The 57,010-nt window shown below is 66.7% G+C and carries 46 protein-coding genes, 1 tRNA gene and 1 other RNA gene (1 of these 48 cut by a window edge); 29 read left to right on the top strand and 19 right to left on the bottom strand.

All coding sequences use genetic code 11. The annotated features are described in order from the left end of the window. From KVT32_RS12695 to KVT32_RS12685, 3 genes are all read left to right on the top strand, one after another. On the top strand, positions 1-663 hold the 3' portion of the coding sequence (locus tag KVT32_RS12695; protein ID WP_217618309.1) for a FecR domain-containing protein. The gene continues 300 nt to the left of window position 1, outside the view; the window shows 663 of its 963 coding nt (coding positions 301-963); its start codon lies off the left edge, out of view; its stop codon occupies positions 661-663. A gap of 96 nt (positions 664-759) precedes the next feature. Then, positions 760-3,168 carry a TonB-dependent siderophore receptor gene (locus KVT32_RS12690; protein ID WP_217618308.1) on the top strand — a complete coding sequence of 803 codons (2,409 nt, stop codon included), beginning with the start codon at positions 760-762 and terminating at the stop codon, positions 3,166-3,168. Positions 3,169-3,367: 199 nt separating this feature from the next. Further along, positions 3,368-4,927: an acetolactate synthase large subunit gene (locus KVT32_RS12685; protein WP_217618307.1), complete on the top strand. Its 1,560-nt coding sequence runs from the start codon at positions 3,368-3,370 to the stop codon at positions 4,925-4,927. 44 nt (positions 4,928-4,971) lie between these two features. Here KVT32_RS12685 and KVT32_RS12680 read toward each other — a convergent pair whose 3' ends face one another. The 8 genes from KVT32_RS12680 to KVT32_RS12645 all read right to left on the bottom strand — a co-directional run bounded on the left by KVT32_RS12680 (position 4,972) and on the right by KVT32_RS12645 (position 12,600). Next, positions 4,972-5,682, bottom strand: a complete 711-nt coding sequence (locus tag KVT32_RS12680) for an ABC transporter ATP-binding protein (protein WP_152385311.1) — start codon at positions 5,680-5,682, stop codon at positions 4,972-4,974. Further along, a complete protein-coding gene (locus tag KVT32_RS12675; protein WP_152385310.1) occupies positions 5,682-6,443 on the bottom strand; it encodes an ABC transporter ATP-binding protein in 762 nt (253 codons plus the stop codon). Before KVT32_RS12675 ends, KVT32_RS12680 begins: the two co-directional genes overlap by 1 nt. Continuing rightward, the gene (locus KVT32_RS12670; RefSeq protein WP_152385309.1) at positions 6,436-7,506 is read right to left on the bottom strand and encodes a branched-chain amino acid ABC transporter permease; all 1,071 of its coding nucleotides are present in this window, start codon (positions 7,504-7,506) and stop codon (positions 6,436-6,438) included. The genes KVT32_RS12675 and KVT32_RS12670 overlap by 8 nt, the downstream gene beginning before the upstream one ends. A gap of 28 nt (positions 7,507-7,534) precedes the next feature. Beyond that, positions 7,535-8,416 (bottom strand): branched-chain amino acid ABC transporter permease, encoded by an 882-nt coding sequence (locus KVT32_RS12665; RefSeq protein ID WP_217618306.1) that lies wholly within the window; start codon positions 8,414-8,416, stop codon positions 7,535-7,537. A 31-nt stretch (positions 8,417-8,447) separates the two neighbouring features. Next, positions 8,448-9,608: an ABC transporter substrate-binding protein gene (locus KVT32_RS12660; RefSeq protein WP_152385307.1), complete on the bottom strand. Its 1,161-nt coding sequence runs from the start codon at positions 9,606-9,608 to the stop codon at positions 8,448-8,450. A gap of 55 nt (positions 9,609-9,663) precedes the next feature. Continuing rightward, positions 9,664-10,488: an alpha/beta fold hydrolase gene (locus KVT32_RS12655; RefSeq protein WP_152385306.1), complete on the bottom strand. Its 825-nt coding sequence runs from the start codon at positions 10,486-10,488 to the stop codon at positions 9,664-9,666. Further along, positions 10,485-12,044 (bottom strand): benzoate-CoA ligase family protein, encoded by a 1,560-nt coding sequence (locus tag KVT32_RS12650; protein ID WP_217618305.1) that lies wholly within the window; start codon positions 12,042-12,044, stop codon positions 10,485-10,487. The genes KVT32_RS12655 and KVT32_RS12650 overlap by 4 nt, the downstream gene beginning before the upstream one ends. 82 nt (positions 12,045-12,126) lie before the next feature. Then, positions 12,127-12,600, bottom strand: coding sequence for a DUF4863 family protein (locus KVT32_RS12645; RefSeq protein ID WP_056326752.1), 474 nt, complete (start codon positions 12,598-12,600; stop codon positions 12,127-12,129). A gap of 176 nt (positions 12,601-12,776) precedes the next feature. Between KVT32_RS12645 and KVT32_RS12640 the strand changes: the two genes are divergently transcribed. The 5 genes from KVT32_RS12640 to KVT32_RS12620 all read left to right on the top strand — a co-directional run bounded on the left by KVT32_RS12640 (position 12,777) and on the right by KVT32_RS12620 (position 18,842). Continuing rightward, positions 12,777-13,685, top strand: coding sequence for a helix-turn-helix transcriptional regulator (locus tag KVT32_RS12640; RefSeq protein WP_217618304.1), 909 nt, complete (start codon positions 12,777-12,779; stop codon positions 13,683-13,685). 199 nt (positions 13,686-13,884) lie between these two features. Next, positions 13,885-15,555 (top strand): 2,3-epoxybenzoyl-CoA dihydrolase, encoded by a 1,671-nt coding sequence (boxC, locus tag KVT32_RS12635; RefSeq protein ID WP_217618303.1) that lies wholly within the window; start codon positions 13,885-13,887, stop codon positions 15,553-15,555. A gap of 46 nt (positions 15,556-15,601) precedes the next feature. Then, positions 15,602-17,029 (top strand): benzoyl-CoA 2,3-epoxidase subunit BoxB, encoded by a 1,428-nt coding sequence (boxB, locus tag KVT32_RS12630; protein ID WP_056326758.1) that lies wholly within the window; start codon positions 15,602-15,604, stop codon positions 17,027-17,029. Between the two features lie 41 nt (positions 17,030-17,070). Further along, complete coding sequence (boxA, locus tag KVT32_RS12625) at positions 17,071-18,327, top strand: benzoyl-CoA 2,3-epoxidase subunit BoxA (protein WP_217618302.1); 1,257 nt, start codon at positions 17,071-17,073, stop codon at positions 18,325-18,327. 71 nt (positions 18,328-18,398) lie between these two features. Then, entirely contained in the window at positions 18,399-18,842 is a 444-nt protein-coding gene (locus KVT32_RS12620) for a MaoC family dehydratase (protein WP_056326762.1), read from the top strand. Between the two features lie 9 nt (positions 18,843-18,851). Here the strand turns inward: KVT32_RS12620 and KVT32_RS12615 are convergent, their stop codons facing one another. The 3 genes from KVT32_RS12615 to KVT32_RS12605 form a co-directional block, all read right to left on the bottom strand. Beyond that, on the bottom strand, positions 18,852-19,838 hold the full coding sequence (locus KVT32_RS12615; protein ID WP_217618301.1) for a TRAP transporter substrate-binding protein: 987 nt from the start codon (positions 19,836-19,838) through the stop codon (positions 18,852-18,854). Positions 19,839-20,094: 256 nt separating this feature from the next. Then, on the bottom strand, positions 20,095-21,288 hold the full coding sequence (locus KVT32_RS12610) for an acyl-CoA dehydrogenase (RefSeq protein ID WP_056326766.1): 1,194 nt from the start codon (positions 21,286-21,288) through the stop codon (positions 20,095-20,097). Positions 21,289-21,419: 131 nt separating this feature from the next. Continuing rightward, a complete protein-coding gene (locus KVT32_RS12605; RefSeq protein WP_217618300.1) occupies positions 21,420-23,102 on the bottom strand; it encodes a thiamine pyrophosphate-binding protein in 1,683 nt (560 codons plus the stop codon). Positions 23,103-23,270: 168 nt separating this feature from the next. Between KVT32_RS12605 and KVT32_RS12600 the strand changes: the two genes are divergently transcribed. The 4 genes from KVT32_RS12600 to KVT32_RS12585 all read left to right on the top strand — a co-directional run bounded on the left by KVT32_RS12600 (position 23,271) and on the right by KVT32_RS12585 (position 26,419). Beyond that, positions 23,271-24,197, top strand: a complete 927-nt coding sequence (locus KVT32_RS12600; protein ID WP_152385301.1) for a LysR substrate-binding domain-containing protein — start codon at positions 23,271-23,273, stop codon at positions 24,195-24,197. A gap of 9 nt (positions 24,198-24,206) precedes the next feature. Further along, entirely contained in the window at positions 24,207-25,190 is a 984-nt protein-coding gene (gene xerD / locus KVT32_RS12595) for a site-specific tyrosine recombinase XerD (RefSeq protein WP_056326771.1), read from the top strand. Between the two features lie 36 nt (positions 25,191-25,226). Further along, positions 25,227-25,715 carry a Cys-tRNA(Pro) deacylase gene (ybaK, locus tag KVT32_RS12590; protein ID WP_056326773.1) on the top strand — a complete coding sequence of 163 codons (489 nt, stop codon included), beginning with the start codon at positions 25,227-25,229 and terminating at the stop codon, positions 25,713-25,715. Positions 25,716-25,840: 125 nt separating this feature from the next. After that, complete coding sequence (locus KVT32_RS12585) at positions 25,841-26,419, top strand: DJ-1/PfpI family protein (RefSeq protein ID WP_056326776.1); 579 nt, start codon at positions 25,841-25,843, stop codon at positions 26,417-26,419. A gap of 98 nt (positions 26,420-26,517) precedes the next feature. Here KVT32_RS12585 and adhP read toward each other — a convergent pair whose 3' ends face one another. After that, positions 26,518-27,543, bottom strand: coding sequence for an alcohol dehydrogenase AdhP (adhP, locus tag KVT32_RS12580; protein WP_063953185.1), 1,026 nt, complete (start codon positions 27,541-27,543; stop codon positions 26,518-26,520). Positions 27,544-27,740: 197 nt separating this feature from the next. Here adhP and KVT32_RS12575 point away from each other — a divergent pair, with 197 nt between their 5' ends. After that, a complete protein-coding gene (locus tag KVT32_RS12575; RefSeq protein ID WP_128827346.1) occupies positions 27,741-28,127 on the top strand; it encodes a ribbon-helix-helix domain-containing protein in 387 nt (128 codons plus the stop codon). A gap of 78 nt (positions 28,128-28,205) precedes the next feature. Here KVT32_RS12575 and pbpG read toward each other — a convergent pair whose 3' ends face one another. Beyond that, on the bottom strand, positions 28,206-29,399 hold the full coding sequence (gene pbpG / locus KVT32_RS12570; protein WP_226846670.1) for a D-alanyl-D-alanine endopeptidase: 1,194 nt from the start codon (positions 29,397-29,399) through the stop codon (positions 28,206-28,208). A gap of 308 nt (positions 29,400-29,707) precedes the next feature. Then, positions 29,708-29,782 (bottom strand) — tRNA-Arg (locus KVT32_RS12565). Positions 29,783-30,131: 349 nt separating this feature from the next. Here KVT32_RS12565 and KVT32_RS12560 point away from each other — a divergent pair. From KVT32_RS12560 to KVT32_RS12505, 12 genes are all read left to right on the top strand, one after another. Continuing rightward, the gene (locus tag KVT32_RS12560; protein ID WP_056326784.1) at positions 30,132-31,337 is read left to right on the top strand and encodes an MFS transporter; all 1,206 of its coding nucleotides are present in this window, start codon (positions 30,132-30,134) and stop codon (positions 31,335-31,337) included. A 23-nt stretch (positions 31,338-31,360) separates the two neighbouring features. After that, positions 31,361-31,519, top strand: coding sequence for a hypothetical protein (locus KVT32_RS12555; RefSeq protein WP_175155085.1), 159 nt, complete (start codon positions 31,361-31,363; stop codon positions 31,517-31,519). Between the two features lie 129 nt (positions 31,520-31,648). After that, a complete protein-coding gene (locus KVT32_RS12550; RefSeq protein WP_217618299.1) occupies positions 31,649-34,312 on the top strand; it encodes a PD-(D/E)XK nuclease family protein in 2,664 nt (887 codons plus the stop codon). Between the two features lie 2 nt (positions 34,313-34,314). After that, on the top strand, positions 34,315-37,770 hold the full coding sequence (locus KVT32_RS12545) for an exodeoxyribonuclease V subunit beta (protein ID WP_217618298.1): 3,456 nt from the start codon (positions 34,315-34,317) through the stop codon (positions 37,768-37,770). Positions 37,771-38,152: 382 nt separating this feature from the next. Next, an RNA gene (gene ffs, locus KVT32_RS12540) (signal recognition particle sRNA small type) lies at positions 38,153-38,250 on the top strand. 151 nt (positions 38,251-38,401) lie between these two features. Further along, positions 38,402-40,924 (top strand): DNA polymerase III subunit gamma/tau, encoded by a 2,523-nt coding sequence (dnaX, locus tag KVT32_RS12535; protein ID WP_152385296.1) that lies wholly within the window; start codon positions 38,402-38,404, stop codon positions 40,922-40,924. A gap of 42 nt (positions 40,925-40,966) precedes the next feature. Continuing rightward, complete coding sequence (locus tag KVT32_RS12530; RefSeq protein WP_056326789.1) at positions 40,967-41,293, top strand: YbaB/EbfC family nucleoid-associated protein; 327 nt, start codon at positions 40,967-40,969, stop codon at positions 41,291-41,293. A gap of 21 nt (positions 41,294-41,314) precedes the next feature. Next, complete coding sequence (gene recR / locus KVT32_RS12525) at positions 41,315-41,923, top strand: recombination mediator RecR (protein WP_056326792.1); 609 nt, start codon at positions 41,315-41,317, stop codon at positions 41,921-41,923. Between the two features lie 67 nt (positions 41,924-41,990). Then, a complete protein-coding gene (locus KVT32_RS12520) occupies positions 41,991-43,265 on the top strand; it encodes a CaiB/BaiF CoA-transferase family protein (protein ID WP_152385295.1) in 1,275 nt (424 codons plus the stop codon). Then, on the top strand, positions 43,262-44,302 hold the full coding sequence (locus KVT32_RS12515) for an ABC transporter substrate-binding protein (protein ID WP_056326796.1): 1,041 nt from the start codon (positions 43,262-43,264) through the stop codon (positions 44,300-44,302). Before KVT32_RS12520 ends, KVT32_RS12515 begins: the two co-directional genes overlap by 4 nt. Next, positions 44,295-45,104 carry an ABC transporter ATP-binding protein gene (locus KVT32_RS12510; protein ID WP_217618297.1) on the top strand — a complete coding sequence of 270 codons (810 nt, stop codon included), beginning with the start codon at positions 44,295-44,297 and terminating at the stop codon, positions 45,102-45,104. Before KVT32_RS12515 ends, KVT32_RS12510 begins: the two co-directional genes overlap by 8 nt. 3 nt (positions 45,105-45,107) lie before the next feature. Further along, a complete protein-coding gene (locus KVT32_RS12505; protein ID WP_056326801.1) occupies positions 45,108-45,902 on the top strand; it encodes an ABC transporter permease in 795 nt (264 codons plus the stop codon). 25 nt (positions 45,903-45,927) lie between these two features. Here KVT32_RS12505 and KVT32_RS12500 read toward each other — a convergent pair whose 3' ends face one another. The 4 genes from KVT32_RS12500 to KVT32_RS12485 are packed head-to-tail and all read right to left on the bottom strand — an operon-like array spanning position 45,928 to position 49,768. Further along, the gene (locus tag KVT32_RS12500) at positions 45,928-46,503 is read right to left on the bottom strand and encodes a biliverdin-producing heme oxygenase (RefSeq protein WP_056326802.1); all 576 of its coding nucleotides are present in this window, start codon (positions 46,501-46,503) and stop codon (positions 45,928-45,930) included. A gap of 50 nt (positions 46,504-46,553) precedes the next feature. After that, complete coding sequence (locus KVT32_RS12495; protein ID WP_056326804.1) at positions 46,554-47,186, bottom strand: hypothetical protein; 633 nt, start codon at positions 47,184-47,186, stop codon at positions 46,554-46,556. Between the two features lie 10 nt (positions 47,187-47,196). Then, complete coding sequence (locus tag KVT32_RS12490) at positions 47,197-47,553, bottom strand: response regulator (RefSeq protein ID WP_227741394.1); 357 nt, start codon at positions 47,551-47,553, stop codon at positions 47,197-47,199. Positions 47,554-47,578: 25 nt separating this feature from the next. Further along, complete coding sequence (locus KVT32_RS12485) at positions 47,579-49,768, bottom strand: ATP-binding protein (protein WP_217618296.1); 2,190 nt, start codon at positions 49,766-49,768, stop codon at positions 47,579-47,581. Positions 49,769-49,865: 97 nt separating this feature from the next. On the opposite strand from KVT32_RS12485, the gene KVT32_RS12480 reads away from it, so the two are divergent. Continuing rightward, positions 49,866-50,393: a carboxymuconolactone decarboxylase family protein gene (locus KVT32_RS12480; protein WP_152385290.1), complete on the top strand. Its 528-nt coding sequence runs from the start codon at positions 49,866-49,868 to the stop codon at positions 50,391-50,393. 39 nt (positions 50,394-50,432) lie between these two features. Here the strand turns inward: KVT32_RS12480 and tal are convergent, their stop codons facing one another. Further along, on the bottom strand, positions 50,433-51,386 hold the full coding sequence (gene tal, locus KVT32_RS12475) for a transaldolase (protein ID WP_142053866.1): 954 nt from the start codon (positions 51,384-51,386) through the stop codon (positions 50,433-50,435). Between the two features lie 234 nt (positions 51,387-51,620). Here tal and carA point away from each other — a divergent pair, with 234 nt between their 5' ends. The 3 genes from carA (at position 51,621) to KVT32_RS12460 (ending at position 56,863) form a co-directional block, all read left to right on the top strand. Further along, on the top strand, positions 51,621-52,775 hold the full coding sequence (gene carA / locus KVT32_RS12470; protein WP_062841732.1) for a glutamine-hydrolyzing carbamoyl-phosphate synthase small subunit: 1,155 nt from the start codon (positions 51,621-51,623) through the stop codon (positions 52,773-52,775). A gap of 10 nt (positions 52,776-52,785) precedes the next feature. After that, the gene (gene carB, locus KVT32_RS12465) at positions 52,786-56,025 is read left to right on the top strand and encodes a carbamoyl-phosphate synthase large subunit (RefSeq protein ID WP_056326817.1); all 3,240 of its coding nucleotides are present in this window, start codon (positions 52,786-52,788) and stop codon (positions 56,023-56,025) included. A gap of 73 nt (positions 56,026-56,098) precedes the next feature. Then, positions 56,099-56,863 carry an SDR family oxidoreductase gene (locus KVT32_RS12460; RefSeq protein ID WP_217618295.1) on the top strand — a complete coding sequence of 255 codons (765 nt, stop codon included), beginning with the start codon at positions 56,099-56,101 and terminating at the stop codon, positions 56,861-56,863. Positions 56,864-57,010 lie beyond the last annotated feature (147 nt).

The raw sequence follows: 57,010 nt of genomic DNA, 5'->3' as shown, positions 1-57,010 counted from the left end.
TGGGTGGCCAATCGCATCACGCCGCTGGGCAATCTTACGGCCGATCTCGGCACGGCCACGGGCGAACGTCGGACCTACACGCTGCCGGACGGCAGCCTGCTGACCCTGGACGCGCGCAGCCGCGTGGATCTGGATTTCACGGCGGACGCGCGCAACGTGCGGTTGCTGGAAGGGGCGTTGGTGGTGCAGCCGCGCACCGGTCTTTCCGCGATGTTTGCGGTGCATACGGCGCACGGGCAGGTCCGCAGCGCGGGCGCGGGCTGCATGGTGCGGCTGGAAGAGGAAGCCAGCCTGGCCGTGGCGTTGCAGAGCAGCGTCGAAGTCCTTCCGCGCGATGCGTCCCCGCTGATGCTGGCGATGGGGCAGGGCGCGCGTTTTGGCGCCGCCTGGGCGGAACGCCCGCAAGCGATGGAAGACGCCGCGTCGTGGCGCGAGGGATGGCTGAAGGTGCGCGACCAGCCGCTCGGCGAGATTGCCGCGGCGCTGGCCAGCTACCGCACAGGCGTGCTGCGCGTCAGCCCGCAGGCCGCCCGCCTGGCGGTGTCCGGTCTCTATCCGCTGGACGACACCGACCGCGCGCTGAGCGCGCTGGAACACACGCTGCCGATCACGGTCAGCCGCTATACGCGCTGGCTCACTTTGATCGACGTCCGGCCGGCCTGACCCGTTTCTTTCACTTTTTTCGCACGAGCACTGTCACTTTTCCGATCTCGCGGCACATACCCACATATCACTGTGCGCAACGTATCGGAGACCCTCATGCGCGTTTTGCCTGTTCCCCGCGTCCTTAGCCTTGCCGTGGTCCTGGCGGCATCCAGCCTGGGCCAGCCGGCCCACGCCCAGCCCCGGGCGCCCATCGCATTCGACCTGCCCGCCGGCAGCCTGGACGCCACGCTGACCGAGATTGCGCGGCTGACCCGGACCGTGGTGTCCTACGACCCGCACCTCGTGCGCGGCCTGAATGCCCCGGCCGTGCAGGGCGTCTACACGATGGATGCGGCGCTGCGTGTGGCACTGGCCGGCAGCGGCCTGGAATCCGCGCGCGCGGCAGATGGCACGCTGACCTTGCGGCGCGCGCCGGCTGCACAGACCACGACCCTCGCGCCGGTCACTGTATCCGGCATGCTGCCGCCGGTGGACACCAGCGGCACGTACGTGGTGCAGGTCACCAACAGCGCCACGCGCCTGAACCTGTCGCCGCGCGAAACGCCGCAATCCGTGACAGTGGTGACGCGCCAGCGCATGGACGACCAGTCCATGCAGAATCTGGACGACGTGCTGCAGGCGACCACCGGCATTTCAGTGGTGCAGAACGGCTCGGAGCGTTCGGTGTATCAGGCGCGCGGCCAGCTCATCGACAACCTGCAGATCGACGGCGTGCCGGCCAACATCAGCAACGCGTACTCGTTCGACGCCATCAACAAGCCCACCACCGAGATCTATGACCGCGTGGAAGTCGTGCGCGGCGCCACGGGCTTGCTGGAGGGCGCAGGCAATCCGGCGGCCGCCATCAACCTGGTGCGCAAGCGGCCCGGCTACGAGACCACAGGCGTCATGACGCTGTCGGCGGGGTCGTGGGACGACTACCGCACGATGCTGGACGTGTCCTCGCCCTTGAATGAGGCCAAGACGCTGCGCGGCCGCGCCGTGATGGCCTACACCAACGCGGGCGACTTCCAGCAACGGGCGGGCAAGGAAAACTCGCTCTTCTACGGCATCCTGGAGGCCGACATCACGCCCGCCACCACGGTGACGGCCGGCCTGACGTACCAGAAGGACCGCAACCAGGGTTATGACTGGTCCGGATTGCCGACGCGGGCTGACGGCTCGTTCTACCCGATGTCGCGCAAGACCGCCCTGGTCGGCGACTGGAATTACCTGAACAAGCGCAACACCAACCTGTTCGCCGACATCAAGCACGAATTCGGCAATGGCTGGAAACTGACCGTGGCCGGGAACTGGCTGTCCGCCAAGTCGGACTTCCTGGGCAACTACACACAACGCACGACGGGCGACACCTTCACGCTGAACCCGCGCCTGTTCCAGTACGACGACACGCAATGGGGCGTGGACGCCTACGCGTCCGGCCCGTTCCAGCTGCTGGGCCGCCAGCATGAGCTGGTGGTGGGCGCCACCACCCGCCAGGACGACTTCGACTATCACGGCGGGCGCGACGCCAGCTATCGCTACCTCGTCGACATGAACGACCTGGGAGCCTTCAATCCGCCCGCGCCGACCGGGCTGGACGCGCACATGTGGCAGTACAACATCACGCAGAAGCAACAAGGCATCTACACCGCCGGCCGCTTCAGCCTGACCGACAGCACGACCTTCATCCTGGGCGCGCGCATGAGCTGGTTCGAATTCGACCGCTTTGCGCAGACCACCGTGCGCACCGAAAGCCGCTATGAGCAGCGCGGCAAGGTCACGCCGTATGCGGGCGTGGTGCAGGACCTGAACGAAAACCTGTCGGCCTACGCCAGCTATACCGAAATCTTCAAGCCGCAGGAAAACATCGGCGTCGACGGCGGCGTGCTGCCGCCGATGACGGGGCAGAACTACGAGATCGGCCTGAAGGGCGAGTTCATGGACCGCCGGGTGAACGCCGCGTTGGCGCTGTTCCAGACGGACCAGAAGGGCCGGGCCGACCTGATCGACGACAGCGACCTGTGCCCGCCAGGCATCTTTTCCTGCTACCGCCCCGCCGAGAAGGTGCGCAACCGCGGGGTGGACTTCGAGATCAATGGCGCGATCACGCCGGCCTGGAACGTCAGCCTGGGCTATACCTACACGCAGTCGAAGTACGCGCAGGGACCGCAGTCGGGCCAGACGTTCGCCAGCACCTACCCGCGCCATCTGCTGAAGGTGTCCACCGACTACCGTCTGCCCGACCAATGGAACAAGCTGCGCGTGGGCGGCTCGGTCTACGCGCAAAGCGGCATCTTCAACGCCAGCGGTCCGGATGAGGACGAATACCGAATCTCGCAGGGCGCGTACACGCTGGTCGGCCTGCATGCGGTCTACGACGTCAACAAGAACCTGGCGGTGCAGTTCAACGTGGACAACCTCTTTGACCGGAATTATTACCAGTCCGTGGGCAACACCAACTACTGGAATTACTTCGGTCAGCCGCGCACCTTCCGCCTCGCGCTGCGCGCCACGTTCTGACGGCGCCCGAACCCGGCGCGGCCGTCCGCTCCCCGGACGCCGCCCTGGTCTGTTCCGCCAAACGGAACCCCGTCCGGAATGGTTCCATGCGCCCGATCGTAAATGGCTCTATCGCGAATCCGCCAGGCTCCCTATGATGTCCGTTGCGCGGGTGGCCATGCCACCCGCACTGCCATTGATAACTACCAGGGAAACAACGATGAACGGCGCCGACAGCCTCTGCGACACCTTGCTTGCCAATGATGTGGACGTTTGCTTTGCAAATCCGGGCACATCCGAGATGCACTTTGTGGCGGCCCTGGATCGCAAGCCCAAGATGCGCTGCGTGCTGGGCCTGTTCGAAGGCGTGGTGACCGGCGCCGCCGACGGCTACGCCCGCATGGCCGACAAGCCGGCGGCGACGTTGCTGCATCTGGGCCCGGGCCTGGGCAATGGCCTTGCCAACCTGCACAACGCCAAGCGCGCGCGCACACCCATGGTCAACATCGTGGGCGACCACGCCACGTATCACGTCCAGTACGACGCGCCGCTGACCAGCGACGTGGAGGGCGTGGCCCGGCCGATGTCGCACTGGGTCAAGCGCACCATGACGGCCTCGGCCCTGTCCGCGGATGCCGCCGAGGCCGTCGCCGTGGCGCGCCGCGCGCCGGGCAACATCGCCACCCTGATCCTGCCGGCCGACACGGCCTGGACCGAACTGCCCGATAACGCGCCCGCGCCCATCGTGGCCAAGGACGACGCGCTGGCGCAGACCACCGCCGATGCCGTGCGCGCCGCCGCGGCGGCCATCCGCTCGGGCGAAGTCACCGTGCTGATGCTGGGCGGCGCCGCGTTGCGCGAGCGCGCATTGAACGCGGCGGGGCGCATTGCACGCGCGACCGGCGTGCGTCTGGTATCGGAGACGTCGAACCGCCGCATCGAGCGCGGCGGCTCGCGCACCCCGGTGGACCGTCTGCCGTATCCGATCGATCTGGCCGTCGCCAAGCTCAAGGACGTCAAGCACCTGGTGCTGGCGGGCGCCAAGTCGCCGGTCGGCTTCTTTGCCTATCCCGGCAAGCCCAGCCTGCTGGCGCCGCAGGACAGCAACCAGGTGGTGCTGGCCACGGCCGACCAGGACCTGCCGCACGCGCTGGAGTGGCTGGCCGACGAACTGGGCATCGCCGCCGATGCGCCGCGTTTGACGGCGCCCGCCGCCAGTTATGAAGTGCCCGCGTCCGGCAAGCTGACCGGCGCCGCCGTCAACATCCTGGTCGCGCATCATCTGCCCGAGCAGGCCATCGTCTGCGACGAGTCCATCACGCAAGGCCGCGAGTTTCCGCTGTACAGCGTCAGCAGCGCGCCGCACGACTGGCTGATGCTGACGGGCGGCGCGATCGGCATCGGCCTGCCGCTGGCGACGGGCGCGGCAGTGGCGAGCCCCGACCGCAAGGTGGTGACCTTGCAGGCGGACGGCAGCGGCATGTACACGCTGCAAGCCTTGTGGACGCAGGCGCGCGAAAATCTGGATTGCCTCACCATCATCCTGGCCAACCGTTCGTACGCCACGCTGCATGGCGAGATGAAGAACGTGGGCGTGCAGGAACCCGGCCGCAATGCGCGCCGCATGCTGGACCTGCAGGACCCGCATCTTGAATGGACCCATCTGGCCCGCGGCATGGGCGTGGAAGCGGTCAGCGTGGATACGGTTGAAGGCTTCGCGCGCGCGCTGGCCGAGGGCCTGAAGCGGCGCGGTCCTTTCCTGATCGAAGCCGTGATCTGACGGTTGCCCCGGCGGCGCGGGCGTTCTCCCCACGCGCCGCGCCGCTACACCCCCAGATAGCGCGTCAACTGCTCGGGCTGCCGGGCCAGCGACGCGCTGTCGCCATCCTGCACGATCAATCCCTTTTCCATCACCAGGCACCGGTCGGTGTGTTCCAGCACCGCGCGGTAGTTGCGGTCCACGATCAGCGTGGACATGCCGGTGGCGCGGATCTCGCGGATGATGCGCCAGATCTCCGCCACGATCAGCGGCGCCAGGCCCTCGGTGGCTTCGTCCAGAATCAGGAGGTCGGGGTTGGTCATCAGCGCGCGGCCGATGGCCAGCATCTGCTGTTCGCCGCCCGACAACTGCTGGCCGCCGTGGGCGAGGCGTTCGCGCAGCCGGGGAAACGTGTCCAGCACACGCGCATAGGTCCAGTCCTGGCCCGCGCGCTTGCCCGGGCGCGCCGCCACCTGCAGGTTCTCGCGCACGTTCAGGTTGGGAAAGATGCCGCGGCCCTCGGGCACATAGGCCACCCCCATCCGCGCGATCGCATAGGGCTGCGCGTGGGTACAGTCGCTGCCGCGCACGCGCACGTTGCCTTGGGCGCTTTTCACGTGGCCCATCAGGCTGCGGATGAGCGTGGTTTTGCCCATGCCATTGCGGCCCACCAGTCCCACGGATTCGCCCGGCGCGATGTGCATGTCCACGCCCCGCAGCACATGGCTGGCGCCGTAGTACACGTGCAGGCCGTCTGCTTCGATCAGGGCGTGCATCAATGTGCTCCTTGTCCGTCTTCGCCCAGGTAGGCGGTGCGCACCTCCGGATTGGCGCGAATCTGCGCGGGGGCGCCGCTGGCGATGGCGCTGCCGTTGACCATGACGGTGATGGTTTCGGCGATGCGGAACACGGCGTCCATGTCGTGCTCGACCAGCAGGATGGCGTGGCCGGCCTTCAGTGTCTGCAGCAGAGCCAGGATGCGGTCGGTTTCCTCCGGGCCCATGCCCGCCAGCGGTTCGTCCAGCAGCAGCACCTGCGGCTCGCCCGCCAGGCACATGGCGATCTCAAGTTGGCGCTTGCGGCCGTGCGGCAGCAGGCCGGCCGGTTGCCGCGCGTCGCCGGTCAGGCCCGTGCGGTGCAGCGCCGCGCCCGCCAATTCGGCGCTGCGCCGGCAGCTGGCGGCATCGCGCCACCAGTGCCAGAAGCGCTGCCGGCTGGCCTGCGCGGCCAGCCGGCAGTTTTCAAACACACTCAGTTCAGGAAAGATCGTGGATCGCTGGTAGCTGCGGCCCAGCCCTGCGCGCGCCCGTTCGGGCTGAGGCCAGGCGGTGATGTCGCGGCTGCCCAGCGTGACCTGGCCGCTGCTGGCCGCCAGTTCACCCGACAGGATGTTGATGAGCGTGGACTTGCCCGCGCCGTTGGTGCCGATCACGGCATGCACCTGGCCGCGCAGCAGATCGAGCGACACGCCGTTGACCGCGGTAAGACCGCCGAAGCGGCGCGTGACCGCGGCGGCCGAGAGCAGGACATCAGACATGGCGTTCTCCCTGGATGGGCAGGCGCGCGGCCGCCGGTTTGCTTTCCGCGCGGGCCGGGGGCGCCGCGTCTTTGCGAACGTCCGCGGCGCGCGCCTGGCGGCGTTCGCGCCATTGGGCCGGCAAACCTGCCAGCCCGTTCGGCAACAGCGCCACCAGCGCGATGATCGTCAGGCCCAGCGGCAGGTGCCAATGGCGCGCGTAATCGCCAAACAGGTCCTGCGACTGGAACAGCTCTTGCAGCATCACCATCGTCACCGTGCCCAGCACCGCGCCGCCCAGGCTGCCCATGCCGCCCAGGATGACCATCAGGAGCACCAGCCCCGACTGTTCCCAGGCCAACAGCTCCGGCGTGACGAAGCCATCTTTCAGCGCGAACAGAAAGCCCGCCAGGCCGGCCAGCGTGGCACCGACGACATAGGCGGCGAGCTTGTACGGATAGGTCGAATAGCCTGCCGCGCGCATGCGCTGTTCGTTGATGCGGATGCCGGCAAGCGCCGCGCCGAATGGCGAGCGGCGCAGCAACGCCAGAAAGCCCCACGTCAGCGCCAGGCAGGCAAGGACAAAGAAATAGAACGTGCCGGCGTTGCCCAGATCGAACGGCATCCAGCCGCCGAGCGAGAGTTCCGGCCGGAAATACAGGTAGATGCCGTCGCTGCCGCCGCCGATCTTGGTGTCGTGGAACACGTAGTACGCCATCTGCGAAAACGCCAGCGTGACCATGATGAAGTACACGCCGCGCGTGCGCAGCGCCAGCGCTCCGGTCACCAGCGCATACGCGGCGGCCGCCAGAAGGGCGGCCGGCAGCAGCCACCCCAGGCTGGCGGCTTCCGATTCGGGCGACAACAGCGCCGCCACGTAGGCGCCGATGCCGAAGAACGCCGCGTGTCCCAGGCTCACCAACCCCGCGCCGCCCACCAGCAGTTGCAGGCTGAGCGCGAAGATCGCGTAGATCATGATCTTCACCGCCAGGCCGGTGTAGTAATCGCTGGCGCTGAAGGAAAAGGCCGCCAGCGCCAGTAGCGTGGCGATGGGCAAAAGTCGGTTGAGCAGAGGCGCGCGCATGCGTGGGTCCTTTTGAGGTCGACAGGACCTAGCCCTGTTTGAACAGCCCTTCGGGCTTGCAGAGAAGAATGAGGGCCATCAGCAGATAGACCAGCACGCCCGCCGCGGAAGGGAACAGCACCTGGCCGAAGGTTTCGGCAAAGCCCACCAGCATCGCGGCCAGGAAGGCGCCGCGAATCGACCCGATGCCGCCGATCACCACCACCACGAAACAGATGATGAGCACGCCGTTGCCCATGCCGGGATACACCGACGACACGGGCGCGGCGATGCTGCCGGCCAGCGCCGCCAGCGCCACGCCCGCGGCGAACACGACGCGGTAGAGCTTGTTGATGTCGATGCCCAGCGAGCTGATCATCTCGCGGTTGCTGGCGCCGGCGCGCAGCATCATGCCCAGCCGCGTGCGCGAGATCATCCAGTACAGCAGCAGCGCGACGACGATGCCCACGGCGGAAATGAAAAGGCGGTAGACGGGATAGGTCATCACGTCGCCCAGCGCAATGCTGCCGCGCAGCCATTCGGGCAGCGGCACGCCATGCACGTCGTTGCCCACCAGGATGCTGCGCAGTTCCTCGAACACCAGGATCATGCCGTACGTCATCAGCACCTGCTGCAGGTGATTGCGCTTGTACAGGTAGCTGAAGAACGCGGCTTCCAGCAGGTATCCCATCACGCCGGCCGCCAGCACGCAGACGGCCAGCGTGGTGAAAAACCCGCCGCCCAGCCAGCGGTCGACCAGCGGGCCCAGCGCAAACGCCATGTACGCGCCGATCATGTAGAAGCTGCCGTGCGCCAGGTTGATGATGCCCATGATCCCGAAGATCAGCGTCAAGCCGCTGGCCACCAGGAACAGCAGCAAGCCGTACTGGAATGCGTTCAGGCTCTGGATGAGCAGGATGCTGATGTCCATGGGGCCTCCCGTGGCGGACGCGTTCGGCGGGCTACAGCTTGCAGCCGCGGGCGGGGTCGGCCAGCTTCTGCACCGCGACCTCGACGACCTTGTTTTCCAGACCGTCGACGCGGCGCAGGTAGATGTCCTGCACCGGGTTGCCGGCCTTGGACAACGTGAATGTGCCGCGCGGGCTGTCCACGGTGGCCGTGCGCATCGCGCTGCGGAAGTCGTCCTTCTTCGTGAAGTCGCCCTTCACGGCGGCAAGGCCCGACTGCATGAGCTGCGCGGCGTCATAGCCTTGCACCGCGTAGACGTCCGGCTGCATCTTGTACGCCTTGGAATAATCGGCGCGGAACGCGTTGTCGCGCGGCGTGTTCAGGCCGTCGGCGTAATGCAGCGTGGTCAGCAGCCCCTGCGCCGATGCGCCCTGCGCCTGCAGCGTGCCGTCCGTCAAAAAGCCCGAGCCGTACAGCGGGATCGTCTTGTCCAGGCCGGCCGCGTGGTAGTCCTGCACGAACTTCACGGCGCCGCCGCCGGCAAAGAAGGTGAAGACCATGTCGGGCTTGAGCGCGGCGATCTCTGTCAGGAGCGACTGGAATTCCACGTTGGGAAACGGCAGGCTCAGTTCGCGCACAACCTTGCCGCCGGCCTTCTCGAAACCTTCCTTGAAGCCGCCGATGGCCTCGTCGCCCGCGGCGTACTTCCAGGTGATGGTCACGGCGGTCTTGTGGCCCTTGGCGTACGCCACCGGGCCCATGGCGTAGGCCGGCTGCCAGTTGGTGAACGAGGTGCGGAAGATGCCCGGGCCGCACAGCGGACCGGTAATCGCGTTGGCGCCCGCGTTGGTGACGATCAGCGTGGTGTCGGCGTCCTTGGCCGCCTTGGCCAGCGCCATCGCCACGCCCGAATGCACGGTGCCGATCAGCACGTCGACCTGATCGCGCTTGATGAGGCGGTTGGCGTTCTCGGCGGCCTTGGCCGGATTGGATTCGTCGTCCACCTTGAAGTATTCGATCTCGCGTCCGCCCAGCTTGCCGCCTTGCTCGGCAACGTAGAGCTTGAAGCCGTTCTCGATGGCGTTGCCCAGCGCGGCAAACGTGCCGCTGTAGGGCAGCATGAAGCCGACCTTGAGCTTGTCGTCGGCATGCGCGCCGCTTGCGGCGATCGTCAGGGCGGCGGCTAGCGCGGCCCGGGTCAGGACGTGGTTCATGGTTTGTCTCCGTGCTTGTTATGGGCGGACGCCTGGGCCGGCAGCAGGGCCTGGGTCAACCGGGTTTTTCCAGCGCGCCGACAAAGCGTGCGACGGCCTGGATAACGGTGGCGGGCTGATCCCGGTGCGGCGAATGGCCGCAATCCGGAATCTCCAGCAGTTCGGTTTGCGGCGCGCGCCGGCGGATGCCGTGCACCTGCGCCAGCGTGCCGTATTCGTCGCCGGTGCCCTGAATGGCCAGCACGGGACAGGTGATGCGGCTCAGATCGTCCTCGATGTTCCAGGCGCGAAATTCCGGGTTCAGCCAGATGTCGTTCCAGCCCCAGAACGCGGAGTCGACATCCTGGTGATGGCGGCCCAGCCGCGCGCGCAGATCCGATTCCAGATAGGCGCGGCGCGCGGCCGCGATGCTGGTGACGGACACCTCTTCGACAAGGATGTGGGGGGCTGCCGCGATCACACCGGCGACCGCGTCCGGATACCGGGCGGCGTAAAGCAACGCGATCGAGCCGCCGTCGCTGTGGCCGAACAGCACCGGCTTGTCGCGGCGCGCGTTCACGCCCAGGACCTCCAGCAAGGCCGGCAGGACGTCGTGCGCCTCACGGTGCATGAAGTCCACGGGCCACGCATCCTCCTGCGGGCGAGCGGTGGACCGGCCGTATCCGTAGCGCGAATACACCAGCCCGCGGCAGCCGGCCGCCTCGCACACCTGCGTGGGCCAGTCCTTCCACATCGATATCGATCCCAACCCTTCATGCAGAAAGACGATGAGCGGGGCATCGGTGCGCTGCGGCGCGATCCAGCGGCATTCCAGCCGCAGATCGCGCCCGCGCGCGTGGATGCCGGCAAAGACCGTATCCGATCCGGCGGCCACCGTCATAGCGACGCCTCTTCCAGCGCGCGCAGGCGAAAGCGCTGGATTTTGCCGGTGGCGGTCTTGGGCAGTTCCTCCAGGAAATCTATCTGGCGCGGATACTTGAACGGCGCCAGGTGTTGCTTCACGTAATGCTGCAAGGCGGCGCCCGTCTGCGCGTCCGGCTCGAAGCCGTCGCGCAGCACCACATAGGCCTTGGTCTTGACCAGCCCGTCGTGGTCCGGCACCCCGATCACGGCCGCTTCCAGCACCGCCTCGTGCTGGATCAGGATGTTCTCGACCTCCACCGGCGACACATACTGGCCGCTGACCTTGATCATGTCGTCGCTGCGACCGGCATAGGTGTAGTAGCCGTCGGGATCGCAAACGTATTTGTCGCCGCTCTTGAGCCAGTCGCCCAGAAAGCACTGGCGCGTCTTGTCGCGGTTGTTCCAGTACATCAGCGCGGCGCTGGGCCCCTTGATGTACAGGTCGCCGATGGCCCCGGGCGCGACGGGCGCGCCGTTGTCGTCGCGCAGCTGCACCTCATAGCCCGGCACGGGCTTGCCCGTGGTGCCGTAGCGCAATTGCCCCGAGCGGTTGGAAATGAAAATGTGCAGCATCTCGGTCGAGCCGATGCCGTCCAGGATTTCACAGCCGAAATGGCGCGTGAAGCGCTCGCCGATATCGCGCGGCAAGGCTTCGCCGGCGGATGTGCAGACGCGCATCGCCACCTGCTCGCGGGGCGGCAGGTCGGGCGAGGCCAGCATGCTGGCATACAGCGTCGGCACGCCGTAGAACACGGTGGGGCGATGCCGCACCAGGCGCTGGAACACGGCTTGCGGCGTGGGGCGCTCGGCCATCAGCACGACCGTGGCGCCCACCGACAGCGGAAAGGTCAGGCCGTTGCCCAGGCCGTATGCGAAGAACAGCTTCGCGGCCGAGAACACCACGTCGCTTTCGCGGATGCAGAGTACGGGCTTGGCGTACAGTTCCGCCGTGTGCCATAGGTTGCCGTGGGTGTGCACCACGCCCTTGGGCTTGCCGGTCGAGCCGGATGAATACAGCCAGAACGCGATTTCGTCGGACAGCGTGCGGGCCGCGGGCGCCAGCGGGGCGGCGGCCAGCAGCGTGTCGAACGCGTGGGCGCCATCGGGCAAGGCCGCGCCGGGCTGCGACACCACCAGATGTTCGACATCCGCCGGCGCCTGAGCCAGCGCCGCCTGCAGCACCGGCAGCAGGGCGCCGGACACGAACACGGCGCGCACACGGCTGTGCGCAATGATGTAGGCGTAATCGTCGGCGGTGAGCAGGGTATTGACAGCCACCGGCACCACGCCGGCGTGCAGGGCGCCCAAAAACGCCACCGGCCAGTCGGCCGTGTCCTGCATCAGCACCAGAATGCGTTCCTCGCGGCGCAGGCCCAGGTTGCGCAGCGCGCCGGCCATGCGGGCCACCCGCTCGGCCAGCTCGCCATACGTGAGCTGGCGCGTGTCGTCGATGTAGGCCGGCTTGGCGGCGCGCGGTGCGTTCAGCGCGGCAAGATGGCTGGCGAAATTCAGTTCGGCGGGGCAGGTGTTCACGGTTGTCTCCTGGTGTCCTGGTGGGTGGACGCCGTGCCTGTGGTTGTTGTTGGCGGCACGGTTGCGGCGTCCGGGCCGGTTTTCAGCCGGGGCGCGTGAATTCGATGGCCCCGCCGGGCAGCAGATACAGCACGAGGGCCCTGCCGCGCGTGACGGTGGGGCTATGGGCCGAGCCCGGTCCGTAGACCAGCCAGCCCGCGCCATGGCCGTCAAAGCGCGCGTCGCCGGTAAGCGGCATGATCATGTCGATCTCGCCGTTGGGATGGGCGTGGTGCGGGCCGGCCAGGTCATTCATGTCGACGACGTCCACCGAGCAGCCGCCCAGGTCGTCGGCGGGCTTGATGACCCGGCCGTACTTGATGCCGCCGCCTTCGCGGTTGCACATCCAGCCGTCGGCCACGCCCTGCCTACAGGTGGCAAAGATGTCCTGGAACAGGGCGCTGTCCGGGCCGGCCGCCTGGTTGAGCCGGACCTGCAGCGCCGCGTCCAGCGGCTGGCCGGCCGTCAGGCGCGTCACATCGCGCATCAGGGCGTGGAATTGGTCGGGCGTACTCACCAAGCGGCTCCTTTACACTGTCGGCGCTCAGGCAGTCCGCATTTGGACTGCTGTTTTTTTGCACCGGATCGGCTGTGGACTCGTTGGATGGAAAAATAGTGCTTCCATTGATGTGGGTCAAGCACTATAGTGCATAAAAGAGCGGTAATCAGGGTTTTTGCGGAGTCAGTCGAACCATGAATCAAGCGCTAGACACGGCGCCCATCGAACCCCGGCGCGAGCCCTTCCTGATCGCCTTGGGCGAGCGCGTGCGCCGCCTGCGCGCCATCCGCGGCATGACGCGCAAGGGCTTGTCGCAGGCAACCGGCGTATCCGAACGCCATCTCGCCAACCTGGAGCACGGCGTCGGCAATGCGTCGATCCTGGTGCTGCTGCAGATTGCCCGGGCGTTCAATTGCGCGCTGGCCGAACTGGTCGGCGACGTGACCACGGAATCGCCCGACTGGCTGCTGATCCGGGAGTTGCTGAGCGGACGCACCGAGTCCGATCTGCAGCGCGCGCGCGAGGCGCTGACGCAGCTGTTCGGCGTGGGGGCGGGCGCGCAGCGGCCCAACCGCACCCAGCGCGTGGCGCTCATCGGCCTGCGCGGCGCGGGCAAGTCGACGCTGGGCCAGATGCTGGCCGACGACCTGGGCTATCCGTTCGTGGAACTGAACCGCGAGATCGAGCGGGTGGCCGGCTGCGGCATCCTGGAAATCCATAACCTGTATGGTCCAAACGCCTATCGACGCTACGAACGGCGCGCGCTCGAAGAGGCGGTGCAGATCTATCCGGAAATGGTGCTGGCCACGCCGGGCGGGCTGGTGTCCGAACCCGCCACGCTCAACCTTCTGCTGACCCATTGCTTTACGGTCTGGCTGCGCGCCACGCCCGAAGAGCACATGGAACGCGTCATGGCGCAGGGCGACTTCCGCCCCATGTCGGGCAACAACGAAGCCATGTCCGACTTGAAGCGCATCCTGGCCGGGCGCGAAGCCTTCTACGCCAAAGCCGACCTGACCTGGGTGACCAGCAACCTGGAAGTGGCCGAAAGCTTCGCCGGCCTGCGCACGCAGGTCCGCAAGGCCTGCGGGTTGCCGTTGTAGCGCCGCCGGCCTGCCGCCTTCGTCTCCGAGGCCGCCCCATTCGGTGCGGCCTTTTTGCTGCGCGCCTGATACGCATCGCGACATGCACTTTCCTGCATATTCCGCTTGACGCTCCAAAACGCCTGCACTAATCTGCATAATAATTCATGTAGTGCAGTATTTTTCCTGTCAACGAACAGGGCGTACGAGGAGACACACGATGAGCAGTCCCATCAACCGGGTCGACTTCCGGACCGATCCCGCCCAGTACCGGCACTGGCGCCTGACTTTCGACGGTGCGGTCGCCACCCTGGCCATGGACGTGGCCGAAGACGGCGGCCTGCGCCCCGGCTACAAGCTCAAGCTCAATTCGTACGACCTGGGCGTCGATATCGAACTGCACGACGCCCTGCAACGCATCCGCTTCGAACACCCCGAAGTGCGCAGCGTGGTCGTCACCAGCATGAAAGACCGCATCTTCTGTTCCGGCGCCAACATTTTCATGCTGGGGTTGTCCACCCACGCCTGGAAGGTCAACTTCTGCAAGTTCACCAATGAAACCCGTAACGGCATCGAAGACTCCAGCCGCCACGGCGGGCTGAAGTTCATTGCGGCGTTGAACGGCGCGTGCGCGGGGGGCGGCTATGAATTGGCCCTGGCCTGCGATGAGATCCTCTTGATCGACGACCGCTCGTCTTCCGTTGCGCTGCCCGAGGTGCCCTTGCTGGGCGTGCTGCCGGGCACGGGCGGGCTGACCCGCGTGACCGACAAGCGCCGCGTGCGCCATGACCACGCGGACATCTTCTGCACGCTGGTCGAGGGCGTGCGGGGGCAGCGTGCCAAGGATTGGCGGCTGGTGGACGACGTGGTCAAGCCCGCCCGCTTCGAGGAGGAAGTCCGGGCCCGCGCGCTTGCCCTGGCGCAGGACAGCGACCGTCCGGCAGGCGAGCAGGGCGTGGCGCTGACGCCGCTGCAACGCACCGAAACGCAGAGCAGTCTTTCCTATCGCTATGTCGACGTGCAGCTCGACCGCGAAAAGCGTCAGGCGACGTGGACGGTGCGTGCGCCGCAAGGCCGCGTCGAAACGGAATTGCCGGACATCGTTGCCGCGGGCGCCGCCTGGTGGCCGCTGCAGATGGCGCGCGAACTGGATGACGCCATCCTGTCGATGCGCACCAACGAGCTGGACATCGGCACCTGGATCCTGAAGACGGAGGGCGACGCCGAGGCGGTGCTTGCGGCCGACGCGGCGCTGGATCGGCACGCCGACCACTGGTTCGTGCGCGAGACCGCCGGCATGCTGCGCCGCACCCTGGCGCGGCTGGACGTGACGTCGCGCAGCCTGTTCGCGCTGATTGAACCGGGTTCATGCTTTGCCGGCACGCTGCTGGAACTGGCGCTGGCCGCGGACCGCAGCTACATGCTGGACGTTGAGGACGACGAAGCCATCGACGGCCCGCCGCCGCAGATCGTGGTGGGCGAGCGCAATTTCGGCGCGTACCCCATGGTGAACGGCCAGAGCCGCCTGCAACGGCGCTTTTACGGCGAGACGCAGCCGCTGGAGGCGGTGCGCGCGCAGGCCGGTCGCAGCCTGCCCGCATCCGCCGCGCTGGAACTGGGCCTCATTACCTACGCGCCCGACAGCATCGATTGGGACGACGAAGTGCGGCTGGCGCTGGAAGAGCGCCGCGCGCTGTCGCCCGATGCCTTGACCGGTCTGGAAGCCAACTTGCGCTTCGGCGGCCAGGAAACCATGGAAACCCGCATCTTCGGCCGGCTGACTGCCTGGCAAAACTGGATCTTCAACCGCCCCAATGCGGCGGGCGACAAGGGCGCGCTCAAGCTGTACGGCAAGGGCGAGCAGGCGGCATTCGACTGGAACCGCGTCTGAGCGCCGCGCGGCTGGCGGCCCATCTTAAAAAAATTAGGAGAGAGACATGTCCGGCATCAACTACAGCGACAAGATTCCCAATAACGTCAACTTGTCCGGCGACCGCGCGTTGCAGCGCGCGCTGGAACACTGGCAGCCCAACTACCTGCAATGGTGGCAGGACATGGGCCCCGACGGTTCGCACGGCTTTGACGTCTACCTGCGCACGGCGGTCAGCGTCGAGCCCGATGGCTGGGCCCACTTCAATCACGTGCGCATGCCCGACTACCGCTGGGGCATCTTCCTGGCGCCGCAGGACGGCCAGCGCAAGATCCATTTTGGCGAGAACATCGGCCGCGACGTGTGGCAGGACGTGCCGGGCGAGCACCGCGCCAACCTGCGCCGCATCATCGTCACGCAGGGCGACACGGAACCGGCGTCGATCGAGCAGCAGCGGCACCTGGGCCTGACCGCGCCATCGCAGTACGACCTGCGCAACCTGTTCCAGATCAACGTCGAAGAAGGGCGGCACCTGTGGGCAATGGTGTACCTGCTGCACCGCTATTTCGGCCGTGACGGGCGCGAGGAAGCCGATGCGCTGCTGCAACGCAGCTCGGGCGATTCGGACAATCCGCGCATCCTGGGCGCCTTCAACGAGAAGACGCCGGACTGGCTGGCGTTCTACATGTTCACCTACTTCACGGATCGCGACGGCAAGTTCCAGCTGTGCGCGCTGGCCGAATCCAGCTTCGACCCGCTGGCGCGCACCACCAAGTTCATGCTGACCGAGGAAGCGCACCACATGTTCGTGGGCGAGTCCGGCATTTCGCGCGTCATCCAGCGCACCTGCGAAGTGATGAAGGAACTGAAAACCGACGACCCGCAAGCCGTGCGCGCGGCGGGCGTGATCGATCTGCCCACCATCCAGCGCTACCTGAATTTCCACTACAGCGTCACCATCGACCTGTTCGGCGCGGACCAGTCGTCCAACGCCGCCATCTTCTATGGATCGGGCTTGAAGGGACGGTACGAAGAGAGCAAGCGCACCGACGACCATCAACTGAAGAACGACACCTACCGGGTGCTCAACGTCAGCAACGGCAAGCTGTCCGAGACCGAAGTGCCGATGCTCAATGCGCTGAACGAAGTGCTGCGCGACGACTTCATCCGCGATTCGGTGGCCGGCATCGGCCGCTGGAACAAGGTGATCGAAAAGAGCGGCCTGGCGTTTCGCCTGCAGGTGCCGCACAAGGCGTTCAACCGCCAGATCGGCACCCTGGCCGGCATCCGCATGTCGCCCGAAGGCGAGATCCTGTCCGAGTCGCAGTGGCAGGCCAACCAGCACAAGTGGCTGCCCACGCCGGAAGATCGCGCGTTCGTCGCGTCGCTGATGGGCCGCGTCACCGAGCCGGGCAAGTTTGCCAACTGGATCGCGCCGCCCGTCATGGGCATCAACCGCCAGCCGGTGAACTTCGAGTACGTGCGTTTCAACTAAAGGCCGCGCGGGCCGCATGCCCGCGCGTAGGGAGGACGGCGATGAACGCCCCATTACCGGTGGAAGTCCTGAAGCAGCATCTGATCGATCCCGAGATCTGCATCCGCTGCAACACCTGCGAAGAGACCTGTCCGGTCGATGCGATCACCCACGATGCGAACAACTACGTGGTGGATCCCGAAATCTGCAACGGCTGCATGGCCTGCGTGCCGCCGTGCCCGACGGGCTCGATCGACAACTGGCGGCTGGTCGTGCGGGCCGAGGCCTATTCGGTGCAGGACCAGTTGGGCTGGGAAGAGCTGCCGCAGGTAAAGCCGCTGCCGGTAGATGTGGCGGCGGGGGGCGAGGGCGGTCAGCCCATGCCGGCGCCGCAGGCCGAATCGGGCCTCGCGCAGGCGGTGGCCGTGACAGCCGCCACGCCCGGCGCCGCGGTGCCGCCGTGGTCGGCCGCGCATCCTTACGTGAATCTCTACACGCACAAGACGCCGATCACCGCGACCGTGGTGGGCAACTATCGCGTCACTGGCGCCGACACGGAAAGCGACATTCACCACATCGTGCTGGACTTCGGCGAGCAGCCGTTCCCGGTGCTGGAGGGCCAGTCCATCGGCATCCTGCCGCCGGGCGTGGATGCGCTGGGCCGGCCGCATCATGCGCGCCAGTATTCGCTGGCCAGTCCGCGCGACGGTGAACGGGCGGGATACAACAACCTGTCGCTGACGGTCAAACGCGTCACCCAGGACCACGGCGGCGCGGCCGCGCATGGGGTGTGTTCCAACTACCTGTGCGACCTGGCCAAGAACGACACCGTGCAGGTGATCGGCCCCTTCGGCCACACCTTCCTGATGCCGAACCACCCGCAGGCCAATCTCATCATGATCTGCACGGGCACGGGTTCGGCCCCGATGCGCGCGATGACCGAGCGCAGCCGCCGCCTGATCGGCACGGCGGACATCGGCAAGCTCATGCTTTTCTTCGGTGCGCGCACCGAACGTGAGCTGCCGTACTTTGGCCCGTTGATGAAGCTGCCGCGCGATTTCATCGACATCAACCTGGCGCTGTCGCGCGAACCCGGCCAGCCCAAGCGCTACGTGCAGGACCTGATCCGCGAACGGGCCGCGCACGTGCGCGGGCTGCTGGCCGACCGCAATACCTGCATCTATGTCTGCGGGCTGAAGGGCATGGAAGTCGGCGTGCTGGACGCCCTGCGCGACGTGGTGGTGCAGTCGGGCGAGGATTGGTCTATCCTGCATGATGCGCTGCGCCGTGAAGGCCGGCTGCACTTCGAGACGTACTGATTCCAACAACAGTTGCGTGACGAACGGCGCGCCTGGGCGCGCCGTTTTCGTTGGCAGGGGGAAAACACAACATGAAGTTCGCCGAATTCAAGGACGGCATGGTGATCAAGGCGGGGCCGGTCACCGTGACGGAAGCGGAGATCCTGGAGTTCGCCCGCAAGTACGATCCCCAGTGGTTCCATACCGATCCGCAGCGCGCCGCGGAAGGCCGCTGGGGCGGGCTGATCGCCAGCGGCTGGCACACCTGCGCGATGGCCATGCGCATGGCGGTCGACGCCGCCCTGCATGATTCCGAATCCTTCGGTTCGCCCGGCCTGGGCGAAGTCCGCTGGCGCACGCCGGTACGCCCCGGCGACACCCTGCGCCTGCACGCGCGCGTGCAGGGCGCGCGGCACTCGTCCTCGCGCCCCGATTTGGGCATCATCAACTGGGCATGGACGGTCGTGAACCAGCACGACGAAAGCGTGCTGGAAATGGACGCGACCAGCCTGTTCGACCTGTCCGGCAACAACTAGGCGCAGCGGCTACCGCTTGCTTGCCTGCTTGAGAATGGCGGCCGCCTCCGGGCCGGCCGCCGCCTTCCACGCGTTGATCGATTCGGCGGAAGCGTCCTTCAACGCCTTCTTCACCGCCGGGGGCACGGCGGTGTTGATCGCGACGCCGTTCTTGCGCATGTTCGCGTAGTTCTGCTGCAGGCGGCCCTCGATGCGTTTCCACTGCTCGGCCTCGGTCTGCGCGGCTGCCTGGTCGATGGCCTTGCGCGAGCGCGCATCCAGCGCCTCGTAGGCCTTCAGATTCATCGTCGCCACCGAGACCGGCATGGCGTAGTTGATCTCGGCAAAATTCGGCAGGTGTTCCCACAGCTTGCGGCCCGCGCCGCCATCGCCGGAAGACAGCACCGCGTTCACCTCGCCCGATGCGATGCGCGCCATGGCGTCCGCGAACGAAATGTTCTGCGCCTTTGCGCCGGCCCGCTGCATGACGTCCTGCGAGGTCGCATCGTAGGTGCGGATGGAGAGCCGCTTGAGCGCCGCCACGCTGTCCAGCTTTTGCTTGGACCAGATGCCCGACGCGGGCCACGGCGTGGTGTAGAGCAGCTTCTGGCCATGCGCGGCCAGCAGCTTCTCGTACGCCGGGCGCGCCGCCTTGTTCAGATTGCGCGCCTTGGACAGCGAGTCGGCCAGAAAGGGCAGGGACGAGACGCCAAAGATCGGATACTTCGTGGCCAGCGCGCCGGCAAAGGCGTCGCCCGCATCCACCTTGCGCGTCTGCACGGCCTCGATCATGTCGCCTGACTTGATGCCCTTGGCGGCGTCGAAGCTCGCGTCGATGACGACATTGCCGGCCGACTTGGCCCGCACCAGTTCGGCGAACGTGGACACGCCTTGACCCGGCATGGAGGTGGCCGGGTACTCGGTGGTCATGGTGAGCGTCGTGGCGGCCTGAGCGCCTTGGGCGATGAACGCCATGGCGACGACTGCCGCCAGGCGCAGGGGGGTGATGCCGTGCATGCGCGACTCCTCGTGAAGGGACCCGTGAAGCGTAAGAGGTATACAGGCGTACGCCTAGTCGGGCTTTCGGCAATGCGCAGGCGGGGAGGGATCGGACGTATGGCGTAGTCCAATACGGTCGGTGTCTGACACCCTGGGGAGATGACCGTCAGCTTGTAGCGACGGCGCAGAGGGTGTCAGACACCTGGCGCTGCCGCAACGCGCCAAAAAAAAGGCCGCCCCATGGGCGGCCTCCTTTGCTACACCAGGCAGGCGATCAATAGAACGCCTGGATGCCGGTCTGGGCGCGGCCCAGGATCAGGGCGTGCACGTCGTGGGTGCCTTCGTAGGTGTTGACCACTTCCAGGTTCACCAGGTGGCGGGCCACGCCGAATTCGTCGGAGATGCCGTTGCCGCCCAGCATGTCGCGGGCCAGGCGGGCGATGTCCAGCGCCTTGCCGCACGAGTTGCGCTTCATGATCGAGGTGATTTCGACGGCGGCGGTGCCTTCGTCCTTCATGCGGCCCAAGCGCAGGCAGCCTTGCAGCGCCAGCGTGATTTCGGTCTGCATGTCGGCCAGCTTCTTCTGGATCAGCTGGTTGGCGGCGAGCGGGCGGCCGAACTGCTTGCGGTCCAGGGTGTATTGGCGGGCGGTGTGCCAGCAGGCTTCGGCGGCGCCGACAGCGCCCCAGGCGATGCCGTAACGGGCGGAGTTCAGGCAGGTGAACGGACCCTTCAGGCCGGACACGCCGGGCATCATCTGGTCGGCGGACACTTCCACCTCGTCCATGACGATTTCACCGGTGATCGACGCGCGCAGGCCAACCTTGCCGTGAATGGCGGGGGCGGACAGGCCCTTCATGCCCTTTTCCAGGATGAAGCCGCGGATCTTGCCGTCGAAGTCGCCGCCGACGCACTTGGCCCACACCACGAACACGTCCGCGATCGGCGAGTTAGTGATCCACATCTTGTTGCCGCTCAGCTTGTAGCCGTCGGCGGTCTTGACGGCGCGGGTTTCCATGCCGTTGGGGTCGGAGCCGTGATTGGGTTCGGTCAGGCCGAAGCAGCCGATCCATTCGCCGCGCGCCAGCTTGGGCAGGTACTTCTTCTTTTGTTCTTCGCTGCCGAATTCGTTGATCGGCACCATGACCAGCGAGGACTGCACGCTCATCATCGAGCGGTAGCCGGAGTCGACGCGTTCGACTTCACGGGCGATCAGGCCGTAGCTGACGTAGTTCAGGCCAGCGCCGCCGTATTCGACGGGGATGGTGGCGCCCAGCAGGCCGAGCTCGCCCATTTCGGAGAAGATCTCGGGATCGGTCTTCTCGTTGCGGAAAGCGTTGAGCACGCGCGGCGCCAGCTTGTCCTGCGAGTAGGCGTAGGCGGCGTCGCGCACCATACGCTCTTCTTCGGTCAGCTGCTGATCCAGCAACAGGGGGTCTTGCCAGTGGAAGGAGGGATTCGAGGACATGCTGGGTCTCCGCTATGGATTTCCGTGATCGGAATCTAGAAAGTTTAAACTTAAAATAATTCGGGCGGCAAGTTGGGGTTTGCACGGCGGTGCGCCTGGGCGCGCCGCCGGTCTTGACGCCCGTGCAGGGTTCAGTGCTGGGCCTTCAGCGCCGCCTCGCGGATCTTTTCGAGGGTCGTGGACGGGCTGATGGTTTCCGGATCGATGAAGCAGTGCAGGATCGCCGGCTTGCCGCTGGCCAATGCACGTTCAAATGCCGGACCGAACTGTTCGGTGGTCTCCACGCGTTCGCCGTGGCCGCCAAAGGCGCGCGCGTAGTCGGCGAAATCGGGGTTCTTCAACTGGGTCGCGGAAATGCGGCCCGGATAGTGCTTTTCCTGGTGCATGCGGATCGTGCCGTACATGCCGTTGTCCACCAGCACCACGATGATGGGCAGGTCGTATTGCACGGCCGTCGCAAATTCCTGGCCGTGCATCAGGAAGCAGCCGTCGCCCGCAAAGCAGACGACGGTCTTGTCCGGCCATACGCGCTTGGCGCCCACCGCTGCCGGCAGGCCGTAGCCCATCGAGCCGGAAGTCGGCGCAAGCTGCGTGCCAAAGCGGGTGAAGCGGTGAAAGCGGTGCAGCCAGGTGGCGTAGTTGCCCGCGCCATTGGTCATGATCGCGTCGGCGGGCAGGGTCTTTTCCAGATACGCCATGACCTGGCCCAGCTGCAGCGCGCCCGGTGTGGTGATGGCGTCGGGGTCGCTCCATTTCAGGTACGACTCGCGCATCGCCTTCGTGCCGTCGGCCCAAGCGGGGGCGGCAGGCGCCTTCAGGCCGGCCAGCGTCGCGGCGAAGGCGGACGGCGAGGTGTTGATGGCGAGGGTGGGGCGGTACACCCGACCCAGTTCGGCGGCGTCGGGATGCACGTGCACCAGCTTTTGCTTGGGCACGGGAATGTCCAGCAGCGTGTAGGCCTGGCTGGGGTTTTCCGACATGCGGCCGCCCACCAGCAGGATCAGGTCGGCATCGGTCACGCGCTTGAGCAGCGCCGGGTTGATGCCCAGGCCCACGTCGCCGATGAAGCAAGGATGGTCCGCGGGAAACAGCATTTGGCGGCGGAACGACACGGCGGTCGGCAGCGAATGCAGTTGCGCGAAATCGGCGAACTGCTGCACGGCGCGGGCGTCCCAACGCGTGCCGCCCAGAATGGCGACGGGGTTCTTCGCGTCAGCCAGCAGCTTTTCCAGATCGGCCAGCTGGCCAGCCGTGGGGGCCGCATCGATGACTTCGTAACGCGGGGCGTCGGCCACTTTGGCGGCCTCGACCAGCATGTCTTCCGGCAGCGCGATCACCACCGGACCGGGGCGGCCCGAGGTCGCGATGTGAAACGCGCGCGAGATCAGTTCGGGAATGCGTTCGACCTGATCGATCTCGGTCACCCACTTGGCCTGCGTGCCGAACACGGCGCGGTAGTCCATTTCCTGGAAGGCCTCGCGCTCGCGCATGCCGCGCTCGATCTGGCCGACAAACAGGATCATCGGCGTGGAGTCCTGCTTGGAGATGTGCACGCCGGCCAGCGCGTTGGCGGCGCCGGGGCCGCGCGTCACCATGCAGATGCCGGGTTCGCCCGTCAGCTTGCCGTGCGCGTCGGCCATCATGGCCGCGCCGCCTTCCTGGCGGCACACCGTGACCTTGATGTCGGCATCGTGCAGGCCGTCCAGCACCGCCAGATAGCTTTCGCCGGGGACACAAAATACATGTTTGACGCCCTGGGCGACCAGTTGGTCGACCAGAATGTGACCGCCAAGGCGGGAATCTTGCTGAGGCATGGTGGTGTCGTGGTTAGCCTAGGGTAGAACTGCCGAGCATATGTTCCCTGAGCGCACAACGCAATTGATAAAATTGCACATTCTGTTGATCCCCCGGCACGTCCCGCCTGGTGCACCGCAACATGCGCGCGCGCCGCGACGGGCCGCATTTCAGGCGGCATTCCCTCCATGAGAAACGGCATTCCCAATCTGAGCGCCCTGCAGGCATTCGAGGCCTCGGCCCGGCTGGGCAGTTTTTCGCGCGCCGCCGAGGAGCTGTCGCTGACCCACAGCGCGGTCTACCGGCAGGTGGCCAGCCTGGAGGCGCGGCTGGGCGTGCAGCTTTTCACCCGGGTGCGCCGCCGCATCGTGCTGACCGACCATGGCGCCGAATACGCCGGCCGCATCCGTCACCATTTGGACCAGATCGAAAAAGACACCTTCGGGCTTGTCAGCCGGACCGGCATGGGGCGCAGCATCCACATTGCCGTCGTGCCCACCCTGGCCACCACCTGGCTGATCCCGCGCCTCGCGGATTTCCAGCGCGAGCACGGCGATATCACCGTCAGCCTGTCCGTGCGCACGCTGCCGTTCCAGTTCAAGGACCAGCCGTTCGACGGCGCGCTGTATCACGGGGACGGGCTCTGGCCGGGCACGCAGGGCGGGCTGCTATTCCCTGAGCGCGAGCTGGTGCCGGTCTGCGCGCCCGAATTGGCCGATCGCGTGGCGCAAGCGGGGGGCGCAGCGCTGACCGGCATGACGCACCTGCATCTGGCCTCGCGGCCGGACGCCTGGCGCCAGTGGTACGCGGCCAATGGCCATCTGTACGGACCGCAGGCAGCCGGCGGTCCGCGCTACGAGCTTTTCACCATGGTGATGGCGGCGGTGCAGGCCGGGCTGGGCGTCGGGCTGATGCCGCGCTTTCTGGCGCAACCGGCGCTGGACCAGGGCGCCCTCGTCATGCCCGTGCCGCAGTCGCTGGCGGTCAGCCAGGGGTATTACTTCGGCTATCCGCAGCGCAGCGAGCGCTCCGAGGCGCTGAAGGTGTTCGAGTCCTGGCTCAAGTCCGCCGCCGCCGGCGTGGGCGAGCGCCTGCCCAACCGCGCCGCGCCGTAGAATCCCGCCATGTCCACCGCCCGCCAGCCGCTGGCCTCCCAGGCCGATATCGACGCCTTCATCGACGCCGTCTGGCTCGAGGACGGCCTTTCCGCCAATACCCTGGCCGCCTATCGCCGCGACCTGACCGGTTTTGCCCGCTGGCTCGAAGACCCCGAGGCCTACGCCCGGGAGCTGGCCGACCGGCACGGTGAACCCGAGCGTGCGCAGACCATGCCCGTCGGGCCGGCCAAGCCGATCCGCGACGCGCAGAAGGCGGATATCGAGGCCTGGTTCGCGTTCCGCCACGAAGAAACCCGTGCCACCACCGCCAACCGCCGGCTGGCGGCGCTGCGCCGCTTCTACGCCTGGGCGCTGCGCGAACACCGCGCCGAACGCGATCCGTGCCTGACGCTGGTGGCCGCCAAGCAACCGCCGCGCATGCCCAAGACGCTGTCCGAGCAGCAGGTGGACGCCCTGTTGCGGGCGCCCGACCTCGGCCAGCCGCGCGGCCTGCGCGACCGCGCCATGCTCGAGACCTTGTATGCCACCGGCCTGCGCGTGTCCGAGCTGGTGGGCGTGCGCTCGCTGGACGTCAGCCTGAACGAAGGCGTGGTGCGGGTGGTGCTGGGCAAGGGCGGCAAGGATCGCCTGGTGCCGCTGGGCGCCGAAGCCGCGCACTGGATTGCGCAGTATCTGAATACTGCCCGCCCGGAATTGGCGGCGGGCCGCGTCAGCGATGCGCTTTTCATCACCAGCCGCGCCGAGGCGATGTCGCGGCAGGCGTTCTGGCAACTGGTCAAGAAATACGCCGTGATCGCGGGCGTGCATGCGCCCCTGTCGCCGCACGTGCTGCGCCACGCCTTTGCCACGCACCTTCTGAATCACGGCGCGGACCTGCGCGTGGTGCAGATGCTGCTGGGCCACGCAGACATCTCCACCACGCAGATCTACACCCACGTGGCGCGCGAACGCCTGAAGGCATTGCACGCGGCCCATCACCCGCGCGGCTAGCCGCCGCCCACCATTCCCTTTTCAACCGGCACACCCATGAGCAAAGCCCGCCACGTTTCCGAAACACCCGCCACCCAGTTCCTCAAGCAGCACAAGGTGGCCTACACCGAGCACACCTACGACTACGTCGACCACGGCGGTGCAGGCGAAGCCGCGCGCCAGCTTGGCCTGGACCCGCACGCGGTGGTCAAGACGCTGGTGATGGAGGACGAATCAGCCAAGCCGCTGATCGTGGTCATGCACGGGGACCGCGAAGTCTCCACCAAGAACCTGGCGCGGCAGGCCGGCCTGAAGAAGGTCGAACCCTGCAAGCCCGAGGTCGCGCAGCGCCACTCCGGCTACCAGGTGGGCGGCACGTCGCCCTTCGGCACCCGCAAGAAGATGCCGGTGTGGGTGGAGGCCGAGGTGCTGACGTATCCGGCGGTCTACATCAACGGCGGGCGGCGCGGCTACCTGGTGGGCATCGATCCCAAGGTGCTGGTGGACCTGCTGGGCGCGCGGCCGGTGACGGTGGCGTTGGAGTAGGGGGCGTTCCGCGGTCGTATCCCGCGCCGGTGGTATCCCATTACCACCCGCCCCGCCGGCGCGGCGCGCACAATGGGACGAGAAGACCAAGAACTGGCCCCCACTCTCATCCCAAGGAGACAATCATGAGCAAACGACTGTTGATGCTGGTCGGCGACTACGCCGAAGACTACGAAACCATGGTGCCGTTCCAGACGCTGCTGACCGTGGGGCACACGGTGCACGCGGTCTGCCCGGACAAGAAGGCCGGCGACACGGTGGCCACGTCCATCCATGACTTCGAAGGCGCGCAGACCTACACGGAAAAGCGCGGCCACAACTTCACGCTGAATTACGACTTCGACCGCGTCGAGCCCTCGTCCTACGACGGGCTGGTGATCCCCGGCGGACGCGCGCCCGAATACCTGCGCCTGAATGAAAAGGTGCTGGATATCGTGCGTGAATTCGACAAGGCCAACAAGCCCATCGCCGCGGTGTGCCACGGCGCGCAGATCCTGGCCGCGGCCGGCGTGCTGAAGGGCCGCACCTGCTCGGCGTACCCGGCATGCGCGCCCGAGGTCCGGCTGGCCGGCGGCACCTATGCCGAGATCGCCGTCGACCAGGCCTACACCGACGGCAACCTGGTGTCGGCGCCCGCTTGGCCCGCCCATCCGGCGTGGATGGCGCAGTTTCTGGCGGTGTTGGGCACGAAGATCACGCCCTGAACGTTCGCGCGGGGCGGGCGTGAGAGCGCCAATTCTTTGCGATCAGCCACGGGGTGCGGCAAATGCCGCACCCCGTGGCGAGTATGGGCGCAAAGCGATCAGGCGAAGTCGAGCACGATGCGGCCTTCGATCTGGCCCTTCTTCATGCGGTCGAACACGCTGTTGATGTTGTCCAGGCTTTCGGTGGCGACGGTGGCGTGGACCTTGCCTTCTTCGGCAAACTGCAGCGATTCCTGCAGATCCAGCCGGGAGCCCACGATGGAACCGCGCACCGTCACGCCATTGAGCACCATGTCGAAGATCGACAGCGGGAAGTCCCCTGGCGGCAGGCCGTTCAGCGAAATCGTGCCGCCCCGGCGCACCATCCCCAGCGCCTGCTCGAAGGCCTTGGGCGACACCGCCGTGATCAGCGCGCCATGCGCGCCGCCGATTTCCCGCTTCAGGTAGGCGGCCGGATCGGTGTTCATCGCGTTGACGGTGACTTCCGCGCCCAACCGGCGCGCGAAGTCCAGCTTGGCGTCATCGATGTCCACGGCCGCCACGTTCAGGCCCATCGCCTTGGCGTACTGCACCGCCATGTGACCCAGGCCGCCAATGCCCGAAATGACCACCCAGTTGCCCGGCCGGGTGTCCGTCATCTTCAGGCCCTTATAAACCGTGACGCCGGCGCACAGCACCGGCGCCACGTCGACAAAGCCGACGTTCTTGGGCAGCAGGCCCACGTAGTCGGCTGCCGCCAGCGCGTATTCGGCAAAGCCGCCGTTGACGGAGTAACCCGTGTTCTGCTGCTGCTCGCAAAGGGTTTCCCAGCCGCCCAGGCAGTGTTCGCAATGTCCGCAGGCGGAATACAGCCAGGGGATCCCGACCCGGTCGCCTTCCTTGACGTGGGTGACGCCGGCGCCCACGGCCACGACGTGGCCAACGCCCTCGTGGCCGGGAATGAAAGGGGGATTGGGTTTGACGGGCCAGTCGCCTTCCACGGCGTGCAGGTCCGTGTGGCAGACGCCGCAGGCTTCGATCTTCACCAGGAGCTCGCCCGGGCCCGGGCGCGGCACGGCGACTTCCTCGATCACCAGGGGTTTGCCAAATGCGCGTGCAACTGCGGCCTTCATGGTTTTTTCCATCGCTACCTCCGAAGTCTGATCAGTTTCACTATGCTCGAACGCTTGCGCGCTCAAATCCATGATGTACATCAATCGGCGCGGGAAGGTCGAGATCGTTACAGGTTCGGGGCCGTATTGCCCCTGGAGAGGGAGTCGTCGTACAGTCGATCGCAGGCGCGCCGGTCCCGGCAGCGTGTCGCCGATGCCCAGGAGCTCCCATGTGTGAAATCTTCATCCGCGCCACCGAGCATTCGTATGCGTGCGAAACCCGGTCCTTGCGCCTGCACGGCGTGGCGACCAGCCTGCGGCTCGAGCACCTGTTCTGGCAGGTCCTCGAAGAAATCGCCGGCCGTGACGGCCTGCGGGTCACCCAACTGATCGAACGCCTGTACGACGAACTGGTCGAGTACCGCGGCGAGGCCGCCAACTTCACCTCGTTCCTGCGCGTGTGCTGCCTGCGGTATCAGCTGTTGCAGGCCGAGGGCCGGATCCCGCGCGATGCCAGCGTGCCGATCCGTTCGCTCAACGCGCAAGCCGTCCTGGAAGGGCTGCCGCCTTCGCTCTGCGACGCCCAGCCCGTCCCCGCGAAGCGCCGCGCGGCGTGACCCGCTTTGCCGCACCATGCAAAAGGGCCCGATTAGATCGGGCCCTTCGTTTTGCCGTGTGAAGCGGTCAGGCTGGCATCAGCCGCCCGAGGCAATCGACGCCATGGCCACTTCGCTTTGCACGATGCGGCGGATGCGCACGGCATCGCCGATGCGCGAAAGCTTGCCCTGCGAATCCAGCAGCACGATGGCCAGATCGCGGCCGTTGATGCGCGCCAGCATCACCAGGCATTCGCCCGCTTCATTGATGTAACCCGTCTTGGACACCTTGATGTCCCAGTCGGGCTTGCGCACCAGCAGGTTGGTGTTGCGGAAGGTCTGCGTGCGGTTGTTGATCTCGACCTCGTACTCGGTATCGGTGGAGTAGCGATGGATCAGCGGGCGCTGCGACGCGGCGCGCAAGAGGCGGGCCAGGTCATGCGGCGACGACACGTTGTTGCTGGACAAGCCCGTCGGCTCGATGAACCGCGTGCTGGTCATGCCCAGCGACTGCGCCTTGGCGTTCATGGCGGCCACGAAGGCGCGCAGCCCGCCCGGATAGTGGCGGCCCAGCGCGTTCGCGGCGCGGTTCTCGGAAGACATCAGCGCCAGATGCAGCATGTCGCCGCGCGACAGCTTGGTGCCCACCCGCAGCCGCGACGTCGTGTGCTTGAGCTCGTCGACGTCCTCGTCGGTGATCTCCAGCATTTCGTCCATCGGCAGGTTGGCGTCCACCACGACGACGGCCGTCATCAGCTTCGAGATGGAAGCGATGGGGCGCACGACGTTTTCGTTCTTGGCGAAGATGACGGTGGAGGTTTCAAGGTCTTGCACGTAAGCGGTGCTGGACCGCAGCGCGGCCGCTTCGGCGCGCGCCGAGGCGGCGGGCGGCGGCATGGCCGCGCTGGCAGCGCCCGCAGCGGCTACGCGCCGGCCGCGTGCGGCCTTGTCCGTCTTGCCGCCCTTGCCGGCAGCGCCCGATTTTTTGGGCGGCGTGCCTTTCGCGGCGACCTGCTTGCCGCTCTTGGGCGGCGCCTTCTTGGCCGACGAGGATTTGGGGGGCGCCTTCTTGGCGGACGGCGCCGCCTGCTTGGCGGCGGCGCTCTTGCCGGAGCCCGCCTTGGGCGCCGGCGCTTTTTTGGCTTGTTGCGCCTTGCAGGCCGCCGACTTGGCGTTGGTCTTGCAAGGGTCGGAATTTTTGGCTGCTTGCGCCGCTGGGGGCAGGAGCGCGCACACCGCCAGCGCGGCAGGCGCTATGGCGTTCGCAATTGCACGTTTCCAGGAAAAGGCCATGGTTGGGCAGGCTTGTGGTCTGTGAGCAAATATTTCTTAAGCCGGCGTTTCGTCGGATCAGAAAAAGTCCAGATGAATTATGGGCTTACGCGTCGAATTTAAACAGCAATTTCAAGTAGTGCGCAAGGCGATTTGCAGGTTTTTCAGAAAAAACACCGTGACGGATTGTGGCCGCATCAATTAGTCACAAGTCGGAAGCCGCAAAGCTAACCGCGCGGCGCGCAAGAGCGTAGCCCGGATTAACCCTCATCTGGCTGAACAGGTGGACTTTTTTGAGAAGAATCTGCGCGCGCAGCCGAGGCCGAAGCTGGCCTCGCCGGGTGGAATCGAACCACCAATTGACCCTTAGGAGGGGCCGGTTATATCCATTTAACTACGGCGAGCGAGGAGGGGGGCGCAAGGCAGTGCCGTCGCCATCGACGGAAAAGGGCCGCCAGAACTGGGGGCACTTCGCACTAAGGCCTTGAAATTGCTGCGGAACTTGCGAGCCGAAGTTTAGCACTGCAGACGCGGGCTTCGAAGCAGGACGCAAGTCTATCAGCAGGCGCGGCAACGCCCAAATCACCGCGCCGGGCGCTCGCCCGGGATGGCCTCTCGGGGGAAGCTTGTTGCGGCAACGCGGGTATTCACGGACCCGCATGCCGACTTGTATATGATGTTCGCGTCCCACCGCTGCGTGGGGCCGCCCCGAGGAGGGGGCGCAAACCCAAAAAACAACCAGACACGGGTTTCATGTCTAGCCAAACCGATACGATTTCCGCACGCACCATTGTCTTGGGCACCCTGGTCGTGCTGCTTGCCATGGGGGTGCGCGCCACCTTCGGCCTGTTCATGCAGCCGATGGGCCTGACGCACGGCTGGAGCCGTGAAGTATTTTCGATGGCGTTTGCCCTGCAGAACCTCGTGTGGGGCGTCGCCTGTATCTTCATGGGCATGCTGGCCGACCGTTACGGCTCTGGCCGCACCATTGCGCTGGGCGCCGTGCTGTACATGCTGGGCCTGATCGGCACGCGCTTTGCCACCGACGAGGCCACGCTTTACCTGACCGCCGGCGTGCTGGTCGGACTGGGACAGGCGGGCACCACGTTCCCCGTCATCCTACCCGTCGTCGCGCGCGCCGTGCCGCCCGCCTACCGCAGCACGGCGATGGGCATCGCCAGCGCGGGCGGGTCGCTCGGCCAGTTTGCCGTGGTGCCGACCGGGCAGCTGCTCATCAGCGGGCTGGACTGGACGGGCGCGCTCTGGGTGCTGTCGCTGTTCGTGGCTTGCGGCGCGCCTTTGGCGTATTTCCTGCGCGGCCGCCCCCAAGCGCACGCAGGTCCGCATCAGTCGCTGGGCACCGCCATCAAGCAGGCCGTGCGCCATCCGTCGTTCCACTTCCTGTTCTGGAGCTACTTCGTCTGCGGCTTTCACACCGCGTTCATCACGCTGCACTTGCCGGCCTATGTGACCGACGGCGGGCTGACGGCCGGGCAGGGCGCCACCGCGATCGCGCTCATCGGCCTGTTCAACGTCCTGGGTTCGTTCTACGCCGGCAAGCTGGGCGGCAAATACAGCAAGAAGCGGCTGCTGGCGGTGGTGTACTTCATGCGCGCGTTCGGCATCCTGTTGCTGCTGTCGGTGCCGCTGACGCCGTGGGTGCTCTATGCCTTCGCGGCTTGGATGGGATTGTTCTGGCTGGGTACGGTGCCGTTGACGCAAGGGCTCATTGGCCAGATCTACGGCTTGCGTTATGCGGCCACGCTCTCGGGCATCGTGTTTCTCGGCCATCAGTTGGGCAGTTTCATTGGCGTGTGGCTGGGCGGATACGCGTATGCCAAGACCGGCAGCTACGATCTGGTCTGGTGGCTGGGCGTGGCGCTGGCCGTCATCGCGGCGCTGCTCTGCCTGCCCGTGCGCGAGCAGCCGGTCGCGCCGGCGCAGCCCGCCACGGCCTGACCGCGACCTGCCGGAGCCCCGCAATGACCCTCGGACCGCATTCCCAAACCCGTCGCCGCAAAGGCTGGCGAGCGGTGGGCGTGCTGGCGCTGGCCGCGGTGCTGGGGCTGGCGTTCTGGGGATACACCACGCCCGAGATGCAGATTCACTGGGAAAACCTGGCCGCACTCTGCGGGTTTTGACAGGGCTCGGCTTACCGCAACCGGCGCGTCGCGGCGGCCGCCTCGCGGTATCCTACGGCGGAGATTTTCTCCGCCTTTTTCATTGCTCTTCGTCGCGCGGCGGCCCGCCGCGCGCGCCCTTGGATGACCATGCAGGACGCAGCGCCTTCCTACTCCGATCTCTCGTTGCCGGACATCGCCAGTCTGCCCGCGGCAGACACACTCGTGCTCACGGTGAACAACCGCCTGTCGCGCCGCCTCACGCTAGAGCTCGCCGGATTGCTGCGCCAGGAACGCCAGGTCAGCGAGCTGCCGCGCATCCTGCCGCTGTCCGCCTGGCTCGCTGAATCCGCCAACGAACTCGCGTTCGAATCCGACGAAGACGTGCCCGCCTACCGGCTGGACAGTTTTGCCACGCAGCTCGTCTGGACCGAAGCCATCCGCCTCGAAGAAGCCGAGCGCGTCCTGCTGGATGCCAGTCAGGCGGCGCGGCTTTCCATGGATGCGGACCTGCTCATGGACGAATGGGCGCTGCAGGTGCCGTCCGGCGCGGACACCGACGAATACCGCGGCTTTGCGCGCTGGCGCGAGCGCTATCGCCACACGCTGGCCGGCATCGATGCCGAAGACGCCAACCAGGGTTACGCGCGCGTCGTGCGCGCCCTCGAAGCCGGACGCCTTGCCACGCCGCGGCAACTGGTGCTTGCCGGGTTTACCGACATCTCGCCCCGCTTTCAGCGCCTGCTGCACGCATTCGAGGCCCAGGGCACGTGCGTGGCGCAATGGCGCGATACCCAGCGTGTGGCGGTAGTGGCGCAGCGCTTCGAGGCCGCGGATCAGGGCGCCGAATGGCGCGCCGCCGCCGACTGGGCGGCCAGCCGTTTGAAGGCCGACCTCGCCGGGCGTTATGCCATCGTGTCGCCGCAACTGGAAGCCGAATCCCCCTTCGCGCGCCGCGTGCTCAGCCAGGCGCTGGCCGGGCGCGACGGCGCGCCAGCGTTTGCGTTCAACGTTGCCGTGGGCCGGCCGCTCGACGAATGGCCCATGGCCCGCGCCGCGCTGGCCTGGCTGCGGGCGCTGGCCGAATGCGCGCAGGGCAAGGGCTGCGGCGTGGGCGTCCTGGGCGCCGCGTTGCTTGCAGGCCATTGCGCCGGCGACGTGCGCGACCGCGCGCGGCTTGCCGCCATCGACGCGCGCTGGCGGCGCCAGGGGCAATTACATGTCGCCCCGCAAGCATGGCGCAAGTTGCTTGCCGATCTGCCGGCGTTGGCGCAGGCCTGGAACCACGCCACCGAAATCTGGACGCAAGGCGGCCGCCAGGCCACGTGCGACGTCTGGATGCTGCGCATGAAGGCCGCCTTGACGGCGCTGGGCTTTCCCGGCGAAGCCCCGCTCGACAGCGTGGGTTATCAGGTCATGGGCGCGCTGGGCGATGCGCTCGGCAGCTTTTCGGCGCTGGCGCCGGCCGCGGGCCGCCTGGGCGGCGTGGCCGCCGTGAACCTGCTGGAAAGCGTGGCGCGGTCCTCCTCGTTCCAGCCGCAGCGCGATCCGCTCGCGCGGCTGGACGTCCTTGGGTTGCTGGAAGCCGAAGGCGGTTACTGGGATGGCGTCTGGCTGCTGGGCCTGACAGACGACGTGTTGCCCGCTTCGCCCAAACCGAACCCGCTGCTGCCGCTTGCCGTGCTGCGCCAGGCCCGGGCGCCGCGCGCCACGCCCGAGCGCGAACGCGAATGGGCCGAAGGCATGTTTGCCGCGCTGTGCCGCTGCGCGCCCGACATCATCGTCAGCCACGCCCACATGGACGGCGAGCGCGAGCTGCGTCCTTCGCCACTGATCGCGGCGCTCTCCCTTACCGAGTGGACTCCGGCGCGCACCGAGGCGCAGGCCGTCTTGCCGCAGGAATCGCTCGACGATTCGCAGGGGCCTCCATTGGCGGCCGGCAATCGCGGCGGGGGCGGGCTGGATGTGCTGGACACGCAGGCGCGCAATCCGCTTTGGGCGTTCGTGCGCCATCGCCTCGGCGGCCGGGAGCTCGCGCCCTATGCCGACGCCGCCACCGTCAACGTGCGTGGCCAGTTCCTGCACAAGGCGCTTGAAGTGGTGTGGGGCATGATGCCCGACCAGGACGCGCTGCACGAGCAGCTTTCGGCTGGCCGTCTGCCGGCGTTACTGGAGCAGGCCGTGGCGCAGGCCGCCGGCGAAGAACTCAAGGAATACGCGCCAGCCTTGCGCGCGCTGGAATGCCAGCGCGCCCAGGCCGTGCTGGCCTCGTGGCTGGACCTCGAAGCGCAGCGCCTGCCGTTCGCGGTGGCGCAGGTCGAAAAAAATCATCAGTGGCAGCGTGGTGCGCTGAACCTGAAGCTGCGGTTGGACCGCATCGATCGCCTTCCCGACGGCCGTAACGTCATCGTCGACTACAAAACCGGCGTGGCGGCGGCCAAGCCCGAGCCCGACTGGTCCCGCAGCCGTCCCGTGAACGTGCAGTTGCCGTTCTATGCATCGGTGCTGGCCGACGCGGCCGGCGGCGAAGCTGCGGGTCTGGTGCTGGCGCAGATCCACGCGCGGCAGGTCGCCGCGCAAGGATTGGCCGACGAAGACCTGGGCATGCCCGGCGTCACGCTTGCCAGCGAAAGCAAATACTTCGACGGCCTGTCCTGGCCCGAGATCCGCCAACGCTGGCGCGTGGCGATCGAATCCCTGGCCGACGAATACGTGGCGGGGTACGCGGCCAACGTCGCCTACCGGCGCGACGATCTGAAATACTGCGATGCCTTGCCGTTCCTGCGCTTGCATCTTGACGACGAGGACGCATGAACATGGCCGAACCCGATCGCCTTCCGCATGACCACGCCGCTCGCGCGGCGGCGCTCGACCCCGCGCGGTCCTTCCTCGTCCAGGCGCCCGCAGGCTCAGGCAAGACCGAACTCCTCACCGACCGCATCCTGGCCTTGCTGGCCACGGTGAACCGGCCCGAAGAAATCGTCGCCATCACCTTCACGCGCAAGGCCGCGTCCGAGATGCACGCCCGCGTGCTGAGCAAGCTGCGGCGCGGCCTGGATGCGCCCCCCGAGGCCGCGCACGAACGCCGCAGCTGGGACCTCGCCCGCGCGGCGCTGGCGCGCAATGCCGAACAGGGCTGGCATCTGCTCGAGCATCCCGCGCGTCTCGCCATCCGCACCATCGACTCGTTCTGCGCGGGGCTGGTGCGCAGCATGCCGTGGCTGTCGGAGCTGGGCGGCATGCCGGACATCACGGACGATGCGCGCTCGCACTACGAGGCCGCCGCGCGCGCCACGCTGGATCTCGCGGACGACTACGAGGCCGTGCGCATTTTGCTGCGCCACCTGGACGTCGACGTCCAGGCCGCCAAGGACGCCATCGCCGACATGCTGGGCCAGCGCGATCAATGGCTGCCGCTGCTGCGCCACGGCTCCGACCGCGAGGCCATGGAGGCCATGTTGGCCGAGGCCATCGGCGAAGACCTCGATGCCTTGTGCGCCGCCATGCCCTACGGCTGGTCCGAATCGCTTTGCGGCCCGGCGCGCCTGGCCGCCGCGCACCTGCAGGATGGCGAAGACGACAACAAGCTGGCTGCGTTGCTGGACTGGACCGAAGCACTGCAACCCGACGCCGAACTGCTGGATGCCTGGCGCGCCGTCGCGCACCTGCTGCTGACCAGCACCGGCTCCCTGCGCAAGACCGTCAACAAGAACCTGGGGTTCCCGGCCAAGTGCGCGCACAAGGAACCCTTCGTCGCCTGGCTGGAAGGCGCCGACGCGCAAGCCGCCTGGGTGCGCCGCTTGCACGCCGTGCGCGATATTCCGGCGCCGCATTTCACCGATGCCCAATGGGAAGTGCTGGGCGCGCAGCTCATGACGCTTGCCCTGGCCGTGGCGCAGTTGCGGCTGCGCTTTGCCGAAAAAGGCGAGGTCGACTTCATCGAGATCGCCCAGCGGGCCGCGGCCGCGCTGGGTAGTGCCGACGACCCGGGCGAACTGCTGCTCAAACTCGACGCCTCGATCCGGCATCTGCTCATCGACGAATTCCAGGACACCAGCCAGACGCAGCTCGACTTGCTGCGCACCCTCACGGCAGGCTGGCAGTCCGGCGATGGCCGCAGCCTGTTCCTCGTGGGCGATCCCATGCAGTCGATCTACCGCTTCCGCAAGGCAGAGGTCGGCCTGTTTCTCGAAGTCGCCGACATCGGCGTGGGCGAGGTCAAGCCCGACTTCCTGAACCTCACGGACAACTTCCGTTCGCAGGCCGGCATTGTCGACTGGGTGAACCAGTCGTTCGTCGACCTGCTGCCCCGGCGTAGCGACGCTGCCGCCGGCGCCATCGCGTACAGCCCGTCCACGGCCTTCCACCCGGCGCTGCCCGACCCCGCGGTGCGCTTTCATCCGGCGTGGTCGCGCGAGGGTGCGCCGCCCGCCGAAGAACAGGCCGAAGACATCGCCGTGGGACTGGTGCGCCAGGCGCTGATCGATCACAAGGGCGCCAAGCACCCCGTCGCGATTCTCGTGCGCGCCCGCAGTCACCTGGGCAACCTCACGCGCCGGCTCGCACAGGAAGGCATACGCTCGCGGGCCGTCGATCTGGTGCCGCTGGCGCTGCGCCCGGTGGTGGCCGACCTGGTGCAACTCGTGCGCGCCGTGTCGCATCCGGCCGACCGCCTCGCGTGGCTGTCCGTGCTGCGCGCGCCCTATTGCGGCTTGACGCTCACCTCGTTGCAGCGGCTCTTTGGCGACGACCACATCACGCCGGTGCCCGTGCTGCTGGAACGCGCCTTGCGCATCGCCCCGCAGCCCATTGCAACGGCATCGGCCGCGGCACCTGGCCCGCAAGGCTCGCTTTTTGACGCACCCGCCCCAGAACCGCAAGCCCCGTCGGCGCAAGCCATACTCAGCCCCGACGAATTCGCGCGCCTGCGCCAGGTGGCGTCGGTCCTCCTGGACAAACGCAACGCATCGGGCGCCATCCCCTTCGCCGCGTGGGTGGAATCGCTGTGGCGCCGCCTGGGCGGCCCCGGCCTTTACGCCGGCCTGTCGGTCGCCAACGACGCCGAAAGCCTGTTCCAACTGGTCGAACGCCTTGCCCCGCACGGCAACATCGACGTGGCCGCCCTGGACGCCGGCATCTCCCGCCTCTTCGCCGCGCCCGACGCGGCGGATGAAGACGAAGGCGCGGTCGAGATCATGACCATGCACAAGTCCAAGGGCCTTCAGTTCGAAGCCGTGATCCTGTACGGCCTGCACCGCGCGCCGCGCGGCGATCAGGCTCCCCTGGTGCGCTTCGAACAAAGCGGCGGCCGCGTCCTCTTCGGCCCGGTCAAGCCACGCGCCGAAACGGAAGCAGACCCGGTCTCGCGCTACCTGGGCGCCCGCGAAGCCCGCCGCGCCTCCTACGAAATAGACCGTCTCCTCTACGTCGCCGCCACCCGCGCCCGCAAACGTCTGCATCTGGTCGGACACGTATCGATCGACGAAGCCTCTGGCCAAATCAAGACCCCGCCCGCAGCCAGCCTGCTGGGCCGCCTGTGGCCGTGCCTGACCCCGCCCATTCCACCATCGCTGAATGGCGAAACGGTGCAAGAAGAAACCGACGCCCCCGAATGGCAAGGCGAACCCCTGCGACGCATCGACAACGCCGGCCTCGCGCAACTGCAACGCCAATCCAGCATCACCATGAGCGCCGGCTTCGCCACGGCCACCCGAGGCGCCTGGGGCGAAGCCGCCGAACATCCCGCCTGGCAACTCGAAGCCGGCTACGACGCCGCCATCGGCACCTTGGCCCACGCCTGGCTGGCCCGCATCGGCCAGGACGGCATACAAGCCTGGCCCCCCGAGGCCCTCACGCCCCGCCTGCCCGCCATGCGCCGCCAACTCACCCGAGCCGGCATCCCCGCCAGCCAGGCAGACGCCGCCGCCGCGGCCGTCCTGGAAACGCTGCAAGCCACCCTGGCAGACGAACGCGGCCTCTGGCTCCTATCCCAATCCGGCGCCCGCCGCGAATGGCCCCTCATCGACGCGGCCGGAAAAGTCTCGGTCATCGACCTGGCGCTCAGCACCGAAGACGGCTGGCTGATCGTCGACTACAAAACCGGCCGCCCCCACCCCGGAGAATCCCCCGCCGCCTTCGCAATCCGCATGCGCCAACGCCACGGCGAACAATTGCAGCGCTACTGCACGCAAGTCACCGCCCTGGACGGCCGCAGCGCCCGAGCCGCGTTGTACTTCCCGCGCGCAAAGGCGTGGATAGATCTGCTGGAGTAACGCGCAACAGGGCAAGCACAACGGCGAGCGAAGTAACGCGCCAAGCAAAAAGGAACTGCGGCAGTCGAGGCAACCACGCGAAGCGAGTAAAAGGGGCAAGCGAAGCAACGCCTCCGTCAAAAGCAGCCCCGCATAGAAAGCAAGACAAAGCGAAGCGAGCCAAAAGGGTAAGCGAAGCAACGCCCCCGCGCCAAGAAAGTGCCCCATGCAAAGCAGCCAAGCAAGGCAAAGCGAAGCGAGCCGAAGGGGCAAGCGAAGCAAAGCCCCCACCCCCTCCCCCTCGGGGGGAGGGCCGGGGAGGGGGCCCACATATTGCCCCTCGGGGCCCGCCAGCCGAGATTCGAGCGAGCGCGCGAAGCGCAGCTCTGCTAGAATCTCGGCTGGCGGGCCCCTTCGCATGGTTCGACGGTGAACCTGGTCAGGTCGGGAACGAAGCAGCCATAGTCGTTTAGGGTCAGTGCCGGAGTAAGGCTCGCCAACCGGATTCTTCAAGGCAGTAGCGTTTGCTACATCGCTTTCACAGGGGACGGGGTTATTTTCCAAGGATTCGTTCCACGGGAATAAGCCCGTCCCCTTTGCATTCCAGCCCGCTCGATCAACGGGTTCAACAATCAGGCTCTACAATCCAGCCATGACTTATCTGGTATTGGCCCGCAAGTGGCGGCCGCGATCGTTCGATACCCTGGTGGGACAGGATCACGTGGTGCGCGCGCTCACCCATGCGCTCGACACGCAACGCCTGCATCACGCCTGGCTGTTCACCGGAACCCGGGGCGTTGGCAAGACCACGCTCTCGCGCATCCTGGCCAAATCGCTCAACTGCGAAACCGGCATCACCTCCAAGCCTTGTGGCGTCTGCCGCGCCTGCACCGAGATCGATGCCGGCCGCTTCGTCGACTACCTTGAGCTGGACGCCGCGTCCAACCGCGGTGTCGAGGAAATGACGCAGCTCCTGGAGCAGGCGGTCTATGCGCCCGGCGCGGGACGCTTCAAGGTCTACATGATCGACGAAGTCCACATGCTGACCGGGCACGCGTTCAACGCCATGCTCAAGACGCTGGAAGAGCCGCCCCCGCACGTCAAGTTTATCCTGGCCACCACCGATCCGCAGAAGATTCCGGTGACGGTTTTGTCGCGCTGCCTGCAATTCAATCTGAAGCAGATGCCGGCCGACTCCATCGTCGGCCATTTGCAGGCCGTGCTTGGCCAGGAAGACGTGGGCTTTGAGATCCCGGCCCTGCGGCTGATCGGGCAGGCCGCGTCGGGTTCGATGCGCGACGCCTTGTCGCTCACCGACCAGGCCATTGCCTACAGCGCGGGCAACCTGACCGAGGACGCCGTGCGCGGCATGCTCGGCACCATCGACCAGCGCCATCTCGTCCGCCTGCTCGACGCCTTGTCCTCGGGCGACGCCAAGGGCGTGCTGGCCGTGGCCGATGAACTCGCGATCCGCGGGCTGTCGTATGCCGGCGCGCTGGCCGACTTGGCCGTGCTGCTGTCGCGCGTCGCGATCGAGCAGCGTGTCACCGGCGTCACCGCCGCCGAAGATCCGCTGGCCGCCGACATCGCCCGTCTGGCGCAGGCGCTCCATCCGGACGCCGTGCAACTCTTCTATTCCGTCGCGGTGCACAGCCGCGGCGAATTGACGCTGGCGCCTGACGAATACGCAGGCTTCATCATGGCGTGCCTGCGCATGCTGGCGCTCAATGGCGATGCTGGCCCGCAGACGGCGCTGGAAGCGCCCGCCGCACCCGCCCGCCAGACGGCAGCGCCCGCCGCATCTGCGGCCATCGCCGCGCCCACGGGCGCCGAGGCCGGCGCTTCTCACCCAGCTGCTGCGTCAACGGCCGCTTCGTCGACGGCGGCTGTGTCGACTCCGGCGGTATCGACCGCCGCGGTGTCGACCGCCGCTGTGCCGGCATCCGCGCAGGCGGCAGACGCTCCTTCGGCAGACTCTCCTTCGGCAGCGGCTCAGCCTGCAGCCGCCGGGCAACCCATCGCCGCTAGACCCGACGCCGGCCCGTCCGGCCCCACGGCAGCTTCCGCGCCGGCCCACAATGCGGCAGCGGACGATGCTCCGGCTGGAAACGCGTCGGCCACTGCCAATGGGGCAGCCACTGACGCTGCCTTCACCTCAGTACCCAACGGCGCCGCCGCGCCGACAGCCGATCCGGTGACGACCGGCGCGAGCACAGCCCACACGGCAATGCCCGGCGCCCCGGCCGCCAACGCCAGCGCACCATTCGATGGCGCAGCCGCCGCCACGCCGGCAAACGGCTCCGCGTCCTCGCCCGACGCCGCCCATACCGCCTCGGCATCCTCGGCAAACGATGCGGCAGCCCCCGCGCAACCGGCCCCGCCGGCCGCAGCGGCGCCGGCGCAATCGTCCGCCGCGTCCGCCCCGCAATCCGCGGATCCCAACAGTGTCCCGCCTTGGGAAGACCTCCCCGCCGACGCCGCTTCGCCGAACCCGGCCTCCGCCAAAGCGCAAAATTCCGCCGCCCTGGCCGTGACGCCCGCTGCGGCGGCGATCGCCCCGGCCGTGGACGATGCCGACGGTCCTCCGGCGTGGGTCGATGAAGAAATTCCTTTCGAAGCCGAAGGCGGGTTCATGCCTGACAGCGGCTTCACGTCCGACCCCGACGACGATTTTGAAACGCTGGCCACGTCACCGTCGCCCGCACCCGCTCCGCCAGCCGCCCGCCGCGATGGCCCCGCGCCCGCACGCAAGCGCCAATCGCGCGCGCCGCGCCTGGCAGACATGGACGCGGCGTCCTGGCCCGAACTGGCCGCGCGGCTGCCGGTGACCGGCCTGGCCTCGGAACTGGCGCGCCAGAGCGAATGGGCCGGCGTGCAGGGCGATGCCATCATCCTGCGCGTGGCTGTCAAGACCCTGGCCGAAAGCGAAAGCCGCGTGCGGCTGCAGACCGTCCTGTGCGAACATTTCGGGCAGGGCATCCGGCTGGACGTGCGGGTCGGCGTCACCGGCGATGCCACGGCGTATGCCGTGGCGCAGGCCGAGAGCGCGGCGCGCCAGCTGGCGGCCGAAAACGCCGTGGCCGACGATCCCTTTGTGCAAGCGCTGTTGGCGGATTTCGGAGGCCATGTCGTGCCTGGCTCGATCCGCCACGTTGATTCATCGGCCGCCGCCTGACGGCGGCCAACCTCATTCCCCTCGTTCAAGGAAGCTCCCATCATGATGAAAGGACAACTCGCCGGCCTGATGCGCCAAGCGCAGCAGATGCAGGAAAACATGAAGAAGGCGCAGGACGCGCTGGCCGACATCCAGGTCGAAGGCGCCTCGGGCGGCGGTCTGGTGAAGGTCACGATGACCTGCCGTCACGACGTCAAGCGCGTCGAGATCGATCCGTCGCTGCTGGCCGACGACAAGGACATGCTGGAAGACCTGGTCGCCGCCGCGTTCAACGACGCGCTGCGCAAGGCCGAAGCCACCTCCCAGGAGAAGATGGCGTCGGTGACCGCCGGCATGCCGCTGCCCCCGGGCATGAAGCTGCCGTTCTGATAGCCGCTGCCATAGGCTGCAATGGATCCCTTACTGCCTGAACCCGAGCCGCTGGTCTCGCTGATCGAAGCGCTGCGACGCCTGCCCGGCGTGGGCGTGCGATCGGCCAGACGCATGGCCTACCACCTGTTGCAGCATGATCCGCAAGGCGCGGACATGCTGGGGCGGGCGCTTGCCGGCGCGGTGCGGGATCTGAAGCACTGCGCGCGCTGCAATAGCTTTTCCGAAGACGAGGTCTGCGCGACCTGCTCCAACGCCAAGCGTGATCCCTCGCTGCTGTGCATCGTGGAAACCCCGGCCGACCAGAACATGATCGAGTCCAGTCACGGCTATCGCGGCCTGTACTACGTGCTCATGGGCCGCGTCGCGCCGCTGGAAGGCATCGGCCCGCGCGAGCTGGATTTCGACCGCGTGATCAAACGCGCCACCGACGGCGTGGTGCAGGAGGTCATCCTGGCCACCAACTTCACGGCCGAAGGCGAGACCACCGCGCACTTCCTGGGCGAGGCGCTTGGCGAGCGCGGCCTGCGGGTCACGCGCCTGGCGCGTGGTGTGCCGGCCGGCAGCGAGCTCGAATACGTCGACGCCGGTACCATCGCCTGGGCCCTGATGGAGCGCAAGACCACCTGACGCTCGCGGTACCAGAACGCCCGCCGGCAACGCATCGGCAGGGCAACCAATGTGAGGAAGACAAACCATGTCAGCGCTGACCGGACTCAAAGTCCTGGAACTCGGCACGCTTATCGCCGGCCCGTTCGCCGCGCGCATCTTCGGCGAATTCGGCGCCGACGTCATCAAGGTGGAAACCCCGCACGGGCCTGACGGCACGGGCGGCGGCGATCCCATCCGCAGCTGGCGCCATCTGCACGAGGGCAATTCCTTGTGGTGGACGGTGCAGGCCCGCAACAAGCAATCCATCGCGCTCAACCTGAAAGACCCCCGCGCCCAGGAGATCGCCCGCAAGCTGGCACTGGACGCCGATGTGGTGGTCGAAAACTACCGCCCCGGCGTCCTGGAAAAGTGGGGGCTGGGCTACGAACAGCTACGGGCCATCAATCCCGCCCTCATCATGGTCCGGCTGTCCGGCTATGGGCAGACGGGCCCTATGAAGGATCAGCCCGGCTTTGGCGCCATCGGCGAATCGATGGGCGGCCTGCGCTACGTGTCCGGCCATCCGGACCGTCCGCCGCTGCGCGTGGGCATCTCCATCGGCGACTCCATCGCGGCGCTGCATGGCGTGATCGGCGCGATGATGGCGCTACGCCATCGCGACGCCACCGGCGGCCGCTGGAACGGAAAGACGGGCGATGAATGCCAGGCAGGGCAGGGCCAGATGGTTGACGTGGCCCTGTACGAAGCCGTGTTCAACATGATGGAAAGCCTGGTCCCCGAATACGACGTGGCCGGCGTGGTGCGCGAGCGCACGGGCGGCGCGCTGCCCGGCATCGTGCCGTCCAACACCTATACCACCCGCGACGGCCAGAACATCGTCATCGCCGGCAATGGCGACGCGATCTTTCATCGCCTGATGCGGGCCATCGGCCGCGAAGATCTAGCCGAGGATCCGGACCTGGTGCGCAACGATGGTCGCGCGCGGCGTGTCCAGGAGATCGACGGGGCCATCCAGCAATGGTGCGACGGACGCGGCATCGAATCGGCCCTTGAGGCGCTCAAGCGCGCCGACGTGCCGGTCGGCAAGATCTACAGCGTGGCCGATATGTTCAGCGACCCGCAGTTCCTTGCGCGCCGCATGATCGAGCAGCATCGCCTTGCCGACGGCAGCCCCGTCAAGCTGCCCGGCGTGGTTCCCAAGCTCTCGGAAACGCCCGGCCAGACGCGCTGGGTAGGCCCGAAATTAGGGGAACATACCGAGGAAGTCCTGAAATCGCTGGGGTATGATTCAGCGGCTATCGACGAGCTGGCGAAGACCGGCGCTATCGGAAAATCCGACAACCAGGAGACAAACCAATGACAGTCACCCGCCGTGAACTGCTCAAGATGGCCGGCGCTGCCGGCGTCATGGGCATGGCCCCTGCCATCGTGCGCGCGCAGAAACTCGAAAAGACCAAGGTGCAGATCGCAGTCGGCGGCAAGCCGCTGATCTACTACCTCCCGCTGACGATTGCCGAGGTGCGCGGCTACTTCAAGGACGAAGGGCTGGACGTCAGCATCGCCGACTTCGCCGGCGGCTCCAAGGCCTTGCAGGCCGTGGTGGGCGGCAGCGCCGACGTGGTCTCGGGCGCCTTCGAGCACACGCTGTCCATGCATTCCAAGGGCCAGGCCTATCGCGCCTTCGTGCTGCAAGGCCGCGCGCCGATGATCGGCGTGGGCGTGTCCAAGAAGAACATCCCAGGCTACAAGGGCCCGGCCGACCTGAAGGGCAAGAAGATCGGCGTGACCGCGCCGGGTTCGTCCACCAACATGGTCGTCAGCTTCTTCCTGGCCAAGCATGGCCTTAAGGCCTCGGACGTTTCCTTCATCGGCGTGGGCGCCGGCGCGGGTGCCGTGACCGCCGTTCGCAGCGGCCAGATCGACGCCATCTCCAACACGGACCCGGTGGTCTCGATGCTGGAAATGCCCGGCGAGATCCAGATCATCGTCGACACGCGCACGCTCAAGGACACGCAGGAAATTTTCGGCGGCAACATGCCGGCCGGTTGCCTGTACGCGCCGCAGGCGTTCATCGACGCCAACCCCAACACTGTCCAGGCGCTGACCAACGCAATCGTCCGCGCCGACAAGTGGATCCAGAAGGCCGGCCCCGACGAAATCGCCAAGGTCGTGCCGGAAACCTATCTGCTCGGCGATCCGGCCGTGTACAAGGCCGCGCTCGGCAAGAGCATGGAAGGCCTGTCGCCTGACGGCATGATTCCGGAAGATGGCGCGGCCACCGCGCTCAAGGCGCTGGCCGCCTATCAGACTGACTTCGACAGCGCGAAGGTCGATCCGTCGAAGGTATGGACCAACGATTTCGCGCGCCGCGCCAACGAGAAGTATGCCAATGGCTGAAGCTGCACTGTCGCTGGAAAACATAAGTTGCACCTTTGTCTCGCGTGACGACCGGTCGCAGCGCTACACCGCGGTCAGCGACACGACCCTGGCCATTGCGCCAGGTGAGTTCGTGTCCGTGGTGGGCCCGACCGGTTGCGGCAAGTCCACGCTGCTCAACGTCAGCGCCGGTTTGTTGGCGCCGTCGTCGGGGCAGGTGAAGGTATCCGGCCAGCCCCTTGTCGGCATCAACGAACGCGCCGGCTACATGTTCCAGGGCGAGGCGCTCTTGCCCTGGCGCAGCGCGCTGGACAACGTCATCGCCGGCCTGGAGTTCGCCGGCGTGGCCCGATCCGAAGCGCTGGATCGCGGACGTGAATGGATGCGCCGGGTCGGCCTGGGCGGCTTCGAGGGCCGTTACCCGCACCAGATGTCGGGCGGCATGCGCAAGCGCGCCATGCTGGCGCAGACGCTGATCCGCGACCCGGACATCATCCTCATGGACGAACCGTTCTCCGCGCTGGACATCCAGACGCGCCAGCTCATGGAGAACGAGGTCCTGGATCTGTGGATGGCCAAGCGCAAGGCGGTGCTGTTCATCACCCATGACCTGGACGAAGCCATCGCCATGAGCGATCGCGTGATCGTGCTGTCGGCCGGTCCGGGCACCCATCCCATCGGAGAATTTGCCATCGATCTGCCGCGTCCTCGCGATGTGGCCGAAGTGCGCATCGACCCGCGTTTCGTCGAGCTGCATGCCGCCATCTGGGGTGTGCTGCGCGAGGAAGTGCTCAAGGGCTATGCCCAACAGAAGCGAGCCTGAACCATGCCCAAACTGAATAAATCCGGTTCCGGCAGCCTGCGCATCTGGCAATTGCTGCTTCTCGTCATCATCCTGGCCGTCTGGCATTTCGCGTCGCGCGATCCCAAGGTCGCCTTCTTCTTTGGCGAGCCGCTGAAGGTCTGGGGGCGGATCTGGGCGTGGTTCGTCACCAATGCCGATATCTACACCCACTTGGCCGTCACGCTGACCGAGACCGTGCTGGCGTTTTTCATCGGCACGATCGCCGGTCTGGGCTTTGGTCTGTGGCTGGGGCTGTCGCCGCGCGCCAGTGCCATCCTCGACCCGTACATCAAGGCGGCCAACTCGATGCCGCGCGTCATCCTGGCACCCATTTTCGGCATGTGGTTCGGCTTGGGCATCTGGTCCAAGGTGGCGTTGGCCGTGACGCTGGTGTTCTTCATCGTGTTCTTCAACGTCTACCAGGGCGTGCGCGAAGTCAGCCCCACCTTGCTGGACAACGCCCGCATGCTGGGCGCGCGCAAGCGCCAGTTGCTGCGCCATGTGTATCTGCCGTCGGCCACGAGCTGGGTGTTCTCCAGCCTGCATACGTCGGTGGGGCTTGCTTTCGTGGGCGCGGTCGTGGGCGAATACCTCGGGTCGGCAAGCGGCGTGGGCTACCTGATCCTGCAGGCCGAGGGCACGTTCGACGTGAACACCGTGTTTGCCGGCATCATCGTGCTGACGGCCTTTGCACTGATCCTGGACACCATCGTCGGGGTCGGCGAAAAGCGCCTGATGAAGTGGCAGCCCAAATCGGGCGAAACCGAAAAGCTATAGATGCCTTGCCGGTGCGCTGCCGGGCTCAGGCCCGCAGCGCACCCTGGCTGCGCAGCCAGCCGGTCAGGCTGTCGAACGCGTCACGGGCGCCTTGCAGCGCTTGCGCCTCGCGGTCCCGCGCGCCAGCCTCGCTGTCCAGATACAGCAAGAACGCCTTCCACAGCGGTCCCACCTCTTCTTCATAGCCGCGCAGGTACCGCTGGGGCAGGTCGGGCGCCGCCGCCTGCAGCCGCTTGGCCAGGAACCGGCCGCCCAACTGCGAACCTTCCACAACGTACGCGACGCCCAATGCGTAGGCGTCGGGCGCTGCCACCTGCGGGGGATGCGCGCAATGAACGATGGGCGCGGTATCGCCGGCCGCCTGCAGGTCTTCGTACAGCCAGGTGGTCTTGCCGGCGCGTTCCGGCGCACGCAGTTCCCGCGGCCAATCCAGTTGCCAGAGCCGCTCTTCCAACGGTTCCAGCCATCCCAGAAGCGCACGCAGGTAAGCCAGATAGTTGCCCCGGTCCACATCGCCGTCGGCCAGCGCCAGGCCGTGATCCAGCGTTTCGTGACGGTCGCGGGTGCCTTCGCGCAGCACCTGGTGGACGGGAGAAATCATGGCGTTCTTGTAGTGAAGGGTCTTGACGAGACGAGTCTCGATGGAATCGGTTAAGCGGGCAGATGCAGCGACCAGCAGCGGTCCTGGCGTTCCAGCCGCCAGCCCGCCGCCGTCGCAAGCAGCTCGACTTCCTGGGCGTCGAACGCGGGCGGCCGTTCGGAGGCCGCTTCGCCCTCGGGGACGCGGGCGCGCCAGACGCCGGGTTCGGAGGCATCCAGTTCAAGGTGGGTGTCGGCCGGCACCAGCGGCAACAGGCACAACAACCACGCCAGCACCAGGTAACGGGTGCTGAACAGCGGCACGTCGGCGTGGGCGACTTGCTCCGGCCAGCGAATGCCGTGGTGCGACAACAGCAGGTGCGAAAACATCAGCTTGCGGCAGTCCTGCAGCAGGTCGCCGCACGCCACGTTGGCGCCGCCGTCGCTCAGCCATCCTTCCAGGTCGCGCACCACGTTCACGCTTTCGTCGAGCATGTCGGAAAGATCGCCGGCGAGGCGTTCGCAGCGTTGTTGCACGGCTTCGTCGCTGGCGCCTTCAGGGGCCTGGCGCAGCATGGCGGCCGCGAGAGAGGCGCTGGACAGCGGGCCCAGGACTTCGTGGCGCAGCACCGGAAAGATCTGGCTGAGCACCTTGAGCTGCACGCCCTTCACGGCCAGTCGGCCAAGGGTGTCGGATTGCATCATGGAAGAACCGTCAGTTGGCCTCGTGCAGAATGGCCAGGAGCGCGTCGGGGTCCGCCGGCTTTTCGATCCATCCGGTGAAGATGCCATTGATGGCATCGCGTCGTTCGTGCCGCGCCAGGCCGCTCAGCGCGTAGATGCGCGGCGGATTGGCGCGTTCGCGCAGGCGCTTGGCGAGCTCGTAGCCGTCCATGTCGGGCAGCAGGATATCCAGCAGCACGGCATCCGGCGCAAACGTGCCGACCAGCTCCAGGGCTTCGGCGCCGGTGGCGGCGCACCGCGTCTCCAGGTTCGAAAGCGCCAGGAACTCGGCCAGCAGTTCCGATCCCATTTCGTTGTCGTCCACCAGCAGGACGCGCATGGCGCGCACTTCGTTCAAGTTATGTCTCCCAGGTTCAAGAGGGGGTTGATTCCGGCAAGGCGCGGGGCAACGAGACTGTGAAGATCACGAGTCCGTCGCGGCATTGGACCGAGATGTCGCCGCCGTGGTCGCGCACGACCTGCTCGGCGATGTACAGGCCGAGGCCGAGGCCGGTGCGGTTGCGCGACTGGCCCACGGACTCCGGCTTGAAGGGTGAGAACAGATGCGCAAGCACGTCATCGGCGATCGGTTCGCCATGGTTGATGACGCTGAGCGTGACGCCGTCGCCGGACGCCGACACGTTCACCACAATGGGCTGACGCGGCGCGCCGTGCTGGCGCGCGTTGCTCATCAGGTTGGTCACCACCTGCGCGATGCGGTCGGTATCGGCCATGAGCGTCAGGCCGTCCGGCACGTCGGTTTCGATACGCAGGCCAGGGTAGGCCTGGCGCTTTTCCTCGATGAGGCCGTTGACCAATGCCGACAGGTCGCACAGCCGCTTTTCGATGCCCAATCCCAGCCCGCCCTGCAGGCGCGACAGGTCCAGCACCTGCGAAATCAGGCGCTGCATCCGGCCGCTGGAATAGCGGATGCGCTCGCCCATGCGCGCCCCGGTATCGGTGCGCGACAAGAGCGTTGCGGCCATGGAGATCGATTGCAGCGGATCGCGCAGATCGTGGCCCAGCATGGCCAGCAGCGCGGTGCGGGCGCGGTCGACGTCGGCGGCGCGGCTGGTCGAAATGTGTGAGAGCTCGTCGCGCAGATTGTCCACGGCTTCCAGCTCGGAGGGCAGCCAGGGCAGACAGACCCCGCGTACGACTTCGCGCCACGCCTCGAACGAACCGCGCGGAGTCAGGCGCGGGCCGAGGCTGCCGACGGCGTATTGCTTTTCCGGCTTGCCGCCCCATACAAGGGTCTCGATCTGTTCCTTGCGCAGCCAGATCAGCCAGCCATTGTTCATGGGGTCGAACTTGCAGGCAAGCAGCCCCGCGTACGGGACGATTTCGGTCTGCAATTCAGGGAAATCGCGCGCGATGTTGGTGGTGTGCACCACGCGCTGCCCGCTCTGGTCCAGCGCGTTCAGAATGCCCGCCAGTTCGCCGCGCGGCGCAATGCCGCCAAACACGGTGACGCTGTTGCTCCAGAGGCAAAGCGCGGCGTCGTTCGGGACCAGCGAGGCGGGCGTTTCGCCGCCCTGCGACAGCGCCTGATGCACGTTTTCAGAGGCCGACACGCGCTCGACCAGCTTGCTGACCAGCGCGGCGTTCTGGCGGGATTGTTCAGCCCGCTCGTTCGCCTCGATGCCAGACACGGTGGCGGCAACGACCTGCGCCATGGCTTCGCACGCCAGGCGGGCAGGGTACGGCAAGGCCCGCGGCGTGTGGTGGTGGCACGCGATCATGGCCCACAGGCGGCCGCCGATCACCAGCGACAGGCTCATCGACGCCCGCACGCCCATGTTCGCCATGTATTCCAGATGGATGGGCGACACGCTGCGCAAGACCGAAAAGCTCATGTCCAGCGCGCGCGGCTCCGGCGACGGGCCGCTCAGCACGCGCACGGGGTGGTAGGTCGCGTCGGCGATCAGGCGCAGGGTGTTTACCGTATAGAGCCGGCGCGCCTGCGCCGGGATGTCGCCGGCGGGGTAGCGGCGGCCCACCCAGTCGTCCAGGTCGGCGCGGCGCTGTTCGGCCACGATCTCGCCGCTGTCGTCGGGATGGAAGCGATACGCCATCACCCGGTCAAAGCCCGTGGCGCGCTGCACTTCGCGCACCATGCCGTCCAGAAGCGAGGGAATGTCGCGCTGCCGGCGCACGCGCTCGATGCTGCGATAGATGCGCTCGGGGGCGGCAATGCCAACGCCGTCGGCGCGGCGCTCGAGTTCGACGATGGTCAGTCCATCGGTATTGCGATGGCCAATGACGTCATACGTGGCGCGATCCAGCGTGATGGTCAGCGGATCGAAAATGGGGTCAGGGTTGCCGATCCACGTGGACAGGCAGTATGCCAGGCCGGGCGGCAGCGCCTCGGGCGCGCAGGGCTGGTCCAGCGTCAGACACGTGTCGAGCAGCTGGGCGGCATTTTCGCTGGCGTAGCGCAGCGTGCCGTCCATGTCGAACGCGAGCAGCGCCCCCAGCGGCTGGATGGCGCCCGGTATATGTATCGGTTCGCTATCGCAATTGGCGAGAGTGAATTGGGGGTAGGATTCTGTGGGCGCATTCATGCGAGTGAGTAACCGTGGACGCGCGGAGGTAGTGCCATTATGTCAAAGATATTGTGAGAATGTGTGCATTTGCTGCCCTTAACCTTCCGGAGTTCGCATGGCCCGTTTGCCCTACGCTGATTTGACTCATCCCGAAGCACGGCCCCTCGTGGAACGTATCGTCGAGCAGCGGGGCAGTGTGCTGCATCTGTATCAGATGCTGCTGCACAGTCCCGCCGTGGCCGACGGCTGGCTGAACTACCTGACGTCGATCCGGCAGCTCAGCACGTTGCCGGGCGATCTGCGCGAGCTCGTCATCATGCGGGTGGCGGCCATCAACGGTGCGCCCTACGAGGCCGACCAGCATGCGCCGATCGCATTGAAGGAAGGCGTGTCCCAGGCGCAGCTCGATGCGCTGGATGCGTGGGAAACCTCGGGTCTGTTCAGCGAACGCGAACGGGCGGTGCTGGCCTACACGGACGCCATGACGCGTCACGTGCAGGTTCCCGAAGCGGTGTTCGACGCCGTCCGGGCGGCCATGGGGTCGGAAAAACTGGTGGTCGAGCTGACGGCGACAATCGCCGCATACAACATGGTATCGCGGTTCCTGGAAGCGCTGCAGGTGCACTCCCACGATCACCGGTAGGAAAGGAGCGCGCGGACGAACACCGCGCGCCACGCTGGCTCAGCCTCGCTGCGCGTCGATCAGGGCGTCCAGCTTGATGGCATCGGCCACAAACAGGCGGATCCCCTCGGACAGTTTTTCGCTGGCCATCGCGTCTTCATTGAGCAGGGTGCGGAACGTGACTTCATCCGCACCGATGCGTTCGATGCCGCCGCGCGCGTCGCCGGCGCGAAGCTGCGCCGGGGCGTCGCCCTCGGTGGAGGCCAGCTTGTTCAGCAGGTCCGGGCTGATCGTCAGCAGGTCGCAGCCGGACAAGGCAAGGATCTGCCCCACGTTGCGAAAGCTCGCGCCCATGATCTCCGTGGGAATCCCGAAGTGCTTGTAGTAGCGGTAGATATTGGTGACGGATTGAACGCCGGGGTCGCGTGCGCCGGTATTGTCCTCTTCGACCCACGACGCCCCGGCCGATTTCTTGTGCCAGTCGTAGATGCGGCCCACGAACGGGGAGATGAGCTGCACGTGCGCATCGGCGCAGGCGACGGCCTGGGGCAGCGAGAACAGCAGGGTCAGGTTGCAGCGGATGCCTTCGGACTGCAGGACGCGGGCGGCCTGGATGCCTTCCCAGGTGGAGGCAATCTTGATCAGCACACGCTCGCGCGGGATGCCGGCGGCCTCGTACAGGGCGATCAGGCCGCGGGCGCGTTCGATGGTGGCGCGGGTGTCGAACGACAGGCGGGCGTCCACTTCGGTGGACACGCGGCCCGGCACGATGTCCAGAATCGCGCGGCCGAAGGCGACCAGCAGGCGATCCATGAGCTCGGCGGTGGACGCGCCGCGGTGTTCGCGCGCGGTCTTTTCCAGCAGCGGACGGTAGGCGTCCTGCTGCACGGCCTTAAGAATCAGGGACGGGTTGGTGGTCGCGTCGGTGGGACGCAGCGCCTTCATGGCTTCGAAATCGCCGGTATCGGCGACAACGGTGGTGTGATCACGCAGGGCGTCAAGTTGGCTGGGCATGGACTTATACGACTCGCAGCAGGCTAGGGTTGAAGGTGCTGCTAGCGTATCACCGACGCCGTCACGCCGCTGTCCGCCGCAAGGCCGAGGGCGGTCATGGAATGCCGCCCAACGGCGCGGCAAAACAGCCGAAAACACCGATTTCGGCCTTATTTGGCGCGGTTCTCCGGGAAAAACGGCCGGTCAAGGTATAATCCGAAGGTTTGATTATCGATTCTAAAACCGGGGTTTACTGTGCTGCCGCAACTCTTTCCCGAGGGGATCAACCGCTTCCCTCCTGCAATTCTGGCTCTGGCGGACGGTACCATTTTTCGAGGCGTGTCGATCGGTGCGCCTGGCCATACCGTCGCCGAAGTGGTGTTCAACACCGCGATGACCGGGTACCAGGAAATTCTCACCGATCCCAGCTATAGCGGCCAGATCGTCACGCTGACCTATCCGCACATCGGCAACACCGGCGTCAACGCCGAAGACGTGGAATCCAATCGCGTCTATGCCGCCGGCCTGGTGGTACGCGACTGCCCCGCGCGCGTGTCGAACTTCCGTTCCACGCAATCCTTGCCTGACTACCTGAACGAGCAGGGCATCGTTGCCATTTCCGGCATCGACACCCGCAAGCTCACGCGCATCCTGCGCGAAAAGGGCGCCCAGGGCGCGTGCATCCTCGTGGGTTCCGACGCCGAGCGCGCCGTTGAACTCGCCCGCGGCTTTCCCGGCATGGCCGGCCAGGATCTGGCCAAGGTCGTGTCCATCAAGGAAAGCACCGGCTGGACGCAAGGCACCTGGCAGCTCGAAGGCGGATACACGTCGCCCGACCAGTCCAAGTTCCACGTGGTCGCCTACGACTACGGCGTGAAGAGCAACATCCTGCGCCTGCTGGCCGACCGCGGCTGCCGCATCACGCTGGTGCCCGCCCAGACCTCCGCCGAAGAGGTCTTCAAGCTCAATCCCGACGGCGTGTTCCTGTCCAACGGCCCCGGCGACCCCGAGCCCTGCGACTACGCCATCGAAGCCACGCGTGCCTTCCTGGACAAGAAGCTGCCCGTGTTCGGCATCTGCCTTGGCCACCAGATCATGGGCCTGGCGGTGGGCGGCAAGACCGTCAAGATGAAGACGGGCCATCACGGCGCCAACCACCCCGTGCAGGACCTGGCGTCCAAGCGCGTGTTCATCACCAGCCAGAACCACGGTTTCGGCGTCGACGCGGCCAGCCTGCCCGCCAACGCGCGCGTGACGCACGTGTCGCTGTTCGACGGCACGCTGCAAGGCTTCGAGCTCACCGACCGCCCGGCCTTCTGCTTCCAGGGTCACCCCGAAGCCAGCCCGGGTCCGCACGACATCCTCGAGCTGTTCGACAAGTTCATCAGCCTGATGTCCGGCCAAAAGTAAAGATTGCATCATGCCCAAGCGTACAGACCTAAAAAGCATTCTCATCATCGGCGCCGGCCCCATCATCATCGGGCAGGCCTGCGAATTCGACTACTCCGGCGCGCAAGCTTGCAAGGCGCTCAAGGCCGAGGGCTACCGCACCATCCTGGTGAACAGCAACCCGGCCACGATCATGACGGACCCGGAAACGGCCGACGTCACCTACATCGAGCCCATCACCTGGCAAGCCGTCGAAAAGATCATCGAGCGTGAAAAGCCCGATGCGCTCCTGCCCACGATGGGCGGCCAGACCGCGCTGAACTGCGCGCTGGACCTGGCCCACCACGGCGTGCTCAAGAAGCACAACGTCGAACTCATCGGCGCCAACGAACACGCAATCGAAAAGGCCGAAGACCGCCAGAAGTTCAAGCAGGCCATGACCGACATCGGCCTGGAATCGGCCAAGTCGGGCGTCGCCCACAGCATGGACGAGGCCTGGGAAGTGCAGCGCCGCATCGCGGCCGAAGTCGGCACCTCCGGCTTTCCCGCCGTCATTCGCCCCAGCTTCACGATGGGCGGCTCGGGCGGCGGTATCGCCTACAACGCCGAAGAATTCGAAACCATCTGCCGCCGCGGCCTGGAAGCCTCGCCCACCAGCGAACTCCTGATCGAAGAATCGCTGCTCGGCTGGAAGGAATTCGAGATGGAAGTGGTCCGCGACAAGGCGGACAACTGCATCATCGTCTGCTCCATCGAAAACCTGGATCCGATGGGCGTCCACACGGGCGACTCCATCACCGTCGCGCCGGCCCAGACGCTGACCGACAAGGAATACCAGATCATGCGTAACGCATCGATCGCGGTGTTGCGCGAGATCGGCGTGGATACGGGCGGCTCGAACGTGCAGTTCGCCGTCAATCCCAAGAACGGCCGCATGATCGTCATCGAGATGAACCCGCGCGTGTCGCGTTCGTCGGCGCTGGCCTCCAAGGCCACGGGTTTCCCTATCGCCAAGGTCGCCGCGCGCCTGGCCGTCGGCTACACGCTCGACGAGCTGCGCAACGAAATCACTGGCGGCGCAACGCCGGCTTCGTTCGAACCGACGATCGACTACGTGGTCACCAAGGTGCCGCGTTTCGCCTTCGAAAAATTCCCCACCGCCGACGCGCGCCTGACCACCCAGATGAAGTCCGTGGGTGAAGTCATGGCCATCGGCCGCACCTTCCAGGAATCGTTCCAGAAGGCGCTGCGTGGCCTGGAAGTGGGCGTCGACGGCCTGAACCAGAAGACCACGGACCGCGAAAAGCTGCAGGTCGAACTGGGCGAACCCGGTCCGGAACGCATCTGGTACGTGGGCGACGCCTTCGCGCAAGGTTTCACGCTGGACGAAGTGCACAACATCACGCACATCGACCCGTGGTTCCTTTCGCAGATCAAGGAAATCGTCGACATCGAGCTGGCGCTCGAGCAAAAGACGCTGGCCGACCTGGACTACGCCACGCTGTTCGAACTGAAGCGCCGCGGTTTCTCGGACCGCCGCCTCGCGTTCCTGCTGGACTCCTCGGAATCCGAAGTGCGCAAGCTGCGCCACCAGCTCAACGTGCGCCCGGTCTACAAGCGCGTCGACACCTGCGCCGCCGAATTCGCCACCCGCACCGCCTACATGTACTCCACGTACGAGGAAGAGTGCGAATCCGCGCCCACCGATCGCAAGAAGATCGTGGTGCTGGGCGGCGGCCCGAACCGGATCGGCCAGGGCATCGAGTTCGACTACTGCTGCGTGCATGCCGCGCTGGCGCTGCGCGATGACGGGTACGAGACCATCATGGTCAACTGCAACCCGGAAACCGTGTCCACCGACTACGACACCTCCGACCGTCTGTACTTCGAGCCGCTGACGCTGGAAGACGTGCTGGAAATCGTCCACAAGGAAAACCCTGTCGGCATGATCGTCCAGTATGGCGGCCAGACCCCGCTGAAGCTGGCGCGCGCCCTGGAAGCCAACGGCGTGCCCATCATCGGCACCAGCCCCGAATCCATCGACGTCGCCGAAGACCGCGAGCGCTTCCAGAAGCTGCTCAACAAGCTTGGCCTGCGTCAGCCGCCCAACCGCACCGCGCGCACCGAAGGCGAGGCCCTGGCCCACGCCGCCGAAATCGGCTATCCGCTCGTCGTGCGTCCCAGCTACGTGCTGGGCGGCCGCGCGATGGAAATCGTGCACGAGCAGCAGGACCTCGAGCGCTACATGCGCGAAGCCGTGAAGGTCAGCAATGACTCGCCCGTGCTGCTGGACCGCTTCCTGAACAACGCCACCGAAGTCGACGTGGACTGCCTGGCCGACGGCGAAACCGTCTTCATCGGCGGCGTCATGGAACACATCGAGCAGGCCGGCGTGCACTCGGGCGACTCGGCGTGCAGCCTGCCGCCGTACTCGCTGTCGGCGGAAGTCATCGCCGAGATCAAGCGCCAGACCACGATGATGGCCAAGGCCCTGAACGTCAGCGGCCTGATGAACGTGCAGTTCGCCATCCAGGGCGGTGACGTCTACGTGCTGGAAGTGAACCCGCGCGCCTCGCGTACGGTGCCTTACGTCTCCAAGGCCACGGGCCTGCAGCTTGCCAAGATCGCCGCGCGCGCCATGGCCGGCCAGACTCTCGCCGCGCAAGGCATCACGAAGGAAGTCGTGCCGCCTTACTTCTCGGTCAAGGAAGCCGTCTTCCCGTTCGTGAAGTTCCCGGGCGTGGACACCATCCTTGGACCGGAAATGAAGTCGACCGGCGAAGTGATGGGCGTGGGCATGAGCTTCGGCGAAGCCTTCGTGAAATCGCAGCTGGCAGCCAGCGTGCGTCTGCCGGAATCCGGCACGGTGTTCATCAGCGTGAAGAACCAGGACAAGCCCCGCGCCGTCGAAGTGGCGCGCGGCCTGCACACCCTGGGCTTCAAGCTGGTCGCCACGCGCGGCACGGCCGCCGAGATCGAAGCCGCCGGCATTCCGGTGCAAGTGGTGAACAAGGTCAACGAAGGCCGTCCGCACATCGTCGACATGGTCAAGAACGGCGAAATCTCGCTGGTCATCAACACCGTCGAAGAACGCCGCAACGCCATCGCCGACTCGCGCACCATCCGCACCCAGGCGCTGGCCGCCCGCGTGACCTTCTTCACGACCATCGCCGGCGCCCGCGCCGCGGTCGAAGGCATGCAGTATCTGCGCCAGGGCCTCGGCCTGCAGGTGTACCCGCTGCAAGAGCTTCACGCTTCCCTGCACGGCTAAGCCGGTAGTCAACGTTAGGGCACGCGAGAGCGTGCCCTAATTCTTTGCAACGCCAACACAGCGACGGGCACACATGGTCAACGTCTTCATCACCGGCGCCAGCAGCGGGCTGGGCCGCGCGCTGGCGCAGCAATACGCCGCATCGGGCGCCACGCTGGGCCTGCTGGGCCGGCGCGAGGACGCGCTGCAGGAACTGGCCGGCAGTCTGCCTGGCGCCCACCGCTGCTATGCCGTCGACGTGCGCGACCGCCAGGCGCTGCATGCCGCGGCGCTGGACTTCATCGCGTTCTGCCAGGGCAGGGTGGACGTGGTCATCGCCAGCGCGGGCATCAGTGCCGGCACGCTGACCGACCATGGCGAGGATTTCGACGTGTTCAAGGCCATCGTGGACACTAACCTGCTGGCCACGGTCTCCACCTTCGAGCCCTTCATCGGACCAATGCGCGCGGCGGGGGCGGGGCGGCTGGTCGGCATCGCCAGCGTGGCCGGTGTGCGCGGCCTGCCCGGGGCGGGCGCTTACAGCGCGTCCAAGTCGGCGGTGGCGACGTATTGCGAGAGCCTGCGGCTTGAACTGGCCGCCCAGGGCATTGGCGTGGTGACGATCGCGCCCGGCTACATCAAAACCGCCATGACGGCGCATAACCCGTACTCGATGCCCTTCCTGATGGAAGCCGACGCCTTCGCATCGCGCGCCCGCGCGGCAATCGACAAGGGCACGAGCTACACGGTGATTCCGTGGCAGATGGGTGTGGTGGCCAAGCTGATGCGCCTGCTCCCCAACGCCGTGTACGACAGGCTCGCCCGCAACGCCCCGCGCAAGCCGCGCAAGACGGCCTGACGCAAGCGGCGTTGTTCTCAGGTGTCTGACACCCTTGGAGCAGATGCGTCGGCTGTAGAGTGCTTCCGTGGGGTGTCAGACACCTTGTATCTTGGCCACTGTAGTGATTAGCTATCGCTACACGCGGACCGATGAGCGTGTTCAGAC

The organism is Achromobacter sp. GbtcB20, assembly GCF_019091095.1.
Taxonomy (GTDB): domain Bacteria; phylum Pseudomonadota; class Gammaproteobacteria; order Burkholderiales; family Burkholderiaceae_B; genus Achromobacter; species Achromobacter mucicolens.
This window is presented reverse-complemented; position numbering and strand designations above follow the sequence as displayed.

What these genes read in the sequence shown, in the direction of transcription:
- KVT32_RS12690 (WP_217618308.1), top strand. Translation starts at nt 760, where the DNA reads ATGCGCGTTTTGCCTGTTCCCCGCGTCCTTAGCCTTGCCGTGGTCCTG.
- KVT32_RS12685 (WP_217618307.1), top strand. Translation starts at nt 3,368, where the DNA reads ATGAACGGCGCCGACAGCCTCTGCGACACCTTGCTTGCCAATGATGTG.
- KVT32_RS12680 (WP_152385311.1), bottom strand. Translation starts at nt 5,682, where the DNA reads ATGCACGCCCTGATCGAAGCAGACGGCCTGCACGTGTACTACGGCGCC.
- KVT32_RS12675 (WP_152385310.1), bottom strand. Translation starts at nt 6,443, where the DNA reads ATGTCTGATGTCCTGCTCTCGGCCGCCGCGGTCACGCGCCGCTTCGGC.
- KVT32_RS12670 (WP_152385309.1), bottom strand. Translation starts at nt 7,506, where the DNA reads ATGCGCGCGCCTCTGCTCAACCGACTTTTGCCCATCGCCACGCTACTG.
- KVT32_RS12665 (WP_217618306.1), bottom strand. Translation starts at nt 8,416, where the DNA reads ATGGACATCAGCATCCTGCTCATCCAGAGCCTGAACGCATTCCAGTAC.
- KVT32_RS12660 (WP_152385307.1), bottom strand. Translation starts at nt 9,608, where the DNA reads ATGAACCACGTCCTGACCCGGGCCGCGCTAGCCGCCGCCCTGACGATC.
- KVT32_RS12655 (WP_152385306.1), bottom strand. Translation starts at nt 10,488, where the DNA reads ATGACGGTGGCCGCCGGATCGGATACGGTCTTTGCCGGCATCCACGCG.
- KVT32_RS12640 (WP_217618304.1), top strand. Translation starts at nt 12,777, where the DNA reads ATGAATCAAGCGCTAGACACGGCGCCCATCGAACCCCGGCGCGAGCCC.
- boxC (WP_217618303.1), top strand. Translation starts at nt 13,885, where the DNA reads ATGAGCAGTCCCATCAACCGGGTCGACTTCCGGACCGATCCCGCCCAG.
- boxB (WP_056326758.1), top strand. Translation starts at nt 15,602, where the DNA reads ATGTCCGGCATCAACTACAGCGACAAGATTCCCAATAACGTCAACTTG.
- boxA (WP_217618302.1), top strand. Translation starts at nt 17,071, where the DNA reads ATGAACGCCCCATTACCGGTGGAAGTCCTGAAGCAGCATCTGATCGAT.
- KVT32_RS12620 (WP_056326762.1), top strand. Translation starts at nt 18,399, where the DNA reads ATGAAGTTCGCCGAATTCAAGGACGGCATGGTGATCAAGGCGGGGCCG.
- KVT32_RS12615 (WP_217618301.1), bottom strand. Translation starts at nt 19,838, where the DNA reads ATGCACGGCATCACCCCCCTGCGCCTGGCGGCAGTCGTCGCCATGGCG.
- KVT32_RS12610 (WP_056326766.1), bottom strand. Translation starts at nt 21,288, where the DNA reads ATGTCCTCGAATCCCTCCTTCCACTGGCAAGACCCCCTGTTGCTGGAT.
- KVT32_RS12605 (WP_217618300.1), bottom strand. Translation starts at nt 23,102, where the DNA reads ATGCCTCAGCAAGATTCCCGCCTTGGCGGTCACATTCTGGTCGACCAA.
- KVT32_RS12600 (WP_152385301.1), top strand. Translation starts at nt 23,271, where the DNA reads ATGAGAAACGGCATTCCCAATCTGAGCGCCCTGCAGGCATTCGAGGCC.
- xerD (WP_056326771.1), top strand. Translation starts at nt 24,207, where the DNA reads ATGTCCACCGCCCGCCAGCCGCTGGCCTCCCAGGCCGATATCGACGCC.
- ybaK (WP_056326773.1), top strand. Translation starts at nt 25,227, where the DNA reads ATGAGCAAAGCCCGCCACGTTTCCGAAACACCCGCCACCCAGTTCCTC.
- KVT32_RS12585 (WP_056326776.1), top strand. Translation starts at nt 25,841, where the DNA reads ATGAGCAAACGACTGTTGATGCTGGTCGGCGACTACGCCGAAGACTAC.
- adhP (WP_063953185.1), bottom strand. Translation starts at nt 27,543, where the DNA reads ATGGAAAAAACCATGAAGGCCGCAGTTGCACGCGCATTTGGCAAACCC.
- KVT32_RS12575 (WP_128827346.1), top strand. Translation starts at nt 27,741, where the DNA reads ATGTGTGAAATCTTCATCCGCGCCACCGAGCATTCGTATGCGTGCGAA.
- pbpG (WP_226846670.1), bottom strand. Translation starts at nt 29,399, where the DNA reads ATGGCCTTTTCCTGGAAACGTGCAATTGCGAACGCCATAGCGCCTGCC.
- KVT32_RS12560 (WP_056326784.1), top strand. Translation starts at nt 30,132, where the DNA reads ATGTCTAGCCAAACCGATACGATTTCCGCACGCACCATTGTCTTGGGC.
- KVT32_RS12555 (WP_175155085.1), top strand. Translation starts at nt 31,361, where the DNA reads ATGACCCTCGGACCGCATTCCCAAACCCGTCGCCGCAAAGGCTGGCGA.
- KVT32_RS12550 (WP_217618299.1), top strand. Translation starts at nt 31,649, where the DNA reads ATGCAGGACGCAGCGCCTTCCTACTCCGATCTCTCGTTGCCGGACATC.
- KVT32_RS12545 (WP_217618298.1), top strand. Translation starts at nt 34,315, where the DNA reads ATGGCCGAACCCGATCGCCTTCCGCATGACCACGCCGCTCGCGCGGCG.
- dnaX (WP_152385296.1), top strand. Translation starts at nt 38,402, where the DNA reads ATGACTTATCTGGTATTGGCCCGCAAGTGGCGGCCGCGATCGTTCGAT.
- KVT32_RS12530 (WP_056326789.1), top strand. Translation starts at nt 40,967, where the DNA reads ATGATGAAAGGACAACTCGCCGGCCTGATGCGCCAAGCGCAGCAGATG.
- recR (WP_056326792.1), top strand. Translation starts at nt 41,315, where the DNA reads ATGGATCCCTTACTGCCTGAACCCGAGCCGCTGGTCTCGCTGATCGAA.
- KVT32_RS12520 (WP_152385295.1), top strand. Translation starts at nt 41,991, where the DNA reads ATGTCAGCGCTGACCGGACTCAAAGTCCTGGAACTCGGCACGCTTATC.
- KVT32_RS12515 (WP_056326796.1), top strand. Translation starts at nt 43,262, where the DNA reads ATGACAGTCACCCGCCGTGAACTGCTCAAGATGGCCGGCGCTGCCGGC.
- KVT32_RS12510 (WP_217618297.1), top strand. Translation starts at nt 44,295, where the DNA reads ATGGCTGAAGCTGCACTGTCGCTGGAAAACATAAGTTGCACCTTTGTC.
- KVT32_RS12505 (WP_056326801.1), top strand. Translation starts at nt 45,108, where the DNA reads ATGCCCAAACTGAATAAATCCGGTTCCGGCAGCCTGCGCATCTGGCAA.
- KVT32_RS12500 (WP_056326802.1), bottom strand. Translation starts at nt 46,503, where the DNA reads ATGATTTCTCCCGTCCACCAGGTGCTGCGCGAAGGCACCCGCGACCGT.
- KVT32_RS12495 (WP_056326804.1), bottom strand. Translation starts at nt 47,186, where the DNA reads ATGATGCAATCCGACACCCTTGGCCGACTGGCCGTGAAGGGCGTGCAG.
- KVT32_RS12485 (WP_217618296.1), bottom strand. Translation starts at nt 49,768, where the DNA reads ATGAATGCGCCCACAGAATCCTACCCCCAATTCACTCTCGCCAATTGC.
- KVT32_RS12480 (WP_152385290.1), top strand. Translation starts at nt 49,866, where the DNA reads ATGGCCCGTTTGCCCTACGCTGATTTGACTCATCCCGAAGCACGGCCC.
- tal (WP_142053866.1), bottom strand. Translation starts at nt 51,386, where the DNA reads ATGCCCAGCCAACTTGACGCCCTGCGTGATCACACCACCGTTGTCGCC.
- carB (WP_056326817.1), top strand. Translation starts at nt 52,786, where the DNA reads ATGCCCAAGCGTACAGACCTAAAAAGCATTCTCATCATCGGCGCCGGC.
- KVT32_RS12460 (WP_217618295.1), top strand. Translation starts at nt 56,099, where the DNA reads ATGGTCAACGTCTTCATCACCGGCGCCAGCAGCGGGCTGGGCCGCGCG.